Source organism: Ruegeria lacuscaerulensis (assembly GCF_013033355.1).
Classification (GTDB): Bacteria; Pseudomonadota; Alphaproteobacteria; order Rhodobacterales; family Rhodobacteraceae; genus Ruegeria; species Ruegeria lacuscaerulensis_A.
In genome coordinates this window covers 167,903-225,573 of sequence record NZ_WQDY01000008.1, presented here as the reverse complement: position 1 = coordinate 225,573, position 57,671 = coordinate 167,903, and the positions used below count along the sequence as shown (strand labels likewise).

Annotated in this window: 46 protein-coding genes and 3 pseudogenes (1 of these 49 cut by a window edge); 22 read left to right on the top strand and 27 right to left on the bottom strand. The window is 56.3% G+C overall.

Annotated elements, in window-relative coordinates; all coding sequences use genetic code 11:
- Positions 1-827, top strand: the 3' portion of a protein-coding gene (locus tag GOW48_RS15335; RefSeq protein WP_170755104.1) for a hypothetical protein. It extends 808 nt beyond the left edge of the window; 827 of the gene's 1,635 nt are visible here — the last part of the coding sequence; its start codon lies beyond the left edge, outside the window; the stop codon is at positions 825-827.
- 66 nt (positions 828-893) lie between these two features.
- On the opposite strand, the pseudogene GOW48_RS15330 reads toward GOW48_RS15335, so the two are convergent.
- The 3 pseudogenes from GOW48_RS15330 to GOW48_RS15320 form a co-directional block, all read right to left on the bottom strand.
- Positions 894-1,211 (bottom strand): annotated as a pseudogene (locus tag GOW48_RS15330) (transposase); the annotation flags it as partial.
- Between the two features lie 25 nt (positions 1,212-1,236).
- A pseudogene (locus GOW48_RS15325) lies at positions 1,237-2,384 on the bottom strand (IS3 family transposase).
- A 1,199-nt stretch (positions 2,385-3,583) separates the two neighbouring features.
- Positions 3,584-5,407: pseudogene (locus tag GOW48_RS15320) on the bottom strand (DUF3604 domain-containing protein).
- A 375-nt stretch (positions 5,408-5,782) separates the two neighbouring features.
- Between GOW48_RS15320 and GOW48_RS15315 the strand changes: the two are divergent.
- The 4 genes from GOW48_RS15315 (at position 5,783) to GOW48_RS22465 (ending at position 11,638) form a co-directional block, all read left to right on the top strand.
- Positions 5,783-7,219 (top strand): arylsulfatase, encoded by a 1,437-nt coding sequence (locus GOW48_RS15315; protein WP_170755103.1) that lies wholly within the window; start codon positions 5,783-5,785, stop codon positions 7,217-7,219.
- Between the two features lie 518 nt (positions 7,220-7,737).
- Complete coding sequence (locus GOW48_RS15310) at positions 7,738-9,660, top strand: DUF3604 domain-containing protein (protein WP_170755102.1); 1,923 nt, start codon at positions 7,738-7,740, stop codon at positions 9,658-9,660.
- Between the two features lie 158 nt (positions 9,661-9,818).
- Entirely contained in the window at positions 9,819-10,640 is an 822-nt protein-coding gene (locus GOW48_RS15305) for a peptidyl-prolyl cis-trans isomerase (RefSeq protein WP_170755101.1), read from the top strand.
- A gap of 422 nt (positions 10,641-11,062) precedes the next feature.
- A complete protein-coding gene (locus tag GOW48_RS22465; protein ID WP_234900796.1) occupies positions 11,063-11,638 on the top strand; it encodes a HupE/UreJ family protein in 576 nt (191 codons plus the stop codon).
- On the opposite strand, the gene GOW48_RS15295 is transcribed toward GOW48_RS22465, so the two are convergent.
- From GOW48_RS15295 to GOW48_RS15280, 4 genes are all read right to left on the bottom strand, one after another.
- Positions 11,625-12,659: a DUF2955 domain-containing protein gene (locus GOW48_RS15295; protein WP_170724706.1), complete on the bottom strand. Its 1,035-nt coding sequence runs from the start codon at positions 12,657-12,659 to the stop codon at positions 11,625-11,627. The two genes, GOW48_RS22465 and GOW48_RS15295, sit on opposite strands and share 14 nt — an antisense overlap.
- Positions 12,649-13,713, bottom strand: coding sequence for an HlyD family secretion protein (locus tag GOW48_RS15290; protein WP_170755100.1), 1,065 nt, complete (start codon positions 13,711-13,713; stop codon positions 12,649-12,651). Before GOW48_RS15290 ends, GOW48_RS15295 begins: the two co-directional genes overlap by 11 nt.
- Entirely contained in the window at positions 13,710-14,789 is a 1,080-nt protein-coding gene (locus GOW48_RS15285; RefSeq protein ID WP_170356174.1) for an AI-2E family transporter, read from the bottom strand. The genes GOW48_RS15290 and GOW48_RS15285 overlap by 4 nt, the downstream gene beginning before the upstream one ends.
- A 180-nt stretch (positions 14,790-14,969) precedes the next feature.
- Positions 14,970-15,239 (bottom strand): potassium channel family protein, encoded by a 270-nt coding sequence (locus GOW48_RS15280; protein ID WP_331251873.1) that lies wholly within the window; start codon positions 15,237-15,239, stop codon positions 14,970-14,972.
- Positions 15,240-15,567: 328 nt separating this feature from the next.
- Here GOW48_RS15280 and GOW48_RS15275 point away from each other — a divergent pair, with 328 nt between their 5' ends.
- From GOW48_RS15275 to GOW48_RS15250, 6 genes are all read left to right on the top strand, one after another.
- Positions 15,568-16,449, top strand: coding sequence for a LysR substrate-binding domain-containing protein (locus GOW48_RS15275; RefSeq protein ID WP_170755098.1), 882 nt, complete (start codon positions 15,568-15,570; stop codon positions 16,447-16,449).
- A 112-nt stretch (positions 16,450-16,561) separates the two neighbouring features.
- Positions 16,562-18,616 (top strand): ABC transporter substrate-binding protein, encoded by a 2,055-nt coding sequence (locus GOW48_RS15270; protein WP_170755113.1) that lies wholly within the window; start codon positions 16,562-16,564, stop codon positions 18,614-18,616.
- 91 nt (positions 18,617-18,707) lie between these two features.
- Complete coding sequence (locus GOW48_RS15265; RefSeq protein ID WP_331251818.1) at positions 18,708-19,700, top strand: ABC transporter permease; 993 nt, start codon at positions 18,708-18,710, stop codon at positions 19,698-19,700.
- Positions 19,701-19,703: 3 nt separating this feature from the next.
- The gene (locus tag GOW48_RS15260) at positions 19,704-20,846 is read left to right on the top strand and encodes an ABC transporter permease (RefSeq protein WP_170755097.1); all 1,143 of its coding nucleotides are present in this window, start codon (positions 19,704-19,706) and stop codon (positions 20,844-20,846) included.
- A 1-nt stretch (position 20,847) separates the two neighbouring features.
- Positions 20,848-21,858 (top strand): ABC transporter ATP-binding protein, encoded by a 1,011-nt coding sequence (locus GOW48_RS15255; RefSeq protein ID WP_234900795.1) that lies wholly within the window; start codon positions 20,848-20,850, stop codon positions 21,856-21,858.
- Entirely contained in the window at positions 21,855-22,988 is a 1,134-nt protein-coding gene (locus tag GOW48_RS15250) for an ABC transporter ATP-binding protein (RefSeq protein ID WP_170755096.1), read from the top strand. The genes GOW48_RS15255 and GOW48_RS15250 overlap by 4 nt, the downstream gene beginning before the upstream one ends.
- Positions 22,989-23,109: 121 nt before the next feature.
- Here GOW48_RS15250 and GOW48_RS15245 read toward each other — a convergent pair whose 3' ends face one another.
- On the bottom strand, positions 23,110-23,304 hold the full coding sequence (locus tag GOW48_RS15245) for a hypothetical protein (RefSeq protein ID WP_170755095.1): 195 nt from the start codon (positions 23,302-23,304) through the stop codon (positions 23,110-23,112).
- Positions 23,305-23,605: 301 nt separating this feature from the next.
- Here GOW48_RS15245 and GOW48_RS15240 point away from each other — a divergent pair, with 301 nt between their 5' ends.
- Genes GOW48_RS15240 through GOW48_RS15230 form a run of 3 tightly spaced genes read left to right on the top strand, consistent with a single transcriptional unit; the run spans position 23,606 to position 27,341 of the window.
- On the top strand, positions 23,606-25,273 hold the full coding sequence (locus GOW48_RS15240; protein WP_170755094.1) for a sulfatase-like hydrolase/transferase: 1,668 nt from the start codon (positions 23,606-23,608) through the stop codon (positions 25,271-25,273).
- A 32-nt stretch (positions 25,274-25,305) separates the two neighbouring features.
- Positions 25,306-26,550 carry a DUF3179 domain-containing (seleno)protein gene (locus GOW48_RS15235; protein WP_170755092.1) on the top strand — a complete coding sequence of 415 codons (1,245 nt, stop codon included), beginning with the start codon at positions 25,306-25,308 and terminating at the stop codon, positions 26,548-26,550.
- A 38-nt stretch (positions 26,551-26,588) separates the two neighbouring features.
- On the top strand, positions 26,589-27,341 hold the full coding sequence (locus GOW48_RS15230) for an outer membrane protein (RefSeq protein WP_170755090.1): 753 nt from the start codon (positions 26,589-26,591) through the stop codon (positions 27,339-27,341).
- A gap of 20 nt (positions 27,342-27,361) precedes the next feature.
- Here the strand turns inward: GOW48_RS15230 and GOW48_RS15225 are convergent, their stop codons facing one another.
- Together GOW48_RS15225 and GOW48_RS15220 are read right to left on the bottom strand one after the other, a co-directional pair.
- Entirely contained in the window at positions 27,362-27,808 is a 447-nt protein-coding gene (locus GOW48_RS15225) for a hypothetical protein (protein WP_170755088.1), read from the bottom strand.
- A gap of 126 nt (positions 27,809-27,934) precedes the next feature.
- Complete coding sequence (locus GOW48_RS15220; RefSeq protein ID WP_170756532.1) at positions 27,935-28,669, bottom strand: MbnP family protein; 735 nt, start codon at positions 28,667-28,669, stop codon at positions 27,935-27,937.
- Positions 28,670-29,204: 535 nt separating this feature from the next.
- Between GOW48_RS15220 and GOW48_RS15215 the strand changes: the two genes are divergently transcribed.
- From GOW48_RS15215 to GOW48_RS15195, 5 genes are read left to right on the top strand one after another with little or no spacing between them, the layout of a single operon-like run.
- Complete coding sequence (locus tag GOW48_RS15215) at positions 29,205-30,314, top strand: efflux RND transporter periplasmic adaptor subunit (RefSeq protein WP_170755084.1); 1,110 nt, start codon at positions 29,205-29,207, stop codon at positions 30,312-30,314.
- Positions 30,315-30,318: 4 nt separating this feature from the next.
- The gene (locus GOW48_RS15210; RefSeq protein WP_170755083.1) at positions 30,319-33,438 is read left to right on the top strand and encodes an efflux RND transporter permease subunit; all 3,120 of its coding nucleotides are present in this window, start codon (positions 30,319-30,321) and stop codon (positions 33,436-33,438) included.
- A gap of 50 nt (positions 33,439-33,488) precedes the next feature.
- Entirely contained in the window at positions 33,489-34,466 is a 978-nt protein-coding gene (locus tag GOW48_RS15205) for an HlyD family secretion protein (protein WP_170755081.1), read from the top strand.
- A 3-nt stretch (positions 34,467-34,469) separates the two neighbouring features.
- The gene (locus GOW48_RS15200) at positions 34,470-35,657 is read left to right on the top strand and encodes an ABC transporter permease (protein WP_170756530.1); all 1,188 of its coding nucleotides are present in this window, start codon (positions 34,470-34,472) and stop codon (positions 35,655-35,657) included.
- Positions 35,657-36,772: an ABC transporter permease gene (locus GOW48_RS15195; protein ID WP_170755077.1), complete on the top strand. Its 1,116-nt coding sequence runs from the start codon at positions 35,657-35,659 to the stop codon at positions 36,770-36,772. The genes GOW48_RS15200 and GOW48_RS15195 overlap by 1 nt, the downstream gene beginning before the upstream one ends.
- A gap of 15 nt (positions 36,773-36,787) precedes the next feature.
- Here the strand turns inward: GOW48_RS15195 and GOW48_RS15190 are convergent, their stop codons facing one another.
- The 11 genes from GOW48_RS15190 to GOW48_RS15140 all read right to left on the bottom strand — a co-directional run bounded on the left by GOW48_RS15190 (position 36,788) and on the right by GOW48_RS15140 (position 45,504).
- Positions 36,788-37,345: a TetR/AcrR family transcriptional regulator gene (locus GOW48_RS15190; RefSeq protein WP_170755075.1), complete on the bottom strand. Its 558-nt coding sequence runs from the start codon at positions 37,343-37,345 to the stop codon at positions 36,788-36,790.
- 248 nt (positions 37,346-37,593) lie between these two features.
- Positions 37,594-38,148 carry a sulfopyruvate decarboxylase subunit beta gene (gene comE, locus GOW48_RS15185; RefSeq protein WP_170356156.1) on the bottom strand — a complete coding sequence of 185 codons (555 nt, stop codon included), beginning with the start codon at positions 38,146-38,148 and terminating at the stop codon, positions 37,594-37,596.
- On the bottom strand, positions 38,145-38,651 hold the full coding sequence (gene comD, locus GOW48_RS15180; RefSeq protein WP_170356155.1) for a sulfopyruvate decarboxylase subunit alpha: 507 nt from the start codon (positions 38,649-38,651) through the stop codon (positions 38,145-38,147). Before comD ends, comE begins: the two co-directional genes overlap by 4 nt.
- Positions 38,652-38,699: 48 nt before the next feature.
- On the bottom strand, positions 38,700-39,110 hold the full coding sequence (locus GOW48_RS15175; protein ID WP_170356154.1) for a universal stress protein: 411 nt from the start codon (positions 39,108-39,110) through the stop codon (positions 38,700-38,702).
- 22 nt (positions 39,111-39,132) lie between these two features.
- Positions 39,133-40,113, bottom strand: a complete 981-nt coding sequence (locus GOW48_RS15170; protein WP_170755073.1) for an alcohol dehydrogenase catalytic domain-containing protein — start codon at positions 40,111-40,113, stop codon at positions 39,133-39,135.
- Entirely contained in the window at positions 40,110-40,871 is a 762-nt protein-coding gene (locus GOW48_RS15165; protein WP_170755110.1) for an SDR family NAD(P)-dependent oxidoreductase, read from the bottom strand. Before GOW48_RS15165 ends, GOW48_RS15170 begins: the two co-directional genes overlap by 4 nt.
- Positions 40,864-42,171 (bottom strand): histidinol dehydrogenase, encoded by a 1,308-nt coding sequence (gene hisD / locus GOW48_RS15160; RefSeq protein ID WP_170755071.1) that lies wholly within the window; start codon positions 42,169-42,171, stop codon positions 40,864-40,866. The genes GOW48_RS15165 and hisD overlap by 8 nt, the downstream gene beginning before the upstream one ends.
- A 12-nt stretch (positions 42,172-42,183) precedes the next feature.
- A complete protein-coding gene (locus tag GOW48_RS15155) occupies positions 42,184-43,512 on the bottom strand; it encodes a TRAP transporter large permease (RefSeq protein ID WP_170755070.1) in 1,329 nt (442 codons plus the stop codon).
- Positions 43,513-43,523: 11 nt separating this feature from the next.
- Entirely contained in the window at positions 43,524-44,036 is a 513-nt protein-coding gene (locus GOW48_RS15150) for a TRAP transporter small permease (RefSeq protein WP_170755068.1), read from the bottom strand.
- 112 nt (positions 44,037-44,148) lie between these two features.
- Positions 44,149-45,294, bottom strand: coding sequence for a TRAP transporter substrate-binding protein (locus tag GOW48_RS15145; RefSeq protein WP_170356149.1), 1,146 nt, complete (start codon positions 45,292-45,294; stop codon positions 44,149-44,151).
- 24 nt (positions 45,295-45,318) lie between these two features.
- A complete protein-coding gene (locus GOW48_RS15140; protein ID WP_170356148.1) occupies positions 45,319-45,504 on the bottom strand; it encodes a hypothetical protein in 186 nt (61 codons plus the stop codon).
- A 138-nt stretch (positions 45,505-45,642) separates the two neighbouring features.
- On the opposite strand from GOW48_RS15140, the gene GOW48_RS15135 reads away from it, so the two are divergent.
- Positions 45,643-46,668, top strand: a complete 1,026-nt coding sequence (locus GOW48_RS15135; RefSeq protein WP_170755066.1) for a LacI family DNA-binding transcriptional regulator — start codon at positions 45,643-45,645, stop codon at positions 46,666-46,668.
- Here GOW48_RS15135 and GOW48_RS15130 read toward each other — a convergent pair.
- Positions 46,665-47,636: a LysR family transcriptional regulator gene (locus GOW48_RS15130; protein WP_170755064.1), complete on the bottom strand. Its 972-nt coding sequence runs from the start codon at positions 47,634-47,636 to the stop codon at positions 46,665-46,667. The two genes, GOW48_RS15135 and GOW48_RS15130, sit on opposite strands and share 4 nt — an antisense overlap.
- An 88-nt stretch (positions 47,637-47,724) precedes the next feature.
- On the bottom strand, positions 47,725-50,160 hold the full coding sequence (locus GOW48_RS15125) for a GcvT family protein (RefSeq protein WP_170755062.1): 2,436 nt from the start codon (positions 50,158-50,160) through the stop codon (positions 47,725-47,727).
- A 183-nt stretch (positions 50,161-50,343) separates the two neighbouring features.
- On the opposite strand from GOW48_RS15125, the gene GOW48_RS15120 reads away from it, so the two are divergent.
- A complete protein-coding gene (locus GOW48_RS15120) occupies positions 50,344-51,861 on the top strand; it encodes a trimethylamine methyltransferase family protein (RefSeq protein ID WP_170755060.1) in 1,518 nt (505 codons plus the stop codon).
- Positions 51,862-51,921: 60 nt separating this feature from the next.
- Positions 51,922-52,890: an agmatinase gene (gene speB, locus GOW48_RS15115; RefSeq protein WP_170755058.1), complete on the top strand. Its 969-nt coding sequence runs from the start codon at positions 51,922-51,924 to the stop codon at positions 52,888-52,890.
- Here the strand turns inward: speB and GOW48_RS15110 are convergent.
- From GOW48_RS15110 to GOW48_RS15095, 4 genes are all read right to left on the bottom strand, one after another.
- Complete coding sequence (locus GOW48_RS15110) at positions 52,887-53,861, bottom strand: arginase family protein (RefSeq protein WP_170755056.1); 975 nt, start codon at positions 53,859-53,861, stop codon at positions 52,887-52,889. The genes speB and GOW48_RS15110 overlap by 4 nt on opposite strands.
- Before the next feature lie 51 nt (positions 53,862-53,912).
- Complete coding sequence (locus GOW48_RS15105; RefSeq protein ID WP_170755054.1) at positions 53,913-55,502, bottom strand: ABC transporter permease; 1,590 nt, start codon at positions 55,500-55,502, stop codon at positions 53,913-53,915.
- On the bottom strand, positions 55,495-56,532 hold the full coding sequence (locus tag GOW48_RS15100; protein ID WP_170356140.1) for a quaternary amine ABC transporter ATP-binding protein: 1,038 nt from the start codon (positions 56,530-56,532) through the stop codon (positions 55,495-55,497). The genes GOW48_RS15105 and GOW48_RS15100 overlap by 8 nt, the downstream gene beginning before the upstream one ends.
- Positions 56,533-56,616: 84 nt before the next feature.
- Positions 56,617-57,567, bottom strand: a complete 951-nt coding sequence (locus tag GOW48_RS15095; RefSeq protein ID WP_170755052.1) for an ABC transporter substrate-binding protein — start codon at positions 57,565-57,567, stop codon at positions 56,617-56,619.
- Positions 57,568-57,671 lie beyond the last annotated feature (104 nt).

The window sequence follows — 57,671 nt, the reverse complement described above, 5'->3', positions numbered from 1 at the left end:
CAATTTTGATTGTAAAATCTTGGGATTTGGCGTCTCTCAAATCAACTCTTACCCCAGATCTGTCTGCGGGGGTATTATTCTTATTTTCCGTAATTGCGTTAACGATTGTTCTTGGAATAATCGTTTCTGTTCTTTTTGTACCCGTGTTTTCGTTTCGGCTCTTTCTCATTTTTGCGCCGATACTTTGGGTTTCCGTCGCTTATTTCATGGAATGGATTTGCCGCATGATCTCCCTGCGCGACACTCCACCGGTACTTGAAATCACAACAACCTTGGCTTTATCGACTGCGTTGATCATTGTGACCGCACACAACATGATCGGGAGCACACCTCTGAAGGAACCATGGAAACGATCAGCGCGATACATCGCATCTCTGGACAGCTGTTCGTCTTCGAAAATTCCGATTTCATGGTTTGAACAAAAACATTTTTCGGAAGACGACCCAGAACGATTTTACGGCTTCTACCTGGAACCAAATGCGCAAAGAGAGTGGTTGAAAATACCGCGTCAGCAATCAAATATTGCGTCTGAAATGCTCGCGCTAAAAAACCATGTCTTGCGCGTGGCTGGAGACCCCGAAACCTGCCCCGTTCTCTTTTGGAGCATCCATTTCTTCAAAGACGAGCGGTTGGCTGAAATGAAGACCTTTCTGGATGAAACTTTGAAGTCGAATGGCCATGGAGAAATGTGGGTCGAAGTATTGTTTTCCAAGAAGGGGTCATACTCTGCCCTCATGATGCTAGCGTCGGAGTCAAATTCTCATTTAAAATCGGTTTGTTCGCCCCCCAACACCGATACTGTTTGCCAGCACTGGTTTGAGAGCTAGTAACAAAAAACTGTTGAAAATGGCAACTTCGCGCTTTTAGATGCTGGCTGCGCTTAGGGTCAGGACTCATAGCCAATAGATGACCAGAGCTGAGAGGGAGACCTTCGGGTATCTGACGTAACGGGTTGCTACACGGCATCAATCCTTCAGCCTGCCGAGCATGATCTCGATCCGGTCGCGCTGTCTGTAACGACCCGTGTAGTACTTATCCGTTGTCTTTCGCTGCTTCCGACCGGGGATACAAGTGCGTATCCCGTTGCCTTGTAACGCTTCTCGGAACCAATGGGCATTGTATCCGCGATCTCCGAGAAGCCAATCGATTTTCGGTATGCCGCTAAGCAGAGCCCCAGCACCGATGTAGTCGCTGACCTGCCCTGCGGTGACCTGCTCCCCTTTGAGTCCGCATTTTTTAGTTAGCTCTGTTCAGGGTTTGGTCCTTTCTTGACCGTTGGTGATACTCCCGCTGGGTGAGCCCGTCGAGGCTCGAATGCGGGCGGTGATGGTTGTAGTCGTTGCGCCATGCCGCAATCATGCGGCAGGCATGGCACTGAGACGGGAACAGGTGTTCGTTCTAGCATTCTTCCCGCTTCCTTTCGTTGAAGCTTTCGACCAATCCGTTCTGCATCGGCTTGCCGGGTGCGATGTAGTGCCAGCCGACCTAACGGTCTTCTTGCCATTTCAGCATCGCGTTCGAAGTCAGTTCCGTGCCGTTGTCGCTGACCACCATACAGGGATAGCAACGCAGTTCAGCGATGCGATCCAGTTCACGGGCGACACGCGCACCGCCAATTGATGTGTCTACGATGGCAGCCAGGCATTCCCGGCTGAAGTCATCGATCACATTCAGCACCCGGAACCGCCGTCCGTCTTCCAGCGCGTCCGACATGAAGTCGAGCGACCATCTCTGGTTTGGGCCCTGGGGGATGGCCATAGGAGTTCTGGTGCCGACTGCGCGCTTGCGTCCGCCCCGTTTACGAACGGTTAACCCTTCTTCGCGGTAGAGCCGGTACAGCTTCTTCCAATTCACTTCCCACCCTTGACGTTTCAGCAAGATGTGCAGGCGGCGATAGCCGAACCGACGCCGTTCGGACACTATTTGCTTCATCCTTGCCCGCAGTTCCGTGTCAGCGGGGCGCTTGGATGTGCGCCGATAGACCCCAGGATCGATCCCGGCCAACGCACAGGCGCGCCTCTGATTGTAACCCTTGGTCTTCATCGCCCAGTTCACAGCATTCCTCCTCGAACATGCGTCCATTGTCCTCGGACCAATGGCGGACAAAGGCCACATCCTCAGAAGTTTTTTCCGAGCACCTCTTTCAGCGTCGCTACATCCATCATCTGCTCGGCCAGCATCTTCTTAAGCTTGGCGTTCTCAGATTCCAGCGTCTTCAAACGCCGCGCGTCGGACACTTCCATGCCGCCATACTTCGACCGCCATTTGTAAAACGTCGCATCGCTGATCCCTTGCTTGCGGCACAGCTCCTTCGCACCAAACCCGGCTTGATGTCCCTTCAAGATACCAATGATCTGTTCTTCGCTGAAACGGCTTCTCTTCATCGTCTGTCTCCTCAGGTAGAGAACAGGCTAAACAAAATTCGAGGACATTTTAGGGGAGCAGGTCGCTAAGCTCATGCATACGCAGTATAGCGACGTCCGCTGTATCGAAATTTGGCTCTCCACGCAGATCCTTCATCGGATCATCACCTTCTTTTATAGGGGCATGCGCCAAAGCAACTAAAGCGAAGTAATCTGGAGAAACATGAGGCGTCCCGAAAATCGCTCCGGGCGACAAAAAAGCGACTACTGACATTTCACCGGAATACTCAAACTGAGGTTATAGTCTATCGGATACAGACAATTCCGAGTGTTGGCGAAAATCTGAGATAGCGTGATCTGCTGTCAGCAAAAGGCCGTTGGCGTCTAAGCCGAACGCGGTCGCTAGTCCCGTAAGTTCGCCATTGCGCCCTGCGTAAAACAGCGGAACAACGGCTTTTCTAGTGTTAAATGGGTCGTCCACAGGAAAGAAAGTTTCGTTGAAATCAGCGTCTCTGCTCGGGACCAGAGTCCAGTCGACGCGCCCCTCTACTTCCGTTTCCAGAGTACGAACACTAATCCAGCAAATTGCCATTATTGCAATTCCTTCAATAATTAACCCTTCATAATATTTAAAAAATTGCAGCTATTTGAAAGAGCTAACCCCCACCACCCGCCAGCACCAGCGACCAGTCTTCAGCCCCCGGAACGACTCGTCAGCGGGTCGTCAGCGCCGGTGGGCGGGTCTCCAGCGGTCTCGTAGGCTGTCCCTCAAGTTACAATAAGCGCCCCCTCTATCGCCAAAATGCCCCGTGCTCATTCCGCTGACGCTCCATTCCGCCCCCGAAACCGCCCCAGTTTCTGCCGCCGGTTGGAAATGCCTATAACAATCATCGATCGGCAAGGATTCCTACCACCCCAGCCAGTTCATTCATGCATGGAACGACGACAGGCTCTTGGGGCTAAACCCTCCGAGAAATGCCCCAGTTGTTTCGGGCGTTCTGACCGCTAGAGGACCTTCACTGGCGCTGACCACCGCTAACGGGTCGTTCCGGGGGCTTGCAGGTGCAGGCGAGTTGGGGTGAAGTAGACGTTCCAGCTTAGTGCGGTGAAGGACCGTTGAGAACTCTAAATGCACGTTCTTGTGGGTAGAGCATTGCAACCGAAATGGCCCGAGGCGTTCAGGGCACCAGTTGTGACCAACGTGAGTTTTTCAAAATGTCTCAACCCCCCGGAGTATACCAAATTGGCGAAGTGTAAGCACGTTCCTGAGTTGACGTAGGCACCTCGGCAGGCAGTTCGTCGCCGAACCGAACGGCATCGTAAATTGTCCACCTCGGTGTGGGAATTTCCAAGACACGGGCATAGTAGAAAGCGCTCATAGAAGGGTCGAAATCGGGGTCTTTCCAAACGGTGATCAGTTCCGGGGAACCTATTGAATTCGTAAACGTACCCGTTGCAACATCCACGGTGTTCCCCACCGCTGGCAGGTTGCCGTCCGCATCGGGTTCTCGGTCTCCCGACCAAGCCACGTCATAGACCCGCTCTTCAGTTTCGCCGCTGGAATTTAGCCAACCTTTCACAATCTGAACACGGTCGAGATTGCCGGAGAACGGATCTTTCAGCGCAGCAACCAGGAAGGTCGGGGCGTCCGCGCCTTGTGTCGCGTCCGCGAGGTCCCCACCCATCGGAACGCCTTTTTCATATCCTATTTCTGCGGGCAAACGAGATCTTGCGTCAGCTTCCGTAAAATCCCAACCACCAAAGAAACGAACCACGATGCGACTACCGGTTGTCCCGTAAACTTCCTTCCGTTCCATCGCGTCGAAGATGGCTTCGCGTGTGTTGTCCTGAGCCCAGACCGCTGCATAGCCAGAGGCTGCCATTTCCCACCCGAGAATCTTCAGGGCATCGAACTCGCCAACGACATGCTGCCAACGGCCAGGTTCCGGCTCGACGCCAGAGTGTTTGCCAAAGAAATTGTCTTCTTCCGCCGTTGCCAAAGCAGTATGGCTGTCGGTCGAGCCCACTACTCCGAACTTGTATGGATTGGTGCCGAGCTGAGCTTCTAGCTTGAGACCGTTCTTCAAGGCCGCGCGGGCGTATTCGTACTAAAGCATCCAGTCTTCTTTGGGAGTCGGACCCAGATTGGATTTATCCCAGGTTTCATAGTCTGCGAACTCATCGTTCGGGCTGAGAAACGGGTGAGTTTCTCCATCACCTTTGATTTGGGTAATCTCATACATCGGCTCCCACTTAGCACGCCGCTCTGCGTAGTCTTCTGTCAAAGGCTCACCCGTTTCGGGGTTTGTCTCGACCGGAAACATCAAGCCGTTGGAGACGTTGCCGTTGTGGGCAAGGGCCAGTACACGACCACCAGTCTCTAGTTCATAAGTTTCCATCCAGTCCCAAAGCCGTTCCGGATTAAATGTTTCTGCAGTTGTGAAGGGCAACACTTGCCGAGCGCGAATGGCATTATCCCGGTAGATCACATTGCGGTGGAGGTTGTTGCCTGCTTCGGTGGACGTCCACTCGTATCCGATGAACGCAGTGAACGTGCCAGGGTCATTGTGATGATCCGCAGTTTGTGTGAACTCGTCCCATACGGATTGTACAAACCTTCGATCTGCAACAGCCTCGGGAAGTGCCTCGCCGGTGATGCCGGCAAAGGTTTCAATAACTTCCATAGTGGCTCCAAGTGCAACGTCTCCGCCCGCATTAAGCCGTTCGCTCCAGTCTCGGAGCGTTGCATCGCGCATCAGCGTGGAGTTTCCCGCGATGATTTCGTTCATTGCCCCCATGGCATCAGAATGATCGGATACAACAAGCCAGTCGAGCGGACGCGATAACTTCACACGGAGGCCATGTGATGTGGTGACTTCCTCACCACGTGCAAACCTATAGGCATCGTCGGGGCTAAGAATAACGCCAAATCCGCGGGCATCGAGTGAATTTGATGTGTGCAGGTGAGTGTCCCCCCACAAAGGTCGTGTAGGAAAATCCCGACCTGCATAGGGTGAGAAATCGGCGGGTGCGGGCTCACGCATATCATCAACCGATATGGTCATTTCTCCAACTTGCCCACCTTGTGCGGCCTCTTGAGCATGTGAAGAGCTTGTTATGAATGCTGCGGAAACTATTGCTGTCGATGTCGTTAGAAAAAACTTCATATGAACCTCCCAGCCGAGATGAATGCCAGCTTATGGCAACATCTGAGTCGGTTGTTCGTCAAGGAAAACAACGGTTTTCGTTGTTGAGCAAAAGAGAGCCTGAGGGAGATTCGACCAAAACCGGACCGCAGCTTCGCCCGCAAATCTGACGCTCTACCGCTGTGAGAAAATACCGCAACGAGTGGCCGTTCTTGACGACTGGCAGCTTCGTTCGACAGTCTTGAGTCCGTGAGCTTAATTGGAGATGTTGTTATGAAGTGGTTGTCCCGCACATTCCTACTGTCCTTATCTCTTCTATTTGCCGAGGCCGCTTCGGCTCAAGAAAAACCTAACATCGTATTCATATTTCTAGATAATTTTGGGTGGGGCGAACCCGGGTTCAATGGAGGTGGCATAATCCGTGGTACTGCGACTCCCGAGATGGACGCCCTCGCCGCACAAGGATTACGGCTCACGAACTTCAACGTTGAAAGTCAGTGCACTCCCTCCCGCGCAGCGACGATGACGGGACGGTACGGTATCCGGAGCGGCAACCACACAGTTCCACTGGGAGGAGGAGTCTACGGTCTGACTCAGTGGGAAATCACGATGGCCGAGATGCTGAAGGATGTAGGATACAACACGGCCATGTACGGGAAATGGCACCTTGGATGGACCGAGGGGCGCTATCCAACCAACCAAGGTTTCGACGAGTTCTACGGTGTTGAGACTACTGATGTCACGGTCTGGCGCACGCTTCCGGGATTTGCCGAAGCGAACATGGAAGACCCTGTGGTGATGCAAGGTGTTGCAGGTGAACCGGCGACAGTCGCGCGCGACTATGATCTGGATTATCGCGGTGAGATAGATGGCGACCTAACAAAGAAGGCCATCGATTTCATCGAAACCCAGAGCCAGGAAGATGCACCATTCTTCATCTATCTTGCTTACACACAGACCCACTATCCAAACATCGTGTCCGAAGAGTTTGAAGGCGCCACTGGAAACGGCGTCTGGGCCGACATTCTACTTCAAACAGATAGCTATATCGGACGCATCGTTGATGCGATTGAGGCGGCAGGCGTTTCCAACGACACCGTGGTGATATTTACTGCTGACAACGGCCCAGAAGCTCTTCCGGTTGGAAATGCCAACGTCTCGCCAGTTCCAGCGGTACATGGTACGGCCGGGCCTTGGCGCGGTACTCTGTTCACCAGCCTCGAAGGAAGTATGCGTGTACCCTTTGCAATCAAGTGGCCGGGAAAGATCCCTGCCGGTTCTGAAAGCAACGATGTTGTCCACTCAATGGATCTCTATCCGACTCTTGCGGCTTTCGCAGGGGGCAAGGTGCCTGATGACAGGGCCTTTGATGGTGTCGACCAGTCAAAGTTCTTTCTTGGTGACCAACCAAACTCAAACCGAGAAGGTGTTATCGTCTACATGGGTGAGCAGATATTCGGCGTAAAATGGAAGGATTGGAAAGTTCTTTTCAAAGAGAATACGACTGCTTTTGGTGCAACGGAGTCTTTCGACACACCAAGGGTCTACAACCTTTTGAATGATCCACACGAGCGTGAAAGCGTACTCTTCCCGCACACATGGGCAGCCGAAAAGGCGCTGCCGCAGTTGCAGGAGCACCTCGCTACATTCGAGAAGTTTCCTCCGATCCCCCCGGGAACGCCGGATCCCTATGAACCACCCAATGACTGAGTGACGGCTTTGTCCGCAGTACCGTCATTTAACCAACCGTCAAACAATGCCCACTTTGGAAAAAGAAAAGAGAAGCAGAACTCCCGCGGCAACTCGTTAAGATGCGCCGAGGGTTGGTATACAGGGTGGTCTACGGTTGACGACATAGTCAGCCAGCCATTGCCAGTAGGCTTCCGCATCTCGGAAAGCTAGATGAATCCTCGGGCTCAATCCTTGCCAACAAAAGCAAGACAACACCAAGCCAACAGACCTGTTAGTGATCGGAAATTTGTTACCCTTCGGGCGCATCCATAGTTTCGCCGTAGGATCAAGCGATACTGTCAGGCTAAAAAGCGTCCCGACGAACTGAAATTGGTTTTTTTGTCCTAAGTGGCAATTCGCATTTTTTCATCGCTGCAACAGGACGCAATTGAGAAAATTTTTGACAGAGGGTACCTGCAAAATGATATAATAAAACGTGAATATTTATTAATACAACACTTCTTGCGTGTTCAATAATCTTGAATTGGGAGGTTCATATGCTTGGGCGCTATGCTTGTTTGCTGACTTTGTTAGGTGTTCCGCTGAGTGCATGGGCCGACGCCATACCCACGAAAGAGGCTGCCGAAGGGACCTTTGCGGAACGACCGTTTTCCCCATATGCCAACCGCTCGTTCCCTGAACGGCCACTTTGGGGTGATACACATTTGCACACTGGCCTGTCGCTAGATGCAGGTGCCTTTGGAAATACACTGCTGCCTGATGAAGCCTGGCGGTTTGCAAAGGGTGAACAAGTCATTTCCTCGACAGGTCAACCGGTAAGGTTGGCACGGCCACTAGATTGGATGGTTCTGACCGATCATACCGATCTGATGGGATTTGCGCCCGACCTACAGGCCGGAAAGCCCGGCGTGATTTCCGATCCGAAAGGACTGGAATGGTACGAAGGATACAAAGCCGGAGGAGAAGAAGCCGGAAAAACCGCCTTCGACATCATCACCAATTTCTCGCAGATGACCCTGCCCGAAATCCTCCTAGAGTCGTACAGCCCCGGCGCTGACGCATTTGCATTTACCTGGGAGAACATCGTTCTGGCGGCAGAAAGACATAATGATCCCGGCACCTTTACAGCCTTTATTGGGTTTGAATGGACCTCGGTACCCAAGGGGTTCAATCTACATCGGAATGTCATGCTGCGCGACGGGCCAATTCGGGCGCTTCAAATGGTGCCACCAGTGACGCAGCCGCCTTATGGGAATACCGACCCAAAAGCGCTCTATTCGTGGTTAGAAGAGTATCAGGCGAAAACTGGCGGCCGCGCTGTTGCCTTTGCCCACAACGGAAATTTGTCCAATGGCTGGATGTTCCCAACCGAAGACACCTATCACGGCGGCAAGGTTGATGAGGAATACGTGAAGGCTCGCGCAAAATGGGAGCCCCACTATGAAGTCACCCAGATCAAGGGCGACGGTGAAGCGCACCCGTTCCTAAGCCCGGATGATGAGTTCGCCGATTATGAGAACTGGGACGTTGGAAATCTGGATATCACCGAACTAAAAACAGACGATATGCTGGCCGGTGAATACGCCAGAGAGGCGTTGAAGCGCGGCTTGTTGCTGGAAGAGAAGTTCGGCGTGAACCCGTATAAGTTCGGAATGGGTGGAGCGACCGACAGCCATACTTCACTAGCGACCGCCGAAGAGGACAATTTTTTCGGCAAATCCGTCAGTGTCGAACCGTCAGCGGAACGGATCAAGCATCCCTTTATAGCCAATGATTTGGGCGAAATTCCCGGTGATCTTCTTGTGGCCTCGGGATATACAGCCGTCTGGGCCACTGAAAACACGCGCGCAGCGATCTTCGATGCATTCAAGCGGCGCGAGACCTATGCCACCACCGGCCCTCGGATCGGCCTGCGGTTCTTTGGCGGATGGGCGTTCGACGATTCCGATATCGAAACCCGCTTCCTTGCTGATGTCGGCTATACCAAGGGTGTTCCGATGGGGTCGGACCTTAGACCGCGCGAAGGCGACACGGCGCCCTCTTTCCTGATTGCAGCACTGCGCGATCCAGTCGGCGCCAATCTGGACCGGGCCCAGGTAATCAAGGGTTGGCTGGATTCCGAAGGAGAGCTGCACGAGAAAGTCTATGATGTCGTATGGTCGGATGACCGGACCGCAGATGACAGCGGCAAGATACCTGCCGTTGGAAACACGGTGGATATCGACACGGCAAGCTGGACTAACACGATCGGATCAGCTGAACTGGTAACTGTCTGGACTGATCCGGACTTCGACCCGGATGTTCGGTCATTCTACTATGTTCGCGCCATCGAAATTCCGACGCCACGCTGGGTGTTGTATGATAAAGTTCGCTTTGGAACTGATCTGCCAGAAAACGCCCAGTTGACCCATCAGGAGCGGGCGTATTCTTCACCAATCTGGTACACACCTAGCGAATGACCAAGTTTGGCTGAGTTTCTTGTATCAAGGGCAGAAATTTCTGCACCACAAGCATTTTTGACGCTTGGAATGGGCAGCGGCGCGGTTGCCAAGCCCATTTGTAAGGGTCGCCTATCCGGTGCCGGACAACAGTTTAAGTAAGGTTGCCTATGCGGGTAATGAGAGAGCCTCTATTCCATTTCATTCTGATTGGAATAGCTATCTTTGGCTGGTTTTATTGGGTGTCTCCGGAAGAGGAAACAGCCGAGAACGTCGAAACGATCACGATTGGCGCGGAAGACGTCGCCCTACTGGCCACACGATTTGAACAAATGCGAAAACGGGCACCCGACGACGCCGAACTACAGGTGTTGATAGGCGATTTGGTCCGGGAAGAGGTGCTTGTACGCGAAGCAAGAAAGCTTGGATTGGATCGTGGCGATCAGGTGATCCGGGCGCGGCTTGTGCAAAAGATGGACTTCCTGACCGGGGCCATAGCATCGTCTGTGACGCCAGAAGACGCCGTACTGCGATCCTATCTCGCGGATAATTCGACCCGCTTCGAAACCCCTTCTATGGTCGCGTTCGATCAGGTTTTTTTGGGTGAATCCCCTGAACAGAGCCAGATCGCCCAGACCCTGTCTGCGTTGAATGCCAAAGAGGATTGGTCAAGCCTTGGCATCTCTTCTCTTTTGCTCAGTACGATGCCGTTGTCAGCAATGAACGTGGTAGACTCCACCTTTGGCCGCGGGTTTTCTGCCGCTATCCAAGATTTGGAGCCAATGGTTTGGTCCGGTCCGGTACAATCGGGGTATGGGCTGCATTTTGTCCGGGTTACCGCGTCTGAGGCCGGCCAGGTACCGCCCCTGGAAGCAATACGCGATACTGTGTTGCGGGAGTGGCGCCGCGAAACAGGTGAAAAACTGACACAAGCCCAATACGAGAGCTTTGCGGCTGGATACCAAGTGGAAATGCCACCTGACCACGAGGCTGGTCAGTGAAGCTGTGCCTGCACATCTTGTTCGCCCTCTGGCTTTGCTGTGTACCGCAGCGCGGAAACCCACACGCGCTTGACCCGGGGTTTCTGGACCTTCGCCAATTGGGTCCGGAAACATGGCAAATCCTCTGGCGCGTTCCGGATGTGAATGGTGAGCCCATGGAAATTGATGCTGTCTTACCCGGACAATGCTCTCCGGCGCGCAGTACCGGTCTGACCGCAGACAATGTCGCTTGGGTATCCACTTGGGTTGCCGAATGCGATGTCCCGTTGGCGGGTCAGGTCGTTTCAATCGAGGGGTTAGGCCGACAGCGAAATGATGTTCTGTTACGCATACAACCTTTGAACGGTGCACCCAAAACCATGCGGTTCACACCCGACACAACGTCACTGACAATCCCGGAAAGCCCCTCCACCTGGTCGACCATGAGCACCTATTTCTGGTTAGGTTTCCAACACATCCTGGAAGGCGTCGACCACCTTTTGTTTGTCTTTGCCTTGTTCATACTCGTGCGCGATCCGTGGCGATTGGTGGGGGCAATTACGGCTTTCACCGTAGCTCATTCCCTGACGCTTGCGATGGCAACCCTGGGGGTTCTGCGGGTCCCTTCCGGGCCTGTCGAAGCGATAATCGCGCTATCCATCGTTTTTTTGGCCCTTGAAATACTCAAACGCAAAGAAGGGAAGATCAGATTGGCGGAACAATACCCATGGATCGTCAGCTTCTGCTTTGGCCTGTTACACGGGCTGGGCTTTGCTGGCGCTCTGTCCGAAATTGGGTTGCCCGCTCAGGATATTCCGGCGGCGCTGCTTGCGTTTAATCTTGGTGTCGAAGGAGGCCAGCTGGCGTTTATTGCGGCACTATCCTTAGTGGTATTTATCTGGCGAATGTTAGCTCCGGCGGCAAGTTCGCGCCTCCACATGATAGCGACGCCAACCACCGGCTACGTGATCGGCGCGGTGTCAGTCTATTGGCTTGTCGAACGCATCAGTGGCTTTTGACACCTGGAATTTGCGGGGCATTTTGACGTTTCTTTTCGGGCCAGAACTCATCCACCACGATATATGCGGCGATCACAAAGAATGCCGCGCTGGCTACTTGCAAAACACGGACAATGCTTTTGACATCTGCCTCGTCCGAAAAAGGTGCGATTGATCCGCCATAGACAATCAGGGTCGTTGTAATAGCAGATCCGGCAGCTGCGGCCAAAGGCGTTTGGGTTTTGCCAAGCGCCCCAAGGGTCAGGCAGAAGAAAAAGCACAGCAATATGGGTGTCAAAATGACCGGTGCGATGACATTCGCTTCATAACAAACGATCGACACCGCCGCGCCCAGCAGGTTGGCCGTCAACATCGCCTTGGCTACGGCTTTGCCCGCAGCAGGCATTGCAGCAAGTTGTTGGCTGAGAAGTGCGACAAAGAACAGGACAAGCAGCGCTGAAGCACCCCACACAAAGAAAACCAAGGCGAATGGAACGGTGACAAGTGACATGCGGACAATGCGCCGATGGGGATCGAAATCCTGAGCCACTGCTGCTTTTTGCTGGGCAGCTGTCGGTGGTTCAGCAGGTATGAGCACAAACATCATCGTTGCTGCAAACCCAGCGAACAGCAGGTTCAGAGGAATCCAAAACACCAAGACCAATGCCAGATCCTGTGACTGAAGCACAAGGTTTGGGATCATCAATGCTCCCATTAGGGCGATAACACCGGGCAAAACCCCAGCACCGGAAACGGACCAAGTGAACGACAGAATGATTCCAATGGCCACGAGGATCAGAAACACAACAGGATATGGGGCAAAAACTGACGACAGCAGAAAGGATAGGAACATCAGCCCAATCGAGAACACGAACAGCTTGCCAAAGGCTGCCAAGGGCAACGCAGCAGGGGCTTGCAAAAACAGTGCTGTAAACACCGCCCCCACCACAGCAAGCGGCCACCCCAGAAGTAAACCCATCGAAAAAACACCGGTTACGCCCAGCGCAAGGCGAAGAACGGCTTGGCGGTCGTCAGTACGCATAGGACAGAATGGAAACCACGCGGATGTAGGTTCGACCCACGAGGTTCAGGAACCCATTGTCGCTGAGATACATAATCACGTCGGCCTGCCCGTTGAGCTGAAAGCGCAGATCGTCTTCGGCGCTTCCGGCCTCATAACCCGGCAACACGATCCGAACGGGGAATCTTTCTGGTTCACGCAGAAACCCTTTGGTACTAGGCGGGCTCGCCAATTGGCCAGGCTCATCGCCACCACTCAAAGATACAGCCGCGCTAAAGCTCTCAATGACACCTGGAATGATTTGACCGGGGTGCATATCCAATACGACATCAACAGGAGAACCCAACTCTGCCCGACCTAAGTTGTTTTCAGTAAAATACGCCTCGATCCAAACGTCGGTTGCATCTAGGAACGTCAAAAGATCCTGACCGGACCGTGCATATGTACCAGGGGCGATCAATAGATTGGATATGACACCCGTCGCCGGGGCACGCAGTTCAGTCCATTCGATGTTTAGCTCTGCATCTGCCAAGGCTGCCAATGCGCGCTGAATTTTTGGGTTTTCTATTCCTTCTTCGCCCAACCTCTGCTTTGCTTTTTCCAAATCCGCTCTGGCATTCTCATAATTGGCCTCTGACTCTGTCAGTTGACCTCGGGCATCATCGGCTTTTGAAACGGCGATCAAGCCTTTTTTTTCCAACGCAAACACACGCTCTGTTTGAAGACGCATCGTATCAAGATCGCTCTGGGCCCGCGCCAATTTAGCTTGCGCGGCCCTCACCTCTGCCGAGGATGCACCGACCTCCTGCGTAGCCGCTTCTAGATCAGCTTCCGCCTTGTCGCGTTGGATTTCATAGGGCCTGGGGTCAATCCGAACCAGAACATCACCTGCCGAGACGACCTGTCCATTCTCAACAAGAACTTCGGTCACTGTACCGGTGACCTGTGGAACGATCTGGGTCGCAATGGCCTTTACTCTGGCATTACCGGTAAACGGCGTTTTTCGGTCAGCGACAAGGTACCAGACAAGGAAAACAAGAATGACGGCCAAGGTGGTCCAAATCGTCTTTCTCATTCCGCCGCTCCTTCAGCCGCGCTTTCGGCTTTTTCGGGCGCATCGATCCAGACCTTGAACAGTTCATAGAAAACGGCGAACAGAACAGGGCCCATAAAAATACCGATCAAGCCATACGCCATCATGCCACCGAGAACACCAATAAGGATAACCAGCATGGGAGTTTCGAGGCCCTTTGAGATGAATACAGGTCTCAAGAAGCTGTCCATTATCGCCACGGGAACGGCCAGTACGGTGAAGATCAACGCTGTGCCACCGGACATGGTGCTCCAGGCGTAGATGACTACTGGAAGCAGAACCAAGCCGGGGCCGATCTGGATAATCGAGAGGATCAGGCAAATGAACGCCAGCGTTGCGGCCGAGCCAATCCCGAACAGCGCCAACAATACCCAAACAACGACAGCCTGAATCGCAGCAACGCCAATCACACCCTTTGTCACATTGCGGATTGTCGCGCCGGCCAGTGTCACGAACTCGCCACCGCGAGGCGCAAAGATACGGTTGGCAAAACGCTGAAGGCCTTGCACCAGGCTTGGACCGGGGCTGAACAAGGCCCCCATGATCAAAACGGACAGGGCCAGCGCCAAGAGCCCAAGCCCGATGCTTAACACCCTTCCGAACAGTGATTTGGTAATCTCAAGAATCTGCGCGCCGTATTTTGCAAGTGCGCCATCGAGGTTTCGTTCAAACAAGCCCCAGACTTCAGCAATCTTGTTTCCAACCAGCGGAAGCTCTCGTAGGCCATCGGGTGCCGGTGGGACTTTAAGCTCGCCTTTGTCTGCTTGTTCCGCAAATTCAGACCCAAGTTCCGCCGCTCCGGATACAGCAGTAGCGACCGGCCCCAAAGTCAGAACGAGACCCAACAATACCAGTATAGTCGTGGCAAGTTTCTTCCGCCCGCCCAACTTGGACTGCAACCAATCGAAAACTGGGTACAGCGCTACGCATAGAATCGTAGCCCAGATGACCACGCTCGCCAGTGGGGCCACCATCGCCAAAGCGCTATAAAGGAATAGCCCTAGAAATAGTAACCTAATTGCGAGATCGACGATCCTCGCATCCTGAGTCTTTTCCATACCATCCCTCCAACATTTGTTTTTTGGTCATTATACTCAAAAAACTTAATATATAAATTTTAAAAATTTCGAGTAGCTCTGCAAAAATTTGAAATCTCTCGTAAATTCAGAATTCAGAGGGGCCAGCCGGTCAAATTATGGTCTGCGCATCAAATCACATCGGCTCAACGAGACAAAAACCTAGTCGTCCTCGTTCTTGTCATCCTGGGAAAGAATTGTATCCGCGACAGTGGTCGCTGCGGTTACGAAAATACCGAGCCCCACAATGATGTAGAACATAGTAAAGATTTTCCCTGCCGCGGTTTCAGGAGAAAAGTCGCCGTACCCCACAGTCGAAATTGTCACCACAGAAAAATAGATAGAATCTAACCAGCTCCAACTTTCGACATAGCGGTAAAACACCGACGCCCATAGGATCATACCGGCTGTAAAGGCAAGAAGGCCCTTCACTCTGCCATCTTTAAGGGCAACGCGGACACCTCGCGTTATTCTGGTTAGTGAATTCATATTACTACAGTATCAAGTGTTTCATAAATACATAGTGTTTATTGAATTTCTTTGTACGTCTACAAAAATCTGTAGCACTCGCGCCTTGCAAATCGAGTGAGAGTTGTAAGCAGCTTTTGTTCGAGTTGCTTTTGGAATACTCAATTCCACTATGCTACTCACATGCCAGAGTCGGCGATTGGATCTCAGCTGTTTCTGCTGACCCACGAATGGTCAGAATTGGTGATCCAACTTTGGGTCGCCTGTCAGATGTATAGGACGACACTGTCGAATGAAGTCAAAGATCAGCCTCAAACAGTTACAAGCACTGGAATCCGTCGTGCGACTGGGCAGCTTTACCCTGGCGGCAAAAGAGCTTGGGGTGTCCCAGCCCACGGTGTCAAACCTCGTCAATTCGTTGGAGCAACACTATCAGTGCCGACTGCTAGACAGGTCAGGGTCGGTTATCAGTTCAACACCTTTGTTGAACAGCATACGAGGTGACATCAAAGCGCTGATCGCCTTGCGAAATGACATTGACGATCGATTGACGGAGGCTCGGAATTTGCACTCTGGAACCTTCCAGATAGGCTACTCCACGTACCAGATAGCGATGCCCTTTATATCCGAGTTTGTCCGTGCCTTCCCAGCGGTCGACGTGACAGCCCGCGCTTTGGCCTCGCATGACCTGCTTCCCCTACTCTACACCGGCGAATTCGACGTGGGTTTAATCACTGCCAAGGAATTGCCACCAGATCTGTCGGGCAAAGAGATATCTGAAACCAGAATCGGCCTGGTTGTTCCCAAAGATCATGCTTTGGCAGACAACGGACCCGTCTCTTGGGCCGAGGTCGCACCATTGAAGCTGATTCAACGTGAACCCAGTTCTTCGACACGGCAAATTTTTGATGCCGCCGCCCAGGTTGCACGGGTTAAACTGACCACGATTTTGGGCCTGGGATCATGGGGATCCATCCGAACACTCGTAACCACAGGCGTAGGCGTTGGCGTCGCTTTTGGGCAGGAATGCCAAAATGAAACTGGGCTCGCTTTCGTTCCGGTTGCAGACAAGAACCTGACGGCGCGCCACTTTCTGGCCTGCCTGCCAGCTATGCGCCATACATCTGCGGTATCAAACTTTTTCCGGATTGCTGAAGGAAAGCGTCATTTGTAACGATTTCATGTCAACTGATCCGACATAGCTTTTCACTATACCCACCAAACCATCATAAATTTGTTAACTTTCATCTCTAGCGCTCTTGCGTCACACAAACGCAGGGATGGCTATGAAGCTTCGCACCTCTCTCCTTTCATTCACCGCATTGGCCACATTGGGAACCCCGGTTCTGGCCAACTGCCCCGTTGCAACCGTAGCCGACCCGATGGGTCTGGAACCCGTATTCCCGCAGCAGCTGGAACTGGTCGAGCTGCAGGCCGCTGCCTCGTGCGAGCTGGGTTTTGCACAAAACCCGGCGATCGCCGATTTGAACGCCCGGATTTTGGGGAACGCGGATCTTGGGCCAGTGGCAGATCGTCTGCCAGTCGAGCCTTTGGTCGTTATGCCCTACGACTCAATCGGTCAGTATGGCGGAGCCATCACCGGCCTGTCCAAAGCGACCGAGTCCGGCACTTCGGACCTGCTGTCGGTGCGCCATGTGAATTTTGTGCGCTATGCTGATGATCTGCAGACCGTGGTTCCCAATATAGCAAAAGCGTGGTCGTGGAATGACGATTATACCCAGCTGACCATCACGTTGCGCGCCGGGCACAAATGGTCTGACGGCGCGCCGTTTACTGCCAAGGACGTCGAGTTCTGGATGAATGATATCATCTATAATCCCGACGTGTACGATAAGACACCGGATCGGTGGCTGTTCGCAGGTGAACAGGCTCAGGTCGAGGCCGTTGGCGACACCACCGTTATATTCACCTTCCCGGTGCCGACCCCTGGCATTCTGAACCGCTTTGCCGTGGACTACGGCCAGCCGTTCCAACCCAAGCATTTCCTAGGCCAGTTCATGGCCAAGCATAACGAAAACGCCGAAGCACTGGCGCAGGAATACGGTTTTGAAAATGCTGCTGCTGCCGTTGACTTCTATTACGGCGGTTCCGACTGGAAAGACGTGCCCAGCCCTCTGCTGAAAGATGCTGACAAGGCTGCCAAGATCGGTCGTGCCGTGGTGCCGACGCTGGAAAGCTATATTGTTGTCGAAGAGACCGCTGAGGGCCGTAAACTGGTGGCCAACCCCTATTTCCACCAGGTCGATACCGCAGGCAACCAGTTGCCCTATATCAACGAAATCGTTGAGACCTATGTCGGCGACAAAGAAGTCCAGAACCTCAAGATCATGAATGGGGATGTGGTCTGGAAACAGCAGGCGGTCTTCTTGGAAGACTTCCCGCTGCTGAAGGAAAACGAGGCCAATGGTGGGTACACCATCAACTTTGCCCCGACCTTTGGCGAGAACGTGTTCTACTCGTTCAATCGCACCCATCAGGATCCGGTCCTGCGCGACATCTTCTCGGACGTTCGTTTCAACCGCGCCATGTCGCTGGCGATGAACCGCGATGAGATCAACGAGATCGTCTATCTGGGTCAGGGCACTCCGATGCAGGGCGTGCCTGCCGAGCCCAAAACCGTGTCCTTCGTCTCGGACGAAGTGCTGAACCGCGACATCGGATACGACCCCGAGGCTGCCAAAGCTCTGCTGGCCGAAATGGGCCTGACCGATGCAGATGGCGACGGCACCGTGGAACGCCCTGACGGCAAGCCGCTGGTCGTGCGTCTGGTGTATTCCTCGCAGGGTGCGCCGGTAAAGATGCAGGAACTGGTGCGCGACTACTGGTCGGCCGTGGGCGTGCGGGTTGACTTGAAAGAGGTCACCTCGGACGAATACCGCGCCTCGGGCAACAACAACGACCTGGACCTGACCGTTTGGAAATATGACGGCAATGCCGGCCCGACCATCAGCCAGGACGTCACGGTTTTTGTCCCGCCGTTCGGTGACTTCTTCAACCCTGGCACGGGTTTCGGCTGGGCCGCCTGGAAAACCAGCGGTGGCAGCGAAGGTATCGAGCCGCCGGTGGATATCCAGAAACTATGGGATCTGAGCGAAAAGTTCATTCAGGTCGAAATGGGCACCGACGAAAGCAACCAATTGGGCGAAGAGATCGTCAAGATCCACACCGACAACATGTTGAAAATCGGCACTGTCGGCGACATCGTCGCCCCGTTCCTGTATCGCAACGACCTGAAGAACGTGAAGCCGATCAAGTCGAAAACCTACGACTTCTACTGGACCTATCCTTACCGCCCCTCGCAGTGGTGGCTGGAGCAGTAACACAGAACACAGTCTGAAAACCGGACCGGAGCGCGGGATGACTGCGCTCCGGTTTTGGCCCCTCTTGTGGGACCGGATGGGGGATTTTTAAGTGCTGAGATTCACTCTGGAACGTCTCGTCGGGATGGTCATCACGATGCTGCTGGTATCGGTGATGGTCTTTCTGATCATGGAACTGCCGCCTGGCGACTATGCTGACCGTTATGCGTTCCGCAAATATTCGGGCACCGGTGTCAACGTCACCGAGGCAGATATCGAGGCGATCCGCCGCGATCTGGGTTTGGATAAGCCCATGCTGCTGCGATACTTCGACTGGATCGGAGGCATCGTTCTGCGCGGCGATTTCGGGCAGGCTTTTGCGTTTGAAACTTCGGTGGCCAAAGTGATTGGGGACAAGGTCTGGCTGACGGCCGGTATCTTGTTCTCGACTCTGCTGCTGACCTACATCGTGTCGATCCCCATCGGCATCTTTGCTGCGGTGCGACGTGGGTCAGCAGTCGATTATGGTTTGACGGTGTTCTCCTACCTGGGTCTGGCGCTGCCAAACTTCCTGCTGGCCCTGGTGATGCTGTATTTCGCGAACCGCTGGTTTGGCGCCGATATCGGAGGGTTGTTTTCCGACCAGTACCGCGATGCGTCCTGGTCGGTTGGCAAAGTCTGGGATCTGATCAAGCATCTGTGGCTACCTGCGGTCGTACTGGCCTGGTCGGCGGTGGCGATCCAGATACAGACCGTGCGGGCCACCATGTCGGACGAACTGAACAAGCTGTCCGTCACAGCCGCCCGCGCGCGCGGCGTGCCCGAGTTACGGCTGCTGATCAAATACCCGACGCGGCTGGCGATCAACCCAGTGGTCTCGACCATCGGGTTCGACGTGAACCGCATCTTTTCCGAACTGCCCATCGTTGCCGTGGTGCTGGGCCTGACCGAACTGGGAGAGCTGTTGCTGCGTGCTTATCTGGACCTGGATATGAACGTGGCGGGGGCCATCCTGCTGATGCTGACCTTCACCATCGTGTTCATGAATTTCGTGTCCGATCTGTTGCTGGCATGGCTGGACCCGCGCATCAAACTGGGGGCCTGATCCATGACCGATGCAACACATCAAACAGACACTACCGCCGAGGAAGCGCGGCTCAAATACTACTCGGCCTCGCAATGGACCCTGATCTGGTGGCGGTTCCGCCGTCACCGCGCCGCCATGATGGCAGCCTCGGTACTGGGGTTGATGTTTCTGGCCGGGATTTTCGCCGAGTTTGTTGCCCCCTACGGACCAGTGACGCGGGATACCAACTATATCGAAGGCGCACCGCAGGTACCGCGTTTCTGCGATGCGGGGGGCTGTTCCGTTTTTCCCTTTGTAAACGGCACCAAGACGGAGCGTGATCCGGTCACCCTGCGTGCCATCTCGGTCCCTGATCCCGAAGTGCGGCACTATCTGCATGTCTTTGTCAAAGGTGAACCAGTCAAGCTGTTGGGTCTTATTCCGACGGACCGGCATCTGGTGGGGCTAAACCCCGATGTTGACCAGAAAATCCATTTCTGGGGCACTGACGATCTGGGTCGCGACGTGTTCAGCCGAACGATCTATGCCACCCGAACTTCATTGTCGATCGGGGTGATCGGGGTGATGATCTCTTTTGTTCTGGCGCTGATCATCGGCGGCATTGCGGGGTATTTCGCGGGCGTGATCGACAATATCATCCAGCGCGTGACAGAGGTGATCCGCGTGGTCCCCATCATCCCGCTTTACATGGGGTTGGCCGCCGCCATGCCCAAGGAGTGGTCGACCACGCAGGTCTATTTCGCCATGACCCTGATCCTGGGCCTGTTCGGCTGGCCCACGCTGGCGCGGCGGATACGGTCGCAGCTGCTGTCGATCCGGAACGAGGATTATGTGATCGCCGCGCGGCTGGCAGGTGCGCGGCCCGGTCGGATTATCGCGCAACACATGCTGCCCAGCTTTACCAGTTTCATCATCGTCGATCTGGTGATCAGCTTTCCTTACATGATCCTGTCGGAAACGGCGCTCTCCTTTGTTGGGCTGGGTCTGCGTCCACCCTCGGTCTCGTGGGGGGTGCTGTTGCAACAAGCGCAATCGGTGCGGGCAATCGAACAGACACCCTGGCTGTTCATCCCCGCGATCTTTGTCGTTGTTGCCGTACTGGCCTTTACCGTGATTGGCGACGGGCTGCGCGATGCCGCCGATCCGTACTCGGAGGCGCACTGAAATGCCGAAAATGCTGACTGTAGAAAACCTGTCGATTTCGTTTCGCACCAGCGAAGGTGTCATCACCCCGGTGCACGACGTCACCTTTGGGGTCGAGGCGGGCAGAACGCTGGGCTTGGTGGGGGAGTCCGGATCGGGCAAGTCGATTTCAACCAAGGCCCTGATGCAGCTTTTGCCCGGCAACGCCTCGTTGAGCGGTGAAACCCGGATGACTTACACAGACAAGGCCGGGAAAGAGATCGCGCTTGGCCGCTTGAAAACCGGCAGCAAGGAACTGCGCCGGATTCGGGGCGGCGAGATCGGGATGATTTTTCAGGAACCAATGGCCAGTTTCTCGCCTGTTTACACGATCGGCAATCAGATGATGGAAGCCATCATGTTGCATCGCGGGCTGAAAAAGCGCGCCGCGCGAGAATATGCAATCGAGATGCTGAACAAAGTCGGCATATCGAATGCCTCTGCACGGGTTGACCAGTACCCGCACGAATTGTCTGGCGGGATGCGACAGCGCGCCATGATCGCACTGACCCTGTCTGCCGGCCCTGCCCTGTTGATCGCAGATGAACCGACTACGGCGCTGGATGTGACTATTCAGGCTCAGGTGTTGGACCTGATGCGCGATCTGCAACGCGATCTTGGCATGGGCATGATTTTCATCACCCATGACCTTGGCGTGATCGCCCAGATCGCCGACGACGTTGCCGTGATGTATCTGGGAACTATCGTCGAGCGCGGCCCCGCCCGGGACGTGATCAGAAATCCGCAGCATCCCTATACCCAGGGTTTGTTGGACGCGATCCCCAGCGTCGAACACCTGCACGACCGCCTGAAACCGGTGCCGGGAGATATCCCCAGCCCGACCGCGCGCCCAACAGGCTGTCCATTTCATACCCGATGCGCCCAAGCGATCGCGGGGACCTGCGACGTGACAGCGCCGACCGAGGTCTCAACTATTCCCGGCCGCGCAGTACGCTGCTGGTTGCACAGCGACAAAGATCGGAACGCCGCATGACCCCGAAACACGATACTCTGATCGAGGTGAAAGACCTTTCGGTCCATTTCCCGATCAAAACGCGCAAGCTGTTCAGAACCGAAGTGCAGATGCTGCGTGCGGTTGACGGTGTCAGTTTCGATATCAAACGTGGCGAGACTGTCGGACTGGTCGGAGAGTCCGGATCGGGTAAAACAACCGTTGGCCGCGCGATCCTGCGCGCGATTGATCCGACGGATGGCGAGGTGATTTTTCACCGCAAAAACAAGGCTGACATCGATCTGGCCCACGCATCCGAGACTGAGCTGCGCAAGGTAAGGTCGAAAATGAACATGGCCTTCCGAGAAGGAGGGATCAACGTCCACAACCTTGCTGGCGACCTTCTGCGCGCCTTTCGGCCTGAAATGAGCCTCGTGTTTCAGGATCCCTACTCGTCTTTAAACCCACGAATGACAGTCCGCGATATAATTGCCGAACCGTTGGTGGCGTCAGGCAAGTTCAAAGACCGAGCCAAGATCGACGCCCGCGTTCGTGAAATAGCCGCGCGATGCAAATTGAACCTCGAACACTTGCGCCGTTTTCCTCATGCTTTTTCCGGCGGGCAACGGCAACGAATCTGTATCGCACGGGCTTTGGTGTCCAAGCCAAAGTTTGTCGTTTGCGACGAAAGCGTCTCGGCCCTGGATGTCTCGATTCAGGCAGAAATCGTGAATCTGCTAAAAGATCTACAGGATGAGATGGGTGTCTCGTTCCTGTTTATCGCCCATGATCTGAGTGTCGTCGCACAGATGTCGCACCGCGTGGCGGTATTGTATGTCGGGAAATTCGTGGAATATGCCCCGACTGAAAAGCTGTTTTTTGCGCCAAAACATCCCTACACACACGCGCTGCTTAGCGCGATTCCCACGGCGGACCCCGACGCAGATTATGACCCGATCCGTTTAAAGGGGGAAATCCCGAACCCGCTGGCTGCGCCGTCAGGGTGTCGGTTTCACACCCGATGCCCCTTTGCAAAAGATCGCTGCAAAACCGAAGTTCCGGCGTGGCGAGAACTGGATACAGACCATTTCGTAGCCTGTCATTTTGCGGAAGACTTCAATTTTGAAAGGCACCAGAAAGCGTCAGGGTCCGGCCCTAAGGGTGCAGTTTAGCGCTCGTATGAGGTGCTCTTCAGCTTACTCAAAGCGCTGCCGACATGTATCAGAATTTATAACCACTGCTGCGGTCTGATACCGAGGACTCGAAGCAATACCGAGGTTGTAGCAACCCGCTTTACATCAGGACCGAAACATAGCTTTCGACGGAGGCGCTTTTCAGCCAGTACAGCAGCAGGCATACGCATGCGGCGGCTGGCAGAGCCAGTTCAAGCATTTCTCTGTTCTGCTTAGAAGAGCCGTTCCCCAGACGCGTGGCGATGGCAGTTTTCCAGTGTGCCGGGAACGGCTCTCTCAACATAGATTTAAACATATTCTACTCGTTACTTTAACCACGAATACAAATTACCCGTGCAACTTTAACCCAATATTAACCAGGCATTTTGCGCCAAAATCACCCTTTTTTTGGCGCTTGGCCGAAGATAATTCCGACGACTTATGGTCGTTGTTCACAATTTCTGAACGAACAGCCACCTTACCGATCTCAGATCCCTAGTGTCTGAGGGTCATTCCGTCTAAGGCATTTCTCTTGCCTGCGTCACATTCTGATGTTTCAATGTGATATACGATTGCCTTTCTCACCCGGAGATTCATTTAAAAACAAGGGGAAACTAATGAGATTGTCCTGCCTTCTTGTTCTGACAGCAAGTTTGAGCGCTTCATTCGCCTCTGCGCAAAACGAAGCGATTCAACACGATGCTGAATACTATATTCTTCACGCCCAACACGCCGATCAATGGGCGCAGGACGACTCTGTGGTCGATGCGGCATTGGCAGCCTTTCAGGACCAGAACGGTGGTAGACCCCCGAATATCGTCAGCGTATTGATCGACGACATGGGGTTTGGTGACATGGGAATCCCCGAGTTGAACGCAGTTCGTGGTTATGAAACGCCGAATATCAACGATTTTTCGGATCAGGCCCTAAGGATGGTCCGGATGTATACCGAGCCATCATGCACCCCAACCCGCGTGGCGCAAATGACAGGACGCTTGCCAGTGCGAATGGGTATGGGCGACACAACCGTCGACATTGCCGGGTTCGGGCTGCCTGATGGTGAAGTCACGCTCGCCGAAGTTCTGAAGCAAGCGGGATACGCTACTAGCCATGTTGGGAAATGGCACATGGGCGATATCGCTGAAAGCTGGGCTATGAACCAGGGGTTCGACTACGCCCAACACGCGATCCATCAACAGGGCCAGCTTACAATCTTCAATGACGACGCGATAAAAGAACAGGTCTCGGTCGCGATCCGGGACTTTGATGACAAGTACACTCTGGACGGTTGGTTCCGCCCTGATGCCGCCGCGATGATGACCGTGATCGAGGGCGAAGCCGGCGGGCCGATCCGCGAGATCCGAATGCAGCCCGGCGAAAGGTGGAACGCAGAAAAATATGATGAAATGAACCAGGCATTTCAGGACAAGACTCTGGAAGAACTCGAGCGCCTCGCTGAAGGCGACGAGCCGTTTTTTCTGCAGTATTGGCCAATGATACCACTGGACAATACCCGCGCCGGACGATCAGGCCCCGAAAGTGTGAACGGTGGCCTCTACGTTGACAAGATGCAGTTGCTGGACCAGTGGCTGGGCGAGCTGTTCACGCGAATGGATGACCTGGGCGTGTCCGAAAACACTGTCGTAGTCGTCATGGGCGACAACGGTCATTTCACCAAATACGCGCCGCAATCCGGATTCACGCCGCTGATCTACGCAGGAGGGAAAGGCGATACGACCGAAGGCGGTGTCCGCGTCGATGCCTTTATCCGCTGGCCAGGCATGATCGAAGCTGATGGTCTGCTGAACAGCATAATCCATGTTTCAGACCTCTATACGACACTATCGCGTTTCGCAGGGGCTGATCAGTACATCCCTCGGGATCGGCTGGTGGACGGGGTCGATCAGTCTGCTGCTTTGCTGTTTGCTGATGAAACCAAGGCGCGCCGCGACCACGTCATTATCTATTCGGTCAACAAACCTGAGGCGGTAGTAAAAGATCAGCTAAAACTAAAACTCCCTGGCCCGGGTGAAAGCGCGATTCTGGCAAAGTTTTTCGATCTCTACCGCGACACACGTGAAGAATATTCGGTTTCGACCGAGGTGGGTGCCTGGGGCGGGCAGGAATTCGCGCGGATTTTGGGGCGTCACATGGCCCGCAAGGAAAAGTTCCCCGACACCCCACCCGCGTATGGCGCGCCGTATGAGGGGATCGAGAACATTCGCCCCGAAACTCAGAAAGCCGTCGACGCGTTCTTGATCAAACGCGCGTCACCTCAGCAATAACTCGGTAACTGGTTTCAATTCAGGAGAAGCAGATGGTCGGAAGCATTCTATTTGCGCTTGGCTTAGTCATTTCGTTGGGTATCGGCTTTGTCTATTTTCGCGATCTGGGCGACGTATCCCAGATGGTGTTGACCGTAAAACGCAAGAACATGATACGGTTTATCCGACATGAATATCAGTTGATCGCAGTTGGCCTTGGCGGTTTCGTGGTCGCCACTCTGGCGCATTTCATTACGGGCAGCGGACCGTTCTGGCTGTGGGTGATTGCAGCATTGCTGACGGTTTTCCTTTATGGCTTTCCCTATGTGTGGGTGCATTTGGGACTAAGGAACCAACTAAACGACGCCGCCTATTTCCCAATTGACGAAGCCCGCAAATATGTCGGTCCAACCGCTCCTGTCATCGTGATCGAAAATAACGGCTTTGCCCGCGCGCACCCGGACGCACAGATCATGCGGCCGCATCTTGCTGGGAATACAGACGGTCTAGGGGGCGAGGATATCGTGATGACCTATTGCGCGATGGCCAACCTTGGGCAGGGTTACATCCCAAGGATCGAAGGCAAACGGCTGAACCTCGAGGTCTTGGCCCAGCACGGCAACAACCTGATCCTGCGGGATAACGAATCTGGTGAGCCAATCCAGCATATCTATGGGTTTCGCGAAGCCGATCACGACAAATACGCCGAAGGCCCAGCCTGCCCTGTGCGCCCCGAGGCACAGATGACGCCTTGGCCAACCTACAGAATGACCTTTCGCGGCTTTCAAAAGGCATTCCCGGCCGGAGAGGTTTTTCTGAACAAACCCTCGCCCAATCCCATGCTTCGGCTGCTGGACATGGTCACAGAGATCACTTTCGGATGGGGAATCGGACGCCAACACCAAGAGGACGCGCCCGTTATGGACAACATGGACCGCACGGACGAGCGTTTGCCAAATAAAACCTATGTCTGGGGAATTACGATCGGTAAGGACGCCGCCTGCTGGACCGATGACTTTGTGATCGACAACAACTGGATCGTGAATGCGAATGTCGGCGGGCGCGATGTGGTCGTGAGCTTGGACCCCAAGTATGAAAGCCTGGGGATTTGGTACAACGACAGTGGCGTACCTGTAACCCGGTGCGATTTCTGGGGCATGTCGGATCAGGGCAGGCTACGACGTGTCGAGACGCTGCGCGCAGGTGTCTTTTGGCATGTCTGGGCCGAGTTCTTTCCAAGCACTGATATCAACCGCGTCAGCCTAGGACAGAAGCAGGATACCAGCACCGCAGCTTAAAGCACATCGACTAGTGTTTGAACGACAGGAGGAAACAAATGGGCCGGATTACAAGATTAAGGGACGCAACCGCAGGCTTGATGTTTGCCGCCTGCGCTCCGATCTCTGCGCTGGCGCAACAGTCGGATTGGTCATATCAGGCGACGATCTACCTGTTTACGCCAGAAACAAACGTATCGACTGAAACGGCAATTGGTACTTTAGAAGGGACACTCTCGTTTTCGGACGCGCTGGAAAACCTTGATTTGGCCTTTATGGGTACATTCGCGGCGACCAACGGCCAATGGTCCATATTGGGGGATTACAACTATACGGACTTGTCGTTCAGCAACAGCGCCCCGACTCCCAACAGCTCAGGGTTGGAGACGTCGTTGACGACGCAGTTTCTAAGCGGCTTTTTGGGGTACCGGGTTTTGAGCACAGAAAAGTCCACCGTGGATCTTGCTGCCGGGTTTCGTTGGTTCAAGACGGAAACCGATCTGACGGTTCTACCGGGTGCGGCCCCCGGTCGCTCCGTGAATGTCAACGAAAGCTGGACGGATCCTGTTATCGGGGTCAGGGCTCGGTTCGACTTGGCTGACCGGTGGTCGGGAGCAGCATTTTTCGACTACGGTGGGTTCAGAAGCGGCAGTGAAACATGGCAGGTACTGCTGACCGCAGATTATGAGATCAACGACCGATGGATGATCCGCGGCGGTTATCGCTACATTTCGTTTGATCACGAGATAGATGGGGATGATTTCAAATTCGATCAGTCCGGCCCCCTGATTGGAGCAACCTACCAATTCTGAAACACGAACCGTTTAGATAATCAGGCGCTGCGCACGGCGACAGGTTGCGGCGTTGGGGATGTCCAAAGCGGGCCCGGCATATCGGTTGACAGTACTTGTGACACTGCCTTTGCCCATGTCGAAACCTGCAACAACACAATCGCACCGCCGACCACGATGGTCGCGCCAAGTACAGGCGATGCCGCCAGTTCATGACTTTGCGTGGCGGCGATCCAAAGCGCAAAGCCAAGCCGCGTCACTGCAACGGCGTCGGTCACTTTGGTTAAGCCCGGAAGAAAGTAAGTGGTCACCACAGTGGCGCAAACAATAGCGCACATATAGACCAACCCGGTCAACACCGGCAACGGCATTCCATACCGCATCACGTCAATATGCGAATATAGAACGTAACCAGCAGAGAAGGCGAGAAAAGCGATCGAGTAAAGCCTGCGCTTTTGCTGCTCGAAATGTGTAAAGATCCGCTTCACCACAAAGACCCTCTGCCCAATGCCAAGAACCTTTCTGGGTGTTGAATTTGCGGTTGGTCTGACGAAAAAAGGGCGGAAATTTGACTTTGTGGGCGAATGCGAACCGAATTTCGGCCGGGACGTCCGTCAAAACCCGAACGAGACCATTGACGCGTAGTTGTCCGCCAACATCCTTGCGCCATCGCGATCGAAATCGACCGAAGGCAATTCCCCCATGTCGACTTCGTACGACCCGGCAAACATTTTGGACAGATCTACGGTCAGTGCAATTTCAGTCTTGCCGCCTGTGTCGTGCTGCGCAGGCAAAGACACAGAAATCTCTCTCGTATTTTCCGAAAAGCCTACATGATAGGTCAATAGCGACACAGTTTCGCCAATCCGAAGCGCACCTTCGAAAACTACAAACTTGTAGCCGTCTTCTCGACTCCAAGCCATCTGGCCTTCGGGGTCAAGCTTATCCCGCATTTCCGGCGACGTATTGGCTTGCGCATCCAATCCCACCAGAAAACGCAGATACTCAACGTCGCGCAGTGGCACATCTGTCAACGTGATCGAGTGCGACAACGAGTCGTTGTCGAAACGCAACAAATGGTAACTGTCAGGCACGACATACGTTTCGCCGCCCTGCGACAGGCTCAGGTTACTGATGAAGAACTTGAAGTCGTGAATTTCAAACACCCCTTCCCCGCCGGGGTTGTCGTAGATGAACTGGTCGTAGACCAAAGGCTCACCACCCATTTGCGCCTGAAAGGTCAACGTCACCGTTTTGTCCCGGACATCCCGCGAGGCCAGGATTGCCCAGACGCCTATGATCAGGACCAACAGCCCGGCAAGTCCCGTCATGATCTGGGGTCGCTGCATTATTAAATAGCCTCCAAAGTAAATCGGAAGCTTCTGCAATCGTCACCGCTTCTGTTCACACAGTACAGATTTACTGACCGGAGGCTCATTCGCAGTTTCGCACGGATTGTGCGAACCCCCGAGATGCGATGGCATGCGCCGACCAAACCGTCGCCGAAACAACCGAGTTGGTCTGTGTATTTGGATCGCATTTCATTTCCCCGGTGTGACATGCTCGCAAAAAACCCTAGTGTAATACGCGCTTTACCTTACGTCACTTCAGTTTTCAATGCCGATGGTAAGCCTTGTGACTTGTCACGCTTGGAGAGCTGATCCGCGGTCAGCGGCTTCACCTGAGGCAAAGACATCCCCGCTTCAAGAAGAGTTTAACGAAATTTCACTCAACTATCATCAATACTGGCAGGGAAACGCCAAATGTGTGCCGTTGGGTCACATTTTCAAAGACAGCAAACTTAAAGTTGACAAAATATACTAAAGTTGTAAATTTCGCCTCGTGTGATTTCCATTGGGCTTCAGTTCGAAAAGGCCATCAAAGATGCTGACAGCAAAGTTCCCAGTTACCGTGTTCGCCCTGACAGCGATGATCGTTGTCGCAGGATGCAAAGAAGAACAGACAACGCAGATCCAAGTCAGACCAGTTCTGTCAACGGTCGTTGCGGATGTGGATGCGGTTCGGTTAGCTAGCTATCCGGGTCGGGCCAAAGCTGTACGCGAGGTCAACATCGCTTTCGAAGTTCCCGGAAAGGTTCTTGCACGTCCCGTCGATGTGGGATCGCAGGTCGAGGCTGGTGATGTTTTGGCCACTTTGGACTCAGACCCTTACGCAGCGCGTGTGCGCGCATTGGAAGGGCAGCGCAACGCGCTGAAAGCCAATCTGACCAATGCGAAGATCGAGTTGGAGCGGCGCGAGCAGCTGGTGAAAAACAATCATATTGCCCAAGCACGCGTTGACGATCAGATCGCTCTCGTCAGGGCGACCGAAGCCAATATCGAAGCCACCCAAGGCCAATTGGATGAAGCACGGCTGAATCTTGGCTATACGACACTGGTCGCCCCTTTTGACGGCGCGATATCCGCAACTTATGTGGAACAATTCCAAAACACCATCGCTGGCCAACCCATTGTTCGGGTGCTCGACACCTCGCGCATCGAAATGGAGGTTGCAGTCCCTGAGAACTTCATCAACCTCGAGCCCTTTGTCGAAGGTATCGAAGTTGAATTCTCAAGCCTGCCTGGACTGAAGATACCTGCTCAAGTCGCACATGTCGGGAACGAAGCGTCTTCAGCGACCCGGACTTATCCGGTGACGATCATCATGGAACAGCCAGAGGGTGACGTTATTCAACCCGGAATGGCCGGTCGCGCCACAGCCAAGGTACATCTGCCGGATAGCTGGAGCGATCAGGGCATTCACGTCCCTTCAAGCGCCGTGTTTTCACCCAACCAGAAATCGCCGGACGAAACATTTGTCTGGGTCATCGACCCCGAAGACCTGACCGTATCCGCCACACCCGTAACCGTTAACGCATTCAACGACCGGGGATTTTTGGTCAGCGGCCTTGAGGCTGGTATGCGGATCGCGACTGCCGGCGCGAACACTCTGAAGGACGGTCAGAAAGTCACTCTGACCACAGGCGGAGAATAAGTTGATGTCGCTCGCTTCGGTCGCGGTCAAGAACCGCACGGTCACCTATTTTGCGCTGGCGCTGATCCTCGTGATCGGGACGCTCAGCTATTTTCGACTGGGTCAGCTGGAAGACCCTGAGTTTACGGTTAAAACGGCGCTGGTCGTAACCCAATATCCCGGCGCCAGCCCGACCGAGGTCGAACTGGAAGTTACTGACAAGATTGAAACTGCCATTCAAGAACTGCCGGAACTGCGTTTCCTAACCTCGTATTCTCATGCAGGTCTGTCCATCGTAAAAGTCGAAATTCAGCAAGAATATTGGGCAAACCGCCTACCCCAGGTCTGGGACAAAGTGCGTAACAAAGTAGGCGATTTGCAAGGCAGCTTACCGCCCGGCGCTGGTGCACCGAACGTTATCGACGACTTTAGTTTTGTCTACGGGTTCGTTCTGGCCGTGACCGGAGATGGGTTCACCTATGCAGAGCTTGAGGAACACGTAAAAGCCATCCGCAAGGAACTGAGTCTGGTCCAAGGCGTATCCCGTGTCGAGACCTGGGGCCTGCAGCCCAAGGTGATCTATCTGGATGCCTCCGAGCAGCGACTGCTGGATCTTGGCGTGTCTGCGCAGGACTTTCTGTTAACCCTGAACTTGCAGAACCAGGTGGTCGACTCCGGCGCGCTCACAATCGGAGATCGCAGGCTGCGGATCGCGCCGACAGGGGAATTTCAATCACCTGAGGATATCGGCAACCTGCAACTACGCCCCGGCCTGACAGACCGGGTTTTGGATGTGGCAGAGGGGGCCGACATACCTGTCCAACTACCTGTGTCACGCGACTCCGATGTGATCCGACTTCAAGATATCGTGGACATCCGGCAAGGATATCTGGAACCTGCCCTGACCCAGATGCGCTATGACGGACAGCCTGCAATCGGCTTGTCGATTGCAAACGTATCCGGAGGAAATATCGTGGATACCGGGCGTAACCTCGATGCGGCGCTCGAAGAAATCTCGTCCCGCCTCCCCGTCGGCATCGAATTGCACCGAGTTGCCTGGCAAAGCGATCTGGTGACCGAGTCGATCAACTCGTTCATGGTCAACCTTCTCGAGGCCGTATTGGTCGTCTTGATAGTCGTTGCTGTATTCATGGGATGGCGCATGGGCCTGATCATAGGCAGTGCACTGCTTCTGACCATTTTGGCCACGTTCATGGTAATGGTCGTTCTCAAGATCGACCTGCAGCGGGTCTCTTTGGGTGCGTTAGTGATCGCGCTGGGGATGATGGTGGACAACGCCATTGTCGTAGCCGATGGAATGGCCGCACGCATGAAAAAGGGCATGGGCAAGATCGAAGCCGCGATCGAAGCCGCGGGCCAGCCCAGCATGGCTTTGCTGGGGGCCACGATAGTGGCAGTGATGGCCTTTTTTCCTATCTACGCCTCGTCGGCAGCCGCCGGGGAATACGCGGGATCTTTGTTTGTTGTTGTGGCCGTTTCGCTGCTGATCAGCTGGATCATTGCCATGACGATTACGCCGCTGATGTGCATTGACATGTTGCCCACCCCCAAGGTCGAGACGACGCATACCGAAAGCGCCTTTACCTCGGGGTTCCGTGCTGTATTGGGGCGTTGCCTGCGTCATCGTGGCATCACCGCGATGGTGTTTCTGGCCTTGCTGGGCGGCGCGATCTACGGCTTCAGCTATGTCGACCGCCTGTTTTTTACCGACGCCACACGGCAGCAATTCATGGTCGATGTCTGGGCCGAGGAAGGCAGTACGATCGACCAGACCTCGGAATTGGCACGTAGAGTCGAGGATAAACTGAATGGCGATCCGCGTGTGAAAGGCGTATCGACCTTCATGGGCGCAGGCGGTCCCCGGTTCTATCTGCCGGTCGACCCCGAGCTTCCTTATGCCAGCTACGCGCAGCTTGTGGTCAATACTGAAAGCCTTGAGGTCGTGAACGACCTTGTCGCAGAACTGGACGCATGGATCGAAGGCGCAATCCCCGAGGCGATGACGCGGGTGCGCAAATACACGGCTGGGCCTGGCAATACATGGCCGTTCGAGGTTCGCTTTAGCGGCCCGGTCAATGCTGACCCGCAAGTACTGCGCAACCTGGCGGAACAGACGATGGATGTCTTACGCGCTTCCCCCCATGCCAAGGACATTCGAAGCGATATGCGAAACCGCGTCGCCAAACTGGTTCCGGAGTATGATCAGACAACCGGCATCTGGACGGGTACGTCCCGCAACGACATAGCCAGCGCCGCGCGCTTTGCCTACGACGGGCTGCCGGTTGGTCTCTATCGTGAGAATGAGGATCTGCTGCCCATCATCTTACGTCGGACCGAAGACGAACGGCAGACCGTCGGGCGTGACTTTGAGCAAATCCAGATCCAGCCGGCCTTCTCGACTAAGTCGCTGCCATTGTCTTCTGTAACGCAAGGGGTTGAGATCGAATTGGAGGATCCGACTATCGTCCGTTGGCAACGCCAGCGCGCGGTTACGGTTCAGGCCAGCTCGAAAGGCGTTACCCTACCCTCTTTGGTTGATGAGGTCCGCGCTGACATCGAGGCAATCGAGCTGCCCCCCGGATATCGGATCGAATGGAGAGGTGAGACCTTCAGCACAGCAGATGCCCAGGATTCGCTGAAACCCGGGTCCGGCCCAGCGCTGGTGATCATGGTCTTCCTGGTGGTTGCGCTGTTCAACGCTTTCCGTCCGGCGCTGGTTGTCTTTACGGTCGTTCCCTTTGCGATGATTGGGATCACTGGTGGCCTGCTGCTATTCAATCAACCCTTCTCGTTTATGGCCCTGTTGGGCGCGATGAGCCTTGTCGGCCTGATGATCAAGAACGCGGTCGTGTTGCTGGATCAGGTCAGCGTCAATCTGGAAGAAGGTATGAAGCCTTATGATGCGCTGGTCGAGGCAACAGTCTCGCGTCTGAATCCCGTATTCCTTGGGGCAGCCACGACAATCCTTGGTGTATTGCCACTGCTGCAGGACATCTTCTGGGTGGCCATGGCGACCACAATCGCTGCCGGTCTGACCGTGGGAACAGTCGTAACTATGCTGATGGTTCCGGTCTACTACGCCCTTTTCCACGGCATCCGTCCTCCAGAAACCAAAGACACCTAAGTGCACGAGCCGAAGCGCAACTCTGGCTATCTACTGAAACGGAGCGAGCCATGTCAAAACCCAAGTTGTTCGCTGCGATCATTGCAAGTGCAATGGTCGCGGGTGGCGCCCTGGCCTGGATCGCAACAGTGCCAAAACCGCTGGTGGTTCAAGGCGAAGTCGAGGCGACCTGCATTGACCTGGCCGCAAAAATAGGCGGCCGTGTCGCCGCAGTGAATGTCGATTTCGGGGATACCGTACAGATAGGCGATGTGGTCGTGTCCTTGGGCAGCCCGCAATTGCAAGCGGGTCTGAAGACGGCACAAGCCGCTGTCGACTTTGCGATTGCCAATCGTGATCTGGTTTTCGCAACCCGACCCGAAGTCATCGACGCGCGCCGGGCCGAGCTTGCGCGCGCCAAAGCCGATCAGGACTTGGCGCAAAAGACTTATGACCGGATCGAAAAACTCAGCGAAACTTCGTTTGCTTCGCTGCAAAGGCTTGACGAGGCCTCGAACACTTTGGCGGCCGCGCAACGTGGGGTCGACGCGGCGCAGGCCAATCTAGAACTCGCTGAAAATGGCAACAGCATAGAACAAAAAGCCGTCGCTCAGGCTCAGGTCCAAGAAGCCAAGGCCGCCTTGCTGCGCACGCAAACTGATCTTGAAGAGCTGCAAATTGCAGCACCTATCAGCGGTCAGGTCACCGCCCGGCTTACAGAACCTGGCGAGCTTTTCTCGGCCGGGGCTATTTTGTTATCCATAGTGGATATTGATAACGCCTGGTTCACGTTCAACCTGCGCGAAGACCTGCTGAACGGGCTGGAAATTGGGCAGAAATTGAATGTGCGCGTACCGGCCCTGGGTGATCTGGTGATCCCTGCTCGCGTTACTGCCATCAATGCCGAAGGCAGCTATGCCAATTGGCGCGCCACGAAAGCCACGGGTGATTTCGACCTGCGCACATTCTCGATCAGGGCTGAGCCGGTCACGCGCGATGCGGCCCTGCGGCCGGGTATGAGCGCTTTGGTGGATTGGGCGGCACGCTAGGCCATGTCGCGTCCGCTACCAGCCGGTTTTCGGCGCACCTTTCGTCGAGAGCTGCGCCGGATTGCCCATCAACCTCGCCTAGCATTTATGCTGGGGCCATTTCCTTTGATCCTGATGCTGTTGCTTTCTGCGGTCTTCGCGCCCGGGCTTCCTTCGAACCTGCCCGTAGCCGTTGTCGATCAGGATGGGACAACCCTGTCGCGCCAGGCTGTTCGCATGATCGACGCCACTGCGGACCTAGCGGTCACTGTCCGCGCGACGTCTCTGGGCGAGGCGCAGGACGCTCTCGTCTCGGGCGCGGTGTACGCCGTTATTTTCATACCCCAGTCAATGGGGCGCGACTTGCTGCAAGGCAACCGGCCCGAGCTTGTTACCTTCTATAACAACCAATTCCTGACCGTCGGAGGCATCGTTTCAAGGGCTAGCAGGCAGGCAATGGGGACCTTTTCGGCAGGTGTTGCAACCCAGGCTCTGGTCGCAAACGGGGCTGTCCCCGAGGCCGCAGTTGAAGCGGTCGTACCGATCCCGGTTCAGCGCAGTCCTCTGTTCAATCCGGCTCTGGACTATGTCCAGTTCCTGCTTGCCGCCCTTATGCCCACTGTATTGCAAATCTTCATAACAGCCAGCGCTGCACTGACCATCGGCAGCGACGTCCAGCACCCCAATGGCATGGCAAGGCTGACCCGGATTGGCGGCTCGTCGATCACGGGTATCGCGGGAAAACTGGCCCCTTACGGGTTAGCCTATTTGCTGACCCTTATTTTTGCGGACGTGATCATTTTTGGGGCATTTGATGCTCCGTTCAACGGAAACATTTGGCTGCATGGAGCTTACTCGGCCAGCTTTGTTTTAGCTTGCCTGTGTCTGGGCGGGATGCTCGCGATGATCGCCGGAGAAACCGTGGGCGCGCTAGGCTTGACCGGCGTGCTGACCGGCCCAGCCTTCGGCTTTGCCGGCATCAGTTTTCCGCGCATTACAATGAACACTTTTGCATGGATTTGGGGTGGATTGCTGCCGCTGACCGCCTATCTGCAACTCCGCACGGATCAGGTACTGCGCGGCGCGCCGATTGAAGTATCTCTGCCTGCCTTTGGATGGTTGCTGGGGCAGATACTGCTTTACGGTTCAGTTCTAATGTTTTTGGTGGCCCGCTCGGCGCAAGTGCCAGCTAAACAGGCGAGCATTGCATAATGAGACGCTTTCTCGACGCTGTTTTAGACTCGATCTTCAGGCTGTTTGCCGACAAGGGTGCGCGCATGACGATGGTCGTTTCGATCCTGATCTATGCGTTTCTCTACCCCCAACCCTATACAGGCGAAGTGGTTCGGGATGTCCCTATCGTCGTAATTGACCAGGACGGATCAACCGCCAGTCGAGAACTGCGCCGACGTGTCGACAATTCGGATCAGGTCGCAGTGGTCGCGCACACCGACGGACTGCCAGCCGCGCAAGAGATGTTCAACGCGCGAAAGGTCTATGGTGTCCTGATCATACCGCCTGATTTCGAACAAGATCTTTTGCACGGGCGCCAATCCCCAATCGCAGCCTTCGGAGACGGCAGTTATTTCCTTCTTTATGGAGCGATTTCCTCGGCTGTGTCATCTGCTGCGAACAGTCTTGGGGCCGAAATCCGTGTAAGCCGTCTGACCGCTCTGGGCGTTGACGCAGGCACGGCTGCAGCTCTTGTTTCGCCGGTGGTGATTACTTCGGTTCCTCAGTTCAACCCGAACGGAGGATATGCCAGTTTCGCAGTTCCAGCCGCGTTTATACTGATAATCCAGCAAACGCTGCTGATCGGAATAGGAATAATGCACGCAGGCAAACCGGCTAGACCGGGCATAGCGAGGGTGGCAACACCCACCGCCTACATTCTTCTGTATACATTCTGGGTCGCGGTGACACAGTTGCTGCTGCCAGTGATTTATGGGCTGCCGCAGGTCGGCCACCCGATAACGCTGTTTGCCATTGCGGTGCCGTTTCTAATGGCCGTGACCGCAATGGGTTTTGCGCTTGTTCAGGTGATCCCTACCCGGGAAGGAATGATCTTCTTTCTTGTCGTGCAGGGATTGCCGCTGTTCTTCATAACCGGCGTCTCATGGCCGATCGAAAGTGTGCCAGATCCAATTCGCTGGCTGGCGATGGCAGTGCCCTCAACTTCGGCTATGTCCGCCATCATCCGCGTCGACCAAATGGGAGCGTCGCTTTCAATGATCATACCAATCGTGAAGCTGCAGCTTGCGCTTGCTGTTGGTTATGCAGCCATAGCGTACGCGCTGCACAATTGGCGATTTCCGAACAGCAGCTGAGCCTCGGCGCGCTGCTTACGTGTCCAAGAACACAGTCCGCAGAATGCGGTGGATGTCGTCTGAAAACTCGTCACGAGAAGTCGAAACAACCAAGGCTCCTCGGGTCGATGTGACCAGCAAATGCGCCAAATCGAGCGCCCGGTCTGGCGTCGTCGCCAAACCATTTTCTGACATGAACCGGGCAAGGTTTTCGACGTAGACCTTGGGCCAGTTTTCCGGCTGGTCTGCCGACAGTTTCAGGGCATCTTCCAAAAGCTCTGCCCCATGTCGTGTTTTCGCCAGCTCGACCGAGTCTCCGACCACCGAGGTTAAAACCGTGGCCAGAACGTCGATAGGGTCGCCATTTGCCTCATCCAGAATTCCAAAGACGTTTTGGTACAATGCCTGCATATACGTGACTAATGACCACGAATAGCACGCGTCTTTCGAACCGAACTTCTTGTAAATCGACTGCCGCGACAACCCGACCGCCCGGGCGATATCTTCCATCGAAGTTTTGCGGAAACCGTATTGGGCAAAGGCCGTCATGACATCGCGAGGATTGACGCCAGAGATTGTGTAAGCCGTTACCATCTTTCACCTTTCCGAGGTTTTGCAAACCACATCCGGTACTGTTTCCCCATCGCCGGATGTCGCTTGTCCAACCCGTTCCTGCCAGGAGGACATACCCCATGTTTTGCATCATGTTTACAGTATTAATACTTAATGTCAACTGACCGTGATCACAAAACGTCGCGAAATTTTCGCCACAACCGACGCAAAAGCGCCGCCCCATTGGCCGGGGCGGCGCGCGTGCAAGGTCACATATCAAAACCGCAAAGTCAGGCTTGCACTGCCTTCATGAAACGGTCCCGGATGACGACTGGATCCATGGTAATCGGCGGCATTTTTGCGTTTCCGCTTTGGCATTTGGCAACGATGATGGTCATCTTTCGCGCCTCCAACGCCTCTTGCACAACCCGACCGGTGTCTTCGGCCTGACACTCGATCACCCTGTCGCAACCGGCCGCTTCTGCCATTTTCGCAAGAGAGGTTTTCTGTCCCGCGTAAGTAGGCTGGTCGCCGGTAGAACCATATGATCCGTTATCAACGATCAGCAGAATATAGTTGTCGGCCACGTTGTTTGCGATTGTTGGCAGCGTACCCAGATTGGTCAGAACCGACCCATCCCCGTCAATCACGATGACCGGTTTGGGTTGTGACAGTGCAAGGCCAAGACCTATGGACGACGCCAACCCCATCGTCCCCAACATGTAGAAATTAGAGGGCTGGTCATCGATGGCATGCAGTTCCTGACTGGGGATGCCAATATTGCAGACAACCAGCTGATCACGCAGAATCGGGGCGATTTCTTTCAGGATTTCAGAACGGATCATTGGTCGCCATAGCCTCCCCAAAAATTGGCGTCGGTCAGGATGGCGACCGGCTTGTTGCACATGAACGTGTATTTCAGGATCGCGTCCAGCTCTTCTACGTCAGACTTGTGATGAAAGTGATAGGTCGGGATATTCAGCTGCGCCAGCAGTGCCTTTGTGTGAACGGCCATTTCGACTTGACAGGCGATCGGTTCGCGCAGCTCACCCCGGTACGAAATCAGCATGGGCAATGGCATTCTGTAATACTGGATCAGCGTGGCCAGCGTATTGATCGTCACACCGATCGCCGTGTTCTGCATGATAATCGCGGGGCGTTTGCCACCCATCCAGGCACCCGCGCACAGGCCCATTCCTTCGTCCTCTTTGTTCGAAGGGATGTGATAAATACCCTCGCGTTCGTCGATCTCGGCAATAACGCCGGCCAGCTGTTTGCAAGGAACGGTAGTGACGAACGAGATATCGTTGGCCACCAGATCGTCCGTGATCTTCTTGTCTATATTCATATCCTGTCAGTCAGTCCTGTTTTGGCGCACAAGGCGCAGTTCGAAGTGTTATGGCCTGCGGTGCACGTGGACCGCGCAGCCAGCATGACGAACGACCCGAGACGCGGTCGATCCCAAAAAATAGTCACTTAGGCCCGGCTTGTGCGACCCGATGACGATGCAATCAACGTCGTTATCCTTGGCGAAATCGATGATGGTTCGGGCCGTATGCCCTTTGATGATCTCGGGCTTGACCCCGTCCAGCCCCGAAACCTTGTCACGCAACAAATTACGGGCGGAGCGAAACCCTTCGGCGACCATATCTTTGTCGAGATATGCGCTGACCGATCCCTGCGGCATTTCATAGACGTGTAGCGCGACTATCTCGGCGCCTTCCGCTGACAAGGCCCGCGCGACTTCCAGCGTATGTGGCGATATGCCGTGGTCCAAAGCCATGGGTACAAGAATTTTGCGATACATATTACCTCTCTTTCTGGCGCGGTCAGTGCTCCGGTGCGAGGATGATTTTCGGCGCGGCGACCATTCCCCGACGCAGATCCCGAAACGCCCGGCCCCCCTCTGACATCGGCCGCTCCTCAACCCAGTCCAAAGCACCCAGCCGTCCATCGAAAATAGCTGCAGCCGTTTGGCGAAAATCCTCAGCCGTATAGGTATAGGTGCCGATAAATGTGATCTCCTGCAAGGTCATGCGGCGAATGTCCAAACCTCCGGCACCCTCGCCAAGTCCGACATGAACCATGACCCCACCAGGTTGCGTCAACGCCGACGCAGTAGCGCGCGTCGCCGCAAACCCCACTGCATCGATCACCAGAGGGAAGGTTTCTGATGTTTCAGAGACTACGTCGAATGCCCGCAAATTCAACAAATATGCCCGTCGCAGCGCGTTCGGTTCAACTATGACGACATCCTGCACGCCCATCGCCTGCAGGGCCAAAGCTGCGGCCAGTCCGATCGCCCCCCCGCCCACAACAAGAGCGCGACGCTCCATCGCTGGGTGCAAGGCTTCCAACCCCAGCCGTACGGCATGCCAACTAACCGCCAACGGCTCGGCCAAAGCCGCGCGCGACAAAAGAATATCATCTGGCACATCAACCAAATTGCGTTCGGGCATTGAGATAAATTGGGCAAATGCGCCCTCTCGTGGCGGCATTGAAATGATCTGGCGGTTTTGACACAGGTTTTCCCGCCCCGCTTCGCACACCGCGCACGTGCCGCACGTGACCAGAGGGTTGACCGTCACCCGTGCCCCCTCGCGTGGCCCACCAACAATCACGCCTGCCGCTTCATGCCCCAGGATCAATGGCGCAGGACGTCTGGCATCATGTCCCAGATAGGCATGCATGTCCGATCCGCAAATACCCACGGCTTCGACACGGATCAGCTGTTCCTCTGGTCCGGGAACTGCGTCCGGAACATCCCGGAATTCCAGGTGTTCAACCCCCTCATAAACCAGAGCTTTCATTTCGCAGTAAACCCCCCATCGACCATCAGCACCTGCCCGGTGACGTAGCTGGATGCTTCTGAGCACAAGAACAAGATCGGCCCGTCGATATCCTCCACCCACCCATTACGTCCGATACAGGTCTGCGCGGCGTTGCGCGCGGCGCGGTCAGGGTCGTCGAACACGGCCTGAGTCAGCTCGGTCGGAAAGAACCCCGGTCCGATGGCATTGGCGGTGATGCCATGTGGCGACCATGCCTCTGCCATGGCACGGGTCAGCTGCCCGATCCCGGCCTTTGACGCCCCATACGCAATCCCCCCTGGAAAGGCCCGCGTGGTCTGCAGTGAAGCAAAGTTGACAATGCGCCCCCAACCTTTCGCCTTCATTGCGGGCACCAATGCCTGGCTTAGGAAAAAAGGCGCGCTCAGGTTCAGCGCCAGCGTCGCGTCCCAACCATCAGGCGTGACTTCATCCGCCACCTCGCGGGTGTTGATCCCGGCAGCATGGATGACAATGTCAGGCGCACCGAATGCTAAGCTGATCTGTTCAACCAGCCTTCCAAGCCCCGCACGGTCGGCCACATCAGCTGTCACTGTCGCGCCCTTGTCGCCAAGTTCGGCTTTCAGTCCTGCCAACGCCTCTGCCCGGCGCGCGACGCCCACTACCCGTGCCCCAGCGGCGGCCAGAGCCTGCGCCGCCCGTCGGCCCAGGCCCGAGCTTGCCCCGGTGACGCAAGCCACCCGCCCGGTCAGGTCAAACAACGCGCGCGGGTCATCCATCTGCGGACAGGTCGAATTGCTCATCGGGGAAATACTTCGCCAACCGCACATCAGCCGCGCGGGCGTGGCCCTCCATCCCTTCCAGCCGGGAAATGCGAGCGGTCGCAATGGCGATGGGCTTCGATCCCTCGCGCGTTGCGCGTTGCCACGTGACGATCTTCATGTATTTGTGGACACTCAACCCCCCAGTATAACTGGCCGCGCCGGACGTCGGCAGGACGTGATTGGTGCCAGTAGCCTTGTCGCCATAAGACACTGTCGTCTCTTCGCCCAGAAACAGAGACCCATAGCAGGTCAGCCGGTCCAGCCACCAATCCAAATCCTCGGCCTGCACAGTCAGGTGTTCAGGCGCATAGGAGTCAGAACAGGCGGCCATTTCTTCGCGATCGGCGCACAGGATCACCTCGGCATAGTCGCGCCACGCGGCCGAGGCGTTTTCGCGGTTCAGTTCCGGAAGGTCTTCGATCAGTGAAGGAACCAGTTGCATCACTTTCTCGGCCAATGGTCGATCATCCGTCACCAGCCAGACGGGTGAATTGTATCCGTGCTCGGCCTGACTGACCAAATCGGTCGCGACCACATGCGCGTCAGCGCTGATGTCGGCAAGGATCAGACTGTCTGTGGGACCGGCGATCATGTCGATGCCGACCTTGCCATAGAGGATGCGCTTGGCCTCGGCTACGAACTGATTGCCCGGGCCCACAAGGATATTCGCGCGCGGCAGGCCGAACAGGCCATAGGTCATCGCCGCCACGCCTTGCACACCGCCCATGGCCAGAATGCTGTCTGCCCCACAGATATGCGCGGCATAGACAATGGCTGGCGCCACTCCTTCACCGGGGCGCGGCGGCGAACAGGCTGTGATATGACGACAACCCGCCACTTTGGCCGTGGTCACGGTCATGATCGCGCTGGCGATATGGCTATACCGCCCGCCCGGCACATAACACCCCGCCGCGTCCACCGGGATCGCTTTTTGCCCGGCGATGACGCCCGGCACGATCTCGACCTCGACATCTGATACGGTCGCTTTCTGAGCCTCTGCAAAGCGGCGCACATTGTCATGAGCAAAGCGGATATCAGCCTTCAGCTTTTCGGGCACCAACGCGATGGCCGCATCAATCTCGGCCTGCGTCATCAGCACATTGCCGTCGAACTTGTCGAACTTGGCGGCGTATTCCAGCGCCTTGGCATCACCACCCGCCTCGATATCGGCCAGGATTGTCTTGACCGTGTCGTGCACTTCGGACGCATGAGATTGCGCCGTCAATGTCGCCTTTTTCAAATAGTCACGGGGCATGGTCAGCAGGTCCTATTGGTAGATTTCAGGAAGCAAGGTGGTCGAAACCGCCGGTACATAGGCGATCAGGATTACCACGATCAGCATGGTCAGAACAAAGGGCACGGCGCGCGCCGCAATTTTTAGAATTGATTCTCCGGTTATCCCGGAAACAACGAACAGGTTCAGACCCAACGGCGGGGTGATAAAGCCCACACCCAATGCGGTGATCATCATGATGCAGAACTGAATCTCGTTCATGCCGATATTGTCCGCCAGCGGTTTCAGGATCGGGGCGAGGATCACGATATTCGGCGTCGTCTCCATGACGCAGCCCGCAGCGATCAGGATACCGATCATCAGCAGGATCAGCAGATACGGATCATCGGTCAGCGAGGTCACGGCCGTCACGAACCCCTGCGGTACGCCCATGATCGCCAGTGCCTCGGCCAGCGGGGCCGAGAAGGCGATGATCGGCAGGATCACCCCGTTCACCTTGGCGGAACTGACCAGCATCGACGGGAAATCAGCCAACGTCAGCGTCCGCAGGATGAAGCCCATGATGATGGTGACGACGACAGCGGTCGCACCGGCCTCGGTGGGCGTCAGGCGGCCCGAGAAGATGCCGTAGAAGATGATCCCGGGCACGATGAACGCGTACCAGCCGGATTTCAGCGCCTTGCCCAGATTGGTCAGCCATTCGCCCATGGTCATCATGCCGCCGCCCTCATAGGCGTAGATGCGGTTCATGATGATGTTGGTTACAAGGATCGAGACAAGAATGGCCAATCCGGGGATGAGGGCGGCCAGAAACAGGGTCGAGGCCGAAATACCCAGCACAAGACCGATGATGATATAGGCGATCGAGGGCGGGATCAGGATGCCGGTACAGGCCCCTGCCGCGACCAGCGCACAGGCATAGGGGCGGGGATAACCGCTTTCGACCAGCCGATTGATCGTCATTCGGCCCACCGCAGCAGCGCCCGCCGCGTCCGAGCCCGAGATCGCCGCGAACATGCCGCAGACCAGAACGGTGGCCGAGCCAAAGCCACCCTTGGCGAAACAAGTCAACGCCTCGGCCACGTCCAGAAACTTTCGCGACAACCCCGTGCGCACCAGCACGTCCCCGGTCAGGATGAACAGAGGTACGGCGGTCAGGGCAAAGGCGTCGATGCCGGTGAACAGGCTTTCGCCCACAAGACTCAACGGCAGGTCGCCGGACATGACCAGCATCACGATGGCGGCGGTGCCGATGGCCGCCCAGACGGGCACAGCCAAGGCAATCAGACCAACGAATAAGATCACAGGCAGGTAGAAATCCCACCCAAGTTCAACAGTTTGATTGAGAGAACCCCAGAGCATCGCGTGTCCCCTCAGTCAAACAGCTTGTCGCCTTCGAAGACGGGCGTGCCGTCCCTCAGGCATTTCAGGTCGCGCATCAGTGACTGGATCAGACGCCAGATCATCAGCGCAAAACCGGTGGGCACGGCCATCAGGAACCACACCTTCGATACCCGCAGCCCGTCCGTCACCGAACCGAACTTGGCCGAAACATGCACCGCCTCGTACGACCAGTAGAGCGCGATGACCGCCACGCCGAACATCACCAGATCACCAAAGATATACAGCAGCGCCTTGGGACGCGGCCCGAGGTAGTGCATGATCACGTCGATGCGGATATGGGCGCGTTCCTTTACGGCTGCTGCCGCACCGATCCACGCAAGGTAGATGAAAGAATAGCGGACGATCTCTTCGCCCCAGATAGACGAGAAAGCGAAAATCTCACGCCGAAGAACCTCGATGGCCATGGTGATGACCAGCATCACGTAGAACACCAGCAGCAGCCAGCGCTCGGCGTTGCGGTCTATGTTTTGAAGTAGGGTCATCTGTTCCCTCGGCAAAAGAGCAACCGGGCCATAGCCTTCTTTGGCGGGCCTGCTTCAGGTCCGGCTGCTTTGAAAGATCGCGGGCTCACTCGCTGCGCCCGCTGCCTGTCTGTTAAGCGTCGTGGACGTAGTATTTGCCCTGCGTGCCTGCGGCCTCGACCAGCTTTTCGAACGCGTCCATCGACCCGGCAAGCTCGGTCTTGAAGGGGTCCCATTCGGCGTTCTGATAGCCGCCGACGCTTTCCCATTCGGCCAATTGATCGGAACTGAGCGAGTGGAACTCGACTCCCGCCTTGTTCAGCTCGGCCATGGCATAGGCGCGGGCCGAGGGCACTTTGGCCAGGTTCTGATGCGCGGTCATTTCCGCACCCCACATGATGCCTTCCTGTACGTCAGGCGGCATCGAGTTGAACCATTCCAGATTGCAGGAATAGACCTGACTGTCCGGCACGGCCTGCGTGAAGGTCACATGGCTGAGGATATCCTTGAAGCCGAACACGAAAAGCGCGCCCACTGACGGGTCCAGCGCATCTGCTACGCCCTGCTTGATGGCCGAGGGGGTCTCACCCCAAGCAACCGGCGTCGGGTTCGCGCCCGCCATACGGTAATATTGCTGCAGCATCTTCGAGCCCGGAACGCGGAACTTCACACCGCTCATGTCGCCCGGCGTGATGATTGCATTGCCACCCTGACGCACCGCAACCACGCGCGGGTCTATCACCACGTAGAACAGCGCCTTGAAGCCGGCCGCCTCGACCTTGGGATGCACTTCATTTTTCCAGGTGTCGGATGTCACAAGGTTGGTGAATTTCTGGTTCGAGCCGCACAGATACGGCATGTTGATTAGGTCAACGGTCGAGGCAAACGGTGCAAAGTTCGACAGCGAGTGCTGTGCGGCCTGAATTGTACCACCCTGAACCTTCTGAACCAGCGAACCGCCCGCGCCCAACTGCCCGCCGGGAGCTAGTTTGACATAGACCTTGCCGTTTGTAGCGTTCTGGATGTTTTCCTTCAGGTCCAGTTGCATGATTGGATAGCTGCGCGATGCGCCCAGCACATAGGCGGTGGCGATGGTCATCACGTGGTCGGCTGCCTTTTCGCGCTCGCTTTCCTCCTTGGCAGTCTGAGCCGCGGCTTCGGTCGACCACAACACCCCACCGGCCCCAGCGACCAGCGCGGCAGTGAATGCGCCCGTGGCACTGAGTTTCAGGAAGTTGCGGCGCTCGGCCGACGCCAGTTCCAGTTTGTCCTTGTTCATTGATTGCCCTCCCAAGCAAAAAAGTCAGCTGTCGCGTTCTGCGTTGCGGTCAGCCTCCTTTTTCAGAATTGCGACAACGAACAGGATCGACGCCGCGAATAGAACCAACATCTCGCCCACGTCTCCTAGGAATGCGCCGCTCGCAAACGCGCCCATCGCAACATTCGCGAAATAGATGACGAACACGATGATAGAGGCAAACAGAAACATATTCCGGGTCCCATGGTGGATTCGGCTCAACCTCACTTGTAAGCGCTTACATGCAAAATGCAAGCGCTTACATATCTGCTTTCCATATCACATCCATAGATGTACACTCATTGGCAAAGGTGAATTACGGATTTGGAAATGTCGAAACCGCGCTCAGCCCCGACGCTGGATGATGTCGCCAAAATGGCCGGAGTTTCGACCGCGACGGTGTCACGATGCCTGAACAACCCCGATCGCGTTGTCGCCACAACCCGCGAACGGGTTCAGGCCGCCGTTGACGCTTTGGGCTATACCCCCAACTTCGCCGCCCGGGTTATGGCGGCCAAGCGCAGTTTCACCATCGGGGCGATCATTCCGACCATGGAGAATGCTATTTTTGCAAGGGGCCTGCAGGCATTCCAGGAGGAGTTGCATCTGCGCGGTTACACGCTGCTTGTGTCCAGTTCCGCCTACAAACCTGATATTGAAGAAGAACAAATCCGAAAACTGGCTGCGCGGGGTGCGGATGGCCTATTGTTGATCGGCCACGACCGTGACCCAGAGATTTACAAGTATTTGGAAAGCCGCAGAATTCCGACGCTGATCGCGTGGTCTTACCGGCCCAATGCACTGGCACCTTCTATTGGTTTCGATAACCGAAAGGCAATGCGCAACCTTGCAGAGCGCGTGATTGCGGCGGGTCACACCAGAATCGGGATGATTTCGGGGATCCGCGAAGGCAATGATCGCGCCCGGCTGAGAATTGAGGGCGTTCAAGACGCCGCCAACGCGCGCGGTCTAAGCCCAGACGGTTTCACGATAGTCGAAACGCCTTACGAAATCGAAAACGGTGGTGCCGCGTTTGCTGAACTTATGGCACAACCTGTCCCACCGACCGCAATCCTGTGCGGCAATGACGTTCTAGCCGTGGGGGCTGTGCGGCGCGCACAAGACATGGGCCTGCGTGTCCCTCAGGATGTATCCATCACCGGATTCGATGATATCGAACTGGCCCGGATCGTCTCTCCGGCATTGACGACAGTGCATGTGCCACATCGTGAAATGGGGCGCAAAGCGGCGCTACAACTGGTTGAGATGGTTGAAACGCAAAGCCCCGGACAAGGCGAGCAACTGGCGACCAATATAGTATCGGGCGGATCACTTGGACCGCCACCCCAAGGTTAAGCGGCCTCGGCCTCCATTGTACGGAAATCATCCTTGAGCCAACTGTGGGTGGCACACATCGGATCGGTGAAATGCTGACGAATGAGCTTTCCCATGGCTTTTTGGATCAGCGCCGATGTGGTTTCAGGGTAAACTTCGGTTGTGAACAGCGACACCGTACGAACAAAGTTACGCCCCGGGAACGGCATTGCCTTCACGCTATCGTGGAACCTTTGGGCGCGGTGGAAACACGCGGCGGTCGTAATGGCCCACCCTGCCCCTTCCGCGACCAGACCGATGATGGACTGGTTGCACTCCAATTCGAAACGGTTGGGCAAGTTGTACTTGCTTCGCGCCAGTTGGATTTCGATCTGCTTGCCGATCATGTAGTCCCGCGAATAGCGTAAAAGGGGCAATTGCGCATCCGGCGTGAACAAATCGCTCGCCGTTCCCTCAAAACCAGCGGGCAGGATAACGATGAACGGATCCCGCATCAGAGGGTATTCGATCAAACCATCCGTCCGCTCGGACGGGCGCGTGGCAACCCCCGCATCCAACTTGTGTTCCTGTAGCTTCGCGATGATCTCATGGCTGGGCCGGGTGAAATGGCGGAAGTTACAGCGCGGCAGGGCCTGGGCTAGAAACCGGAACAGATCTGGTGCGATCTGATTGTCGAAATCGTCGATCAGTGCCAACCGTAAATCTGTAGCGTGCCGCCAGTTTCCCGTGCGGATTTCAGCCTCACCTCGTTTCAACGTGGTGAGCCCGTCGCGAACGTAACGCGAAAAGACCTCACCAGCCGGGGTTAGACCCATCGGACGTCGACTGTGATCAACCAATTCGATACCCAATGCCTTTTCAAGACTGCGCAAGTGATTTGACACAGTACTGATCGACAAACCGGTTTCCGACGCAACTTGCTGAATAGATCCGGATTTGGCGATCAACTGAAAGACTTCCAGCCAGCGCAAGCTCAAGGATTTGGACACGAGGACCACCTACAGTTTCGATTACTTCGAAACTATCGAACCAGAGAATGATCCCCAGAGCAATCCGGAAGTTGAGCTTGTATCGCGTTCAGGATTTGATCCGACCGAAATCCGGATCGTAAGGCGACGGTGCAGTCACAACCGCCGACACACGCTCACCGCATCGGTCCAACTCCATTTCCGACCCGACGTCTGCCAGCCCGGGATCAACAAAAGCATGGGCAAGGTTCTGTCCAATCCGATGCCCCCATTCACCCGAAGTGATCGTTCCGATGACCTCATTTCCCCGCATCAGAGAAGCGCCGGGATGCGCCGGGCCTTGATCCGTCTGAACCTGCAGCGCCACCAATTTCCGGCGCGGGCCCTCGGCCTGTCGCTGGAGCAAGGCATCGCGTCCAATGAAATCGCCCTTGTCCAGTCGGACAAACCGGTCCAGCCCGGTTTCGAACGGGTCAAACTCAGTGATCAGATCGGCCTTCCAATGCAGAAAGCTCTTTTCCATGCGCATTGACTCGACCGCGCGCGCGCCGAACAGCTTGAGCCCATATGCTTCGCCCGCCTGCCGCAATGCCAGATAAGCTGCATAAAGCGAGGCATTGGGAACGTGGATTTCATAGGCCAACTCGCCTGAGAAACTGACACCCATCACAGTCGCCGGGGCGATGCCGATGAAACACTCTCGCACACCAAGCCATGGGAACGCCTCAGCCGACCAGTCCCCACGCGCGCAAGCGCCTAGAACGTCGCGTGCTTTTGGGCCCGCCAAAATCAGGATCGTCTGGTCGTTGGTCAGGCTGCGCAGCTGGACGTCCTCGTCGCTCCGCAAATGGCGGGTCAGCCAGTCCATGTCGTGGAACTCGCTGGCTGCTGCCGAGCCGTACCAGACACGCGCTGGCCCCCGGTCGCTGGCGGGAAGATTGGCCACAGTAGCCTCAGCCTTGACCATACCATGGTGGTTCAGCAGATAGCCCAGCGCCACGCGTCCGTCGCGCTTTGTCACAGGCCCACAGAACATCCGATCAAGAAACGCATGACGGTCCGCGCCGGTGATCTCGATCCGGTTGAAACCGTTCACTTCGGCCAGCCCCACGTTGGTTTGGACATTGGCAACCTCGGCGGCCACCAGATCGAAGGTTTCGTCAAAATCGAAACTGTGAGTGGGCGCGAAATCGGGCGATGGCTTGATGTAATCCACCCTTTCCCACCCGTTCACGACGGTGAACTCGGCCCCCTCTGCCGCCAGCACCGGGGTCAAAGGCGTCGTCTTGGCGGGCCGCCCAGCGGGGCGGTGTTCATGTGGGAAGTGAAAGCGGAACTCGTTCTGATAATCCTCGATAGCCTTCAGCGCGGTCAGTTCCACATTCGCGTGCCCCGTGAACCGACGCGGATCAAGGCACCACGTGTCATAGCACGCCTCACCATGCACGATCTGTTGCGCCAGCAGCCAGCCGTGGCCACCACCTTCGCCAAGCCCCGCCCGCAGACCGATGACACAGAACGCATTGCGCTTGCCCGGGATCGGCCCGACCAGAGGCGCACCGTCAATCGTATAGGTGATCGGGCCATTGACCACCGTATGCACGCCCACCTCCATCAGCGCGGGCATCCGGGCAAAAGCGCCTTCCAGCACATCCGTCACCCGGTCCAGATCGTCAGGGCAGAGCGCGTTGACGAAATTCGGGTCAATCCCGTCCATGCCCCAGGTCTTGCAGTCCTGCTCATAGAACCCCAGCAGCAGCCCGTTCTTTTCCTGCCGACAGTAATAATCGCTGATCGGGCACCGCAGCAGCGGCATCCTGTGTCCCGCATCGCGAATGGCCGGAATCTCTTCGGTCAGGAAATACTGATGCTCCATCGAGGCGACGGGATGATGCACCCCCATCATTGCGCCCACCTCATTCACGCGATAGCCGCCCGCGTTCACGACAATATCGCAGTCGATATCGCCCTTTTCGGTCAGCACCGTCCATGTGTCGTCAGCGTGTTGTTTCAGCCCGATGACCGGCGTGTTGCGATATACCTCGGCCCCTGCCTTGCGCGCCCGCCGCGCCAGCGCCTGACACAACTGCGCGGGATCGATATCCCCATCCATCGGATCCCACAGCCCGCCGATCAGGTTCTCGGTCGAGATCAGAGGGTGACGACGCGCGCATTCCTCGGCGTCTATCACCTCGAACTGCACGTCCATCCCGCGCGCCATAGAGGCGAAATGGCGATAGCCATGCATCTGCGCTTCGGTATTTGCAAGACGGATACCGCCGTCGCCGTGGTGGTAATTGATGGGATAGTCCGGGTCGTCGGCCAGTTCTTTGTACAGCCGGATCGAGTGCGATTTCAGCCCGACCATCGTCTGGTTCATCCCGAAATTCGTCACCTGCGCAGCCGAATGCCACGTGGTGCCCGAGGTCAGCTCGTTCCGCTCCACCAGAACCACATCGCTCCACCCCTCCTGCGTCAGGTGATAGAGGGTCGAGCAGCCCGCGATCCCGCCTCCGATGACAACGACCTTGGTGCGTGATTTCATGGGCGCGGCTCCTGTTCTGTTCCGCCCAAGTCTTGCGGAACAATGCGCGCGCACGACAAGCCGCCCGGCGCTTGTATTGAAAAATCGAAACCGCGATTGCGGATTCTGCAAATTGCACTTCGCCTTTGCGTGGGGCGCAATGTGGCGCTTAGGTTTCGGGAAAAGCAACGGGAAAGGAACCGGATGAGCACGGGCAGCAAACGAAGCGGCAGACGCGCCCGGCACGCGCAGCGCGCGGCCGCCCCCGTGATTGATCCCTGCCCGCCCGGCCAGATCGGTGGGGCCTTCAAGCCGCTAACAGACGTCGAGATCGCGCAAATTTACGACACCGCCCTGCGCCTGCTAGAAACCCTGGGGATGGGCGAGGTGCCGGATCGGCTGGCCGGCGACCTGCGGGCTGCCGGAGCGCAACCCGGCCCTGACGACCGATTGCTGTTCCCGCGCGCCATGGTCAAACAGGCCATTCAATTCGCCCCCAAACAATTCACCTTTCATGGCCGCGATCCCGCGCGTTCGGTCGAGGTGGGCGGAGACCGGGTGTATTTCGGCACCGGCGGCGCGGCGGTTCAGACGCTGGATATCGACACGGGGCTATATCGCCCCTCAACCCTGACCGATCTGCATGATTTTACCCGGCTACAGGACACGCTGCCCAATGTCAGCTGGTTCACCCGCTGCTGCGTGGCCACCGATGTGCCGGATAATTTCGATCTGGACGTGAACACCGCCTATGCGCTGATCCGCAACACGACCAAGCCGATTGCCACGTCCTTTACGCTGGCCGAACATGTCGCGCCCATCGTCGACATGTTGGATATCGTAGCCGGAGGGCCCGGCGCATTCGCCGCGCGACCCTTCCTGAAAGCGCATATCAGCCCGGTCATCTCGCCCCTGCGCTATGGCGAAGATGCGGTGGACGTGGTCTATGAATGCATTACCCATAATATCCCCATGTCCTGCATCACCGCAGCGCAAGCGGGCGCGACCGCCCCGGCCACGCTGGCCGGGTTTCTGGCGCAGTCGCTGGCCGAAACATTGGCCAGCCTTGTCATGGTCAACACGATCAAACCGGGCTTTCCGATGGTGTTTTCCAACTGGCCCTTCATCGTGGACCTGCGCACCGGGTCTTTTGCGGGCGGCAGTGGTGAGACGGCGATCCTGAACGCGGCCTCGGCGCAGATTTCCAACTGGTTGGGGCTGCCGTCGGGTGTGGCGGCCTCGATGACGGATGCCAAGGCGATTGACGCGCAATACGGGACGGAAAAGGGCATCACCTCACTAGCGGCAGCGCTGGCGGGCGGGAACCTGATCTATGAAAGCTCGGGCATGACGGCGTCTCTGCTAGGGGCCAGTTTCGAGGGCTTCGTGCTGGACAATGAGATGCACGCCCACACTTATCGCGCCCTGCGCGGGATCGAAGTGACCGAGGAAAACCTTGGGTTCGACGCAATCTGCCAGTCGGTTCTGGGCGACGGGCATTTTCTGGGCAGCGCCCATACCTATGACGCCATGGAGCGCGACTATTACTACCCCGAGCTTGCAGACCGGTCCGAGCCCCGCACTTGGGCAGATGAAGGCGCCAGCGACGCATGGACCACTGCCCGCTCACGTGCCAAAGAAATCCTGAATACCCACCACCCCCAATACCTGACCCCCGAACAGGATGAAGCAATCCGCGCCCGGTTTCATATCCTTGATTGACCTTCCCCAAGCCTCCCCCGGCGGCTAGGGTCGGCTTAAATACACAGGAATGAGGCCCCGATGACCGACCCTTTCTTTCAGCCCGTCTCGGCCATGGAACTTGCGCGATTTGCCGGCGTGCCGACCTTTATGCGCTTGCCGGGCATGACGCTGGATCACGCGCGGATCGCCGAGGTTGATATCGGGCTGGTCGGCATCCCCTGGGACGGGGGCACCACGAACCGCCCCGGCGCGCGCCACGGACCGCGCCAGTTGCGGGATTACTCGACCATGATCCGCGCGATGAACCCTGTAACCGGGGTGGCGCCCTTTGCGATGATGAACTGCGCCGATCTGGGCGACGTGGCCCCTAACCCGGTGGATATCGAAGACACGCTGAACCGCGTGACGTCGTTCTACGCCGACCTGACCTCGCGCGGCATCACCCCCCTGACCGCCGGAGGGGATCACCTGACCACCCTGCCCGTCCTGCGCGCGCTGGCCAAATCCGGCCCGCTGGGGCTGATCCAGTTCGACAGCCATACCGACCTGTTCGACAGCTATTTCGGCGGGCACAAGTTTACGCACGGCACCCCGTTCCGCCGTGCGGTCGAAGAAGGGCTGGTCGATCCCAAACGCTTTGTTCAGGTGGGCATTCGCGGCACCGCCTATAACACCGAGGATATCGAGTGGGGCGAAGCGCAGGGCATCCGCATCATCCGTATCGAAGAGTTGTTCGACCGGGGTATCGACGCTGTCATGGCCGAGGTGCGCAGCATTGTCGGCGACGCGCCGACCTATTGCACCTATGATATCGACTTTGTGGACCCGACATTTGCCCCCGGCACCGGCACGCCCGAGATCGGTGGCCCGAACAGTTTTCAGGCCCAGCAGGTGATCCGCCAGATGGCCGGGGTGAACTTGGTGGGCGCCGATCTGGTCGAGGTCTCACCGCCTTTCGACGCCTCGGGCGGCACCGCGTGGCTGGGGATTTCGCTCATGTTCGAACTGCTCTGCGTATTGGCGCAGGCCGTCGAGGCCCGCCGCTAACGGACGTTTTCGGCGATCATCGAAATCATCTCGAACATCACCGCCGCTGCGGTCAGGGCGGTGATATTGTTGGGGCTGTCCTTGGTGGGCATCATGCAGACTACGTCTCCGCCCACGATATTCAACCCGCGCGCGGCGCGCAAAATCCCTACGGCTTCGTCAATATCGAACCCCTTCTCGCCAGGTTCCAGATTGGACACCGCAGGCGCAACGGTCGGGTCAAGGCAATCCAGATCGAAGGTGATATAGACCGGACGGTCGCCCAGCACTTCGCGCGTTTGCGCCACCACGTCCTCCAGCCCGCGCTGTCGGAACTCGCGCATGGTGACGATGTTGTAGCCATAGTCATAAGACGGCTGCAGCCAGTCCAGACTGCGCGGATGACCCCGTAGACCGATCTGCATGGATTGCGTCGGATCAACCTGCCCTTGATCGGCCAGATACGCGCCCCAATGGGCGGCGGATTTCTTGGCGCCCAGAAAGTGATCGACCTTGGTGAACACATCCGTATGGGCATCCAGATGCAGAAAGCTGACGGGCTCTCCCCCGGCCAGTTGACCACGCCCCAGCGCCTGCACGATGCCGCCCGTAATCGAGTGATCTCCACCCACCGACACAGGCCGCGCGCCTGCTGCGTCGATGTCTTTGTAAAAGGTCGTAATACGCTCGATGCAGTCCTCGTTGTCATTCGCGCGCGGAAAGGGCACGTCGCCCACATCGGCGATCTTGGCGCTGCTCCACGGGTCGATTTCGAACACCGAGTGCACCCGCCGCTGCACCGCCGAGACATGGCGCAGCGCGCGCGGACCCAAGTGCTGATCCCGCTCGGTCGTGCCGTTTCCGGTGGAATGCGGGACGCCGACAAGCGCAATGTCCTGCCCCTCGGGGCCGGTATTGGGACAGCGAAACAGGGTCGGTACGCCCCACCAATACAGGTTATCCATCATCGACTGTTCATAGCGGTCGGTCATCTGCATCCCCTTAAATGAAAAACGCCCCCGGCTGGCGGGGGCGTTTTGTGTTTAGATTTTCTCGTCTTCTCGCCGGAAGGCCCCCTGCACGATCCGGTCGATGACCATGGCACAGAACAGGATGGCAAAGCCGCCCAACAGACCCGGACCCTTGGCCGCATATTGCAGCGCCTCAAGGATTTCCTTGCCCAGACCGCCGCCGCCGATCAGCGAGATGATCACCACCATCGACAGACACATAAGGATCGTCTGGTTCACCCCAGTCATGATCGAAGGCAGCGCCAGTGGGATCTCAACATCCTTCAGCAACTGCCATTTCGATGCACCAAAGGCCACTGCGGCCTCTTTGATGCTGTCCGGCACACCCCGCATCCCCAGCGCCGTCAGGCGGATCACCGGCGGCATCCCGAAGATGATCGTCGCCAGAATGCCCGGCGGGTTTCCGGTGCCAAAGAAGGCGATGATCGGGATCAGGTAGACAAAGGCCGGTAGCGTCTGCATCAGGTCCAGCACCGGTTCCGCCGCGCGGTAAGCCCGCGCCGATTTACCGAACCAAATACCCAGAGGAATGCCGATTACCACGCATAGCAACACGGCTGCACCTACCAAAGCGACCGTCTCCATTGCGACATCCCAGTAACCCAGAAGTGCGATGTAAGCCAAAGAGGCGGCGGTGAAAATCGCCACACGCGGCCCCGCCGCACGCCACGCGGTGACGCAGATCACCAGCATCACGACCGGCCATGGCGATCCAATCAGTGCAATCGTCAACGCATCCAGGACCGAGCGCACCCCAGCGACGATCCCGTCGAACACGTCCCCGCCCGCAAGGGCTGCGGCGTCGATCTTGGCCTCCATCCAGCTGGCGAGGCTTGAGAACAGCGTGCCGCCATCTTCGCCCAGAAACAAGGCCGAGACCTCTTTCTCCGGGAACGCATCCAGCATCGCGAGCGAAGCGTTGACGGTAAATTTATAGACGATCAGAGGCCCGATTGCGGCAATCAGAACGGCGCCCAGAACCGTGTTGCGCGTAGAGCGCCCGCTTTCAGTGCTGTCGGGATCAATCCGCCAGCGCGAATACTGTTTTTCGTAGATGCGGTCCGCGTAAAGCCCCTGCACAAGCTTGAACACCAGCAACATCACCAAGCCAGTCAGCATGATCCCCAGCGATTCCGACTGGGCGGCCGCGGCTTTTTCAAAACTGCTGTCTGCTGCCCTCTGGATATTCTCGGCCAATTTGGTGAACCGGTCGATATCCCCCTGTTCGGTCGCCGCGGCGGCGCGTTCCAACAGCTCGTTCGCGCGGGCTTGTTGGCGCTCGGCGCGTTCGGCCATGTCGGCGCCAGGATTGCCCCAGGCCCCGCGTCCGATTTGCACCCATGCGATGATTTCAAGAATCAGGAAGGTCCAGAACATCCCCCAAATCGCCCGCGAGGCGGACCAGAACGGACCCAGCGCCGCCGCCCATTTATTGAACGTGTTTGGAACCGCGCTGGTCGCATCGTGGATTTTGTGAAAGGCGTTGACGTAGTAATCCCCGTTCGGACCCGCAAATTCGTGGATCGAGCGGTCAAGTGCGTCGCGATCCACCTCGATATCCGAGGCGGCAGTGACTTTCAGTTCGGTGGTTGCGTCAGTCATTTTTGCCCCCCTGAATACCGCGCAGCAGACGCGGCTTGGTCACGACACCCACGTCGCTGCCACCATCCGTGATGATCACCGGCAGTTCGGTGTTAACGGCCAGATCAATCAACTGGTCCAGATCAGCACCTTCATCGGCACGCGGCGCGCCCTCGGTCGGGCCGGAATAGCTGGCCAGAGGCTCCATGATCGAATGGGCCTTGACCAGTTTCAGTTTGGAAATCCCCTGCACAAATTCGCGCACGTAATCGTCGGCGGGGTTCATCACGATATCTTCGGGCGTGCCGATCTGCACGATCACACCGTCCTTCATGATGGCAATGCGGTGGCCGATCCGTATGGCCTCGTCCAAGTCATGGGTGATAAACAGCGTGGTCTTTTTCAGTTGCGCCACCAGCGCCTTGAACTGATCCTGCAACTGCAAGCGGATCAATGGGTCTAGGGCCGAGAACGGCTCATCCATCAACAGGATTTCGGGGTCTGAAGCCAGCGCGCGGGCGATGCCAACACGTTGCTGCATCCCGCCCGACAGTTCTTTGGGCAAGCGATCCTCATAGCCTGTCAGGTCTACCAGACCAAGCGCGTGGTCGGACACCGCCCAACGCTTGGATTTCGACACCTTCCTAATCTCTAGCGGGTAAGCCACGTTGTCGCGGACCGAGCGGTGCGGCATCAGCGCCATATGCTGAAACACCATCCCGATCTGCTGGGCGCGAATGCGACGCAATTCGGACTCCGAGATTTTCGAGACATCCTGCCCCATGATCTCGATCTTACCCGCAGTCGGTTCAATCAGGCGGTTCACATGTCGAACCAGAGTGGATTTGCCGGACCCTGACAGGCCCATGATGCAGAAAATTTCGCCACGTGGCACCTCGAAGGTTGCGCCCTGCACACCTACGACACAGTTAAAGCGTTCAAGTACCTCGGGTTTTCCAATACCCTCGCTGCGCACAGCCGCCATGGCCTCTTCGGCGCGCGCGCCAAAGATTTTCCAGACATTTTCAAGTTTTACGACAGGTTCGTCCATTTGCCCCTCATATGCGGGGTTTTCCCCGATCTATATGCAAAGGGCCGCCGCGAACTGGTCGCGACGGCCCCCTGGGAATGCGTCTTAGTTGGTCAGCCAGTTCAGAACGGTATCTTCGTTGTTGGCCACCCAATCGCGGGCAAAGTCTGCTGCTTCCACATTGTCCACAGCAAGGGCCTTGCCCATCGCGCTCAGGTCGTCACCCTGCATTTGGTAGTTGCGGAACAGAGCGGCCACCTCGGGGTAGGCGTCTTCCAGCTCCTTGGCGTAGTGAAGGTGCAGTGTGGCGCCGTTCCAGGCCGAGGATGCCTCGGATTTATCCAGCCAGTCGGGATCATCTGTGGGCTGCACGATGGTCCAGGTCGCCGGATCATGGGCGGGCTCTTCCAGAACGGTCAGGTCCTGTGTCACAAAGATGTAGTGCGGGCTGTAGCAGAAACCGATCCACGGATCGCCGGCCTTGGCGGCGTTGGCCAGATTCGCATAGGCGATGGTTTCTTCGTATTCGGTCAGATCGAAAATCTGATCATAGCCATAGGACTTGGCCCGGATTTTTTCGACCACGGTCGAAGCCCAGCCCGGCGCACCGATCCAAACCTCGGGCGTTCCGTTGCCGTCGGTGTCAAAGATTGCCATCTTGTCCGGATCACTCAGATCGTCGATGGACTTGATGTCATATTTTTCAGCTGTCGCCGTGGGCACACACATGCCCTGCTCGGCCTGAACCGGGTTTTCGTTCATAACCACGGTGCCGTTGTCTTTGACATAGGTGTCGTGCAGGTTCTGCTGGTTCGGCATCCAAACCTCGGGGTGGACATGCATCGCGCCAGAATCCATCGCCTCGAACACGATCGGGTTGGTGCCGTTCTGAAGCTCTACGTCCAAGCCCAGGTTTTCTTCGATCACAACTTCAAGGATATGCGCCGTGGCGTTCACCGATGCCCAGTTTGGCACACCGATCACGATATCTGCGGCAAGCGCGGGACCTGCGGCAAGAGCTGCTGCACTTCCCATAAGTGTGGTGAGTTTCTTCATCTGATATCTCCATGTTGGGCGTTCGCGATGCTGTTCTGTCGGCAAATGCCGGTCCCGCACCTTACAAACAGTCTCGGGAAGCTCTAACTCCCCGGATTTTTTGG

What these genes read in the sequence shown, in the direction of transcription:
- GOW48_RS15290 (WP_170755100.1), bottom strand. Translation starts at nt 13,713, where the DNA reads ATGAGAAAGACGATTTGGACCACCTTGGCCGTCATTCTTGTTTTCCTT.
- GOW48_RS15150 (WP_170755068.1), bottom strand. Translation starts at nt 44,036, where the DNA reads ATGACCCTACTTCAAAACATAGACCGCAACGCCGAGCGCTGGCTGCTG.
- GOW48_RS15305 (WP_170755101.1), top strand. Translation starts at nt 9,819, where the DNA reads ATGAGAGAGCCTCTATTCCATTTCATTCTGATTGGAATAGCTATCTTT.
- GOW48_RS15240 (WP_170755094.1), top strand. Translation starts at nt 23,606, where the DNA reads ATGAGATTGTCCTGCCTTCTTGTTCTGACAGCAAGTTTGAGCGCTTCA.
- GOW48_RS15200 (WP_170756530.1), top strand. Translation starts at nt 34,470, where the DNA reads ATGTCGCGTCCGCTACCAGCCGGTTTTCGGCGCACCTTTCGTCGAGAG.
- GOW48_RS15250 (WP_170755096.1), top strand. Translation starts at nt 21,855, where the DNA reads ATGACCCCGAAACACGATACTCTGATCGAGGTGAAAGACCTTTCGGTC.
- GOW48_RS15255 (WP_234900795.1), top strand. Translation starts at nt 20,848, where the DNA reads ATGCCGAAAATGCTGACTGTAGAAAACCTGTCGATTTCGTTTCGCACC.
- GOW48_RS15220 (WP_170756532.1), bottom strand. Translation starts at nt 28,669, where the DNA reads ATGCAGCGACCCCAGATCATGACGGGACTTGCCGGGCTGTTGGTCCTG.
- GOW48_RS15165 (WP_170755110.1), bottom strand. Translation starts at nt 40,871, where the DNA reads ATGGATGACCCGCGCGCGTTGTTTGACCTGACCGGGCGGGTGGCTTGC.
- GOW48_RS15100 (WP_170356140.1), bottom strand. Translation starts at nt 56,532, where the DNA reads ATGGACGAACCTGTCGTAAAACTTGAAAATGTCTGGAAAATCTTTGGC.
- speB (WP_170755058.1), top strand. Translation starts at nt 51,922, where the DNA reads ATGACCGACCCTTTCTTTCAGCCCGTCTCGGCCATGGAACTTGCGCGA.
- GOW48_RS15145 (WP_170356149.1), bottom strand. Translation starts at nt 45,294, where the DNA reads ATGAACAAGGACAAACTGGAACTGGCGTCGGCCGAGCGCCGCAACTTC.
- GOW48_RS15315 (WP_170755103.1), top strand. Translation starts at nt 5,783, where the DNA reads ATGAAGTGGTTGTCCCGCACATTCCTACTGTCCTTATCTCTTCTATTT.
- GOW48_RS15310 (WP_170755102.1), top strand. Translation starts at nt 7,738, where the DNA reads ATGCTTGGGCGCTATGCTTGTTTGCTGACTTTGTTAGGTGTTCCGCTG.
- GOW48_RS22465 (WP_234900796.1), top strand. Translation starts at nt 11,063, where the DNA reads ATGAGCACCTATTTCTGGTTAGGTTTCCAACACATCCTGGAAGGCGTC.
- hisD (WP_170755071.1), bottom strand. Translation starts at nt 42,171, where the DNA reads ATGCCCCGTGACTATTTGAAAAAGGCGACATTGACGGCGCAATCTCAT.
- GOW48_RS15175 (WP_170356154.1), bottom strand. Translation starts at nt 39,110, where the DNA reads ATGTATCGCAAAATTCTTGTACCCATGGCTTTGGACCACGGCATATCG.
- GOW48_RS15120 (WP_170755060.1), top strand. Translation starts at nt 50,344, where the DNA reads ATGAGCACGGGCAGCAAACGAAGCGGCAGACGCGCCCGGCACGCGCAG.
- GOW48_RS15235 (WP_170755092.1), top strand. Translation starts at nt 25,306, where the DNA reads ATGGTCGGAAGCATTCTATTTGCGCTTGGCTTAGTCATTTCGTTGGGT.
- GOW48_RS15105 (WP_170755054.1), bottom strand. Translation starts at nt 55,502, where the DNA reads ATGACTGACGCAACCACCGAACTGAAAGTCACTGCCGCCTCGGATATC.
- GOW48_RS15285 (WP_170356174.1), bottom strand. Translation starts at nt 14,789, where the DNA reads ATGGAAAAGACTCAGGATGCGAGGATCGTCGATCTCGCAATTAGGTTA.
- GOW48_RS15270 (WP_170755113.1), top strand. Translation starts at nt 16,562, where the DNA reads ATGAAGCTTCGCACCTCTCTCCTTTCATTCACCGCATTGGCCACATTG.
- GOW48_RS15210 (WP_170755083.1), top strand. Translation starts at nt 30,319, where the DNA reads ATGTCGCTCGCTTCGGTCGCGGTCAAGAACCGCACGGTCACCTATTTT.
- GOW48_RS15245 (WP_170755095.1), bottom strand. Translation starts at nt 23,304, where the DNA reads ATGTTTAAATCTATGTTGAGAGAGCCGTTCCCGGCACACTGGAAAACT.
- GOW48_RS15095 (WP_170755052.1), bottom strand. Translation starts at nt 57,567, where the DNA reads ATGAAGAAACTCACCACACTTATGGGAAGTGCAGCAGCTCTTGCCGCA.
- GOW48_RS15110 (WP_170755056.1), bottom strand. Translation starts at nt 53,861, where the DNA reads ATGACCGACCGCTATGAACAGTCGATGATGGATAACCTGTATTGGTGG.
- GOW48_RS15295 (WP_170724706.1), bottom strand. Translation starts at nt 12,659, where the DNA reads ATGCGTACTGACGACCGCCAAGCCGTTCTTCGCCTTGCGCTGGGCGTA.
- comD (WP_170356155.1), bottom strand. Translation starts at nt 38,651, where the DNA reads ATGAATATAGACAAGAAGATCACGGACGATCTGGTGGCCAACGATATC.
- GOW48_RS15140 (WP_170356148.1), bottom strand. Translation starts at nt 45,504, where the DNA reads ATGTTTCTGTTTGCCTCTATCATCGTGTTCGTCATCTATTTCGCGAAT.
- GOW48_RS15215 (WP_170755084.1), top strand. Translation starts at nt 29,205, where the DNA reads ATGCTGACAGCAAAGTTCCCAGTTACCGTGTTCGCCCTGACAGCGATG.
- GOW48_RS15195 (WP_170755077.1), top strand. Translation starts at nt 35,657, where the DNA reads ATGAGACGCTTTCTCGACGCTGTTTTAGACTCGATCTTCAGGCTGTTT.
- GOW48_RS15205 (WP_170755081.1), top strand. Translation starts at nt 33,489, where the DNA reads ATGTCAAAACCCAAGTTGTTCGCTGCGATCATTGCAAGTGCAATGGTC.
- GOW48_RS15135 (WP_170755066.1), top strand. Translation starts at nt 45,643, where the DNA reads ATGTCGAAACCGCGCTCAGCCCCGACGCTGGATGATGTCGCCAAAATG.
- GOW48_RS15155 (WP_170755070.1), bottom strand. Translation starts at nt 43,512, where the DNA reads ATGCTCTGGGGTTCTCTCAATCAAACTGTTGAACTTGGGTGGGATTTC.
- GOW48_RS15170 (WP_170755073.1), bottom strand. Translation starts at nt 40,113, where the DNA reads ATGAAAGCTCTGGTTTATGAGGGGGTTGAACACCTGGAATTCCGGGAT.
- GOW48_RS15230 (WP_170755090.1), top strand. Translation starts at nt 26,589, where the DNA reads ATGGGCCGGATTACAAGATTAAGGGACGCAACCGCAGGCTTGATGTTT.
- comE (WP_170356156.1), bottom strand. Translation starts at nt 38,148, where the DNA reads ATGATCCGTTCTGAAATCCTGAAAGAAATCGCCCCGATTCTGCGTGAT.
- GOW48_RS15190 (WP_170755075.1), bottom strand. Translation starts at nt 37,345, where the DNA reads ATGGTAACGGCTTACACAATCTCTGGCGTCAATCCTCGCGATGTCATG.
- GOW48_RS15275 (WP_170755098.1), top strand. Translation starts at nt 15,568, where the DNA reads ATGAAGTCAAAGATCAGCCTCAAACAGTTACAAGCACTGGAATCCGTC.
- GOW48_RS15125 (WP_170755062.1), bottom strand. Translation starts at nt 50,160, where the DNA reads ATGAAATCACGCACCAAGGTCGTTGTCATCGGAGGCGGGATCGCGGGC.
- GOW48_RS15260 (WP_170755097.1), top strand. Translation starts at nt 19,704, where the DNA reads ATGACCGATGCAACACATCAAACAGACACTACCGCCGAGGAAGCGCGG.